This window comes from Agrobacterium sp. 16-2014-1-2a (assembly GCF_053522705.1).
Genome location: NZ_JBNWBX010000003.1, coordinates 398,410 through 456,080 on the forward strand (window position 1 = coordinate 398,410; position 57,671 = coordinate 456,080).

51 protein-coding genes and 1 pseudogene (1 of these 52 running past the window's edge) are annotated in these 57,671 nt (G+C 59.1%); 12 read left to right on the top strand and 40 right to left on the bottom strand.

Annotation, left to right across the window (positions count from 1 at the left end):
* Positions 1–358: 358 nt before the first annotated feature.
* Positions 359–1,837, top strand: coding sequence for a polysaccharide biosynthesis protein UppP (gene uppP, locus ACQZ45_RS13500; RefSeq protein ID WP_448742286.1), 1,479 nt, complete (start codon positions 359–361; stop codon positions 1,835–1,837).
* A 60-nt stretch (positions 1,838–1,897) separates the two neighbouring features.
* Here the strand turns inward: uppP and galU are convergent, their stop codons facing one another.
* Positions 1,898–2,785, bottom strand: coding sequence for a UTP--glucose-1-phosphate uridylyltransferase GalU (gene galU, locus ACQZ45_RS13505; protein WP_003511458.1), 888 nt, complete (start codon positions 2,783–2,785; stop codon positions 1,898–1,900).
* Between the two features lie 195 nt (positions 2,786–2,980).
* Here galU and ACQZ45_RS13510 point away from each other — a divergent pair, with 195 nt between their 5' ends.
* The 4 genes from ACQZ45_RS13510 (at position 2,981) to ACQZ45_RS13525 (ending at position 7,737) form a co-directional block, all read left to right on the top strand.
* The gene (locus ACQZ45_RS13510; protein WP_003511460.1) at positions 2,981–4,204 is read left to right on the top strand and encodes a lytic murein transglycosylase; all 1,224 of its coding nucleotides are present in this window, start codon (positions 2,981–2,983) and stop codon (positions 4,202–4,204) included.
* Positions 4,205–4,268: 64 nt separating this feature from the next.
* The gene (locus ACQZ45_RS13515) at positions 4,269–5,504 is read left to right on the top strand and encodes an SGNH/GDSL hydrolase family protein (protein WP_111803500.1); all 1,236 of its coding nucleotides are present in this window, start codon (positions 4,269–4,271) and stop codon (positions 5,502–5,504) included.
* Between the two features lie 206 nt (positions 5,505–5,710).
* The gene (locus tag ACQZ45_RS13520) at positions 5,711–6,385 is read left to right on the top strand and encodes a response regulator transcription factor (RefSeq protein ID WP_041694647.1); all 675 of its coding nucleotides are present in this window, start codon (positions 5,711–5,713) and stop codon (positions 6,383–6,385) included.
* Positions 6,382–7,737 (top strand): sensor histidine kinase, encoded by a 1,356-nt coding sequence (locus tag ACQZ45_RS13525; protein ID WP_448742287.1) that lies wholly within the window; start codon positions 6,382–6,384, stop codon positions 7,735–7,737. The genes ACQZ45_RS13520 and ACQZ45_RS13525 overlap by 4 nt, the downstream gene beginning before the upstream one ends.
* Before the next feature lie 181 nt (positions 7,738–7,918).
* On the opposite strand, the gene ACQZ45_RS13530 is transcribed toward ACQZ45_RS13525, so the two are convergent.
* The 3 genes from ACQZ45_RS13530 to gltB are packed head-to-tail and all read right to left on the bottom strand — an operon-like array spanning position 7,919 to position 14,301.
* Complete coding sequence (locus ACQZ45_RS13530; protein ID WP_003511464.1) at positions 7,919–9,373, bottom strand: glutamate synthase subunit beta; 1,455 nt, start codon at positions 9,371–9,373, stop codon at positions 7,919–7,921.
* A 15-nt stretch (positions 9,374–9,388) separates the two neighbouring features.
* A complete protein-coding gene (locus ACQZ45_RS13535; RefSeq protein WP_155846257.1) occupies positions 9,389–9,547 on the bottom strand; it encodes a hypothetical protein in 159 nt (52 codons plus the stop codon).
* A gap of 8 nt (positions 9,548–9,555) precedes the next feature.
* Positions 9,556–14,301: a glutamate synthase large subunit gene (gltB, locus tag ACQZ45_RS13540; protein ID WP_003511466.1), complete on the bottom strand. Its 4,746-nt coding sequence runs from the start codon at positions 14,299–14,301 to the stop codon at positions 9,556–9,558.
* 371 nt (positions 14,302–14,672) lie between these two features.
* On the opposite strand from gltB, the gene ACQZ45_RS13545 reads away from it, so the two are divergent.
* Positions 14,673–15,725, top strand: coding sequence for a threonine aldolase family protein (locus ACQZ45_RS13545; RefSeq protein ID WP_038494281.1), 1,053 nt, complete (start codon positions 14,673–14,675; stop codon positions 15,723–15,725).
* A 36-nt stretch (positions 15,726–15,761) separates the two neighbouring features.
* Here ACQZ45_RS13545 and ACQZ45_RS13550 read toward each other — a convergent pair whose 3' ends face one another.
* From ACQZ45_RS13550 to ACQZ45_RS13595, 10 genes are all read right to left on the bottom strand, one after another.
* A complete protein-coding gene (locus ACQZ45_RS13550) occupies positions 15,762–16,451 on the bottom strand; it encodes a response regulator transcription factor (RefSeq protein ID WP_003511468.1) in 690 nt (229 codons plus the stop codon).
* Between the two features lie 18 nt (positions 16,452–16,469).
* Positions 16,470–19,172, bottom strand: a complete 2,703-nt coding sequence (locus ACQZ45_RS13555) for a DUF4118 domain-containing protein (RefSeq protein ID WP_448742288.1) — start codon at positions 19,170–19,172, stop codon at positions 16,470–16,472.
* Positions 19,173–19,226: 54 nt separating this feature from the next.
* A complete protein-coding gene (kdpC, locus tag ACQZ45_RS13560; RefSeq protein ID WP_448742289.1) occupies positions 19,227–19,793 on the bottom strand; it encodes a potassium-transporting ATPase subunit KdpC in 567 nt (188 codons plus the stop codon).
* Between the two features lie 11 nt (positions 19,794–19,804).
* Positions 19,805–21,889 (bottom strand): potassium-transporting ATPase subunit KdpB, encoded by a 2,085-nt coding sequence (gene kdpB / locus ACQZ45_RS13565; protein ID WP_448742290.1) that lies wholly within the window; start codon positions 21,887–21,889, stop codon positions 19,805–19,807.
* 44 nt (positions 21,890–21,933) lie between these two features.
* The gene (locus tag ACQZ45_RS13570; RefSeq protein ID WP_173994119.1) at positions 21,934–22,098 is read right to left on the bottom strand and encodes a hypothetical protein; all 165 of its coding nucleotides are present in this window, start codon (positions 22,096–22,098) and stop codon (positions 21,934–21,936) included.
* 9 nt (positions 22,099–22,107) lie between these two features.
* The gene (gene kdpA / locus ACQZ45_RS13575) at positions 22,108–23,811 is read right to left on the bottom strand and encodes a potassium-transporting ATPase subunit KdpA (RefSeq protein ID WP_003511472.1); all 1,704 of its coding nucleotides are present in this window, start codon (positions 23,809–23,811) and stop codon (positions 22,108–22,110) included.
* 33 nt (positions 23,812–23,844) lie between these two features.
* A complete protein-coding gene (gene kdpF, locus ACQZ45_RS13580; protein WP_003511473.1) occupies positions 23,845–23,934 on the bottom strand; it encodes a K(+)-transporting ATPase subunit F in 90 nt (29 codons plus the stop codon).
* 12 nt (positions 23,935–23,946) lie between these two features.
* Entirely contained in the window at positions 23,947–24,084 is a 138-nt protein-coding gene (locus ACQZ45_RS13585) for a hypothetical protein (protein WP_003497749.1), read from the bottom strand.
* A gap of 166 nt (positions 24,085–24,250) precedes the next feature.
* A complete protein-coding gene (locus tag ACQZ45_RS13590; protein WP_035199697.1) occupies positions 24,251–25,204 on the bottom strand; it encodes an asparaginase in 954 nt (317 codons plus the stop codon).
* Positions 25,201–26,658, bottom strand: coding sequence for an amino acid permease (locus tag ACQZ45_RS13595; RefSeq protein WP_019564934.1), 1,458 nt, complete (start codon positions 26,656–26,658; stop codon positions 25,201–25,203). Before ACQZ45_RS13595 ends, ACQZ45_RS13590 begins: the two co-directional genes overlap by 4 nt.
* A 289-nt stretch (positions 26,659–26,947) precedes the next feature.
* Here ACQZ45_RS13595 and ACQZ45_RS13600 point away from each other — a divergent pair, with 289 nt between their 5' ends.
* Entirely contained in the window at positions 26,948–28,360 is a 1,413-nt protein-coding gene (locus tag ACQZ45_RS13600) for an aspartate ammonia-lyase (protein WP_029658855.1), read from the top strand.
* Here ACQZ45_RS13600 and ACQZ45_RS13605 read toward each other — a convergent pair.
* The 4 genes from ACQZ45_RS13605 to ACQZ45_RS13620 form a co-directional block, all read right to left on the bottom strand.
* Positions 28,329–29,045 carry a FadR/GntR family transcriptional regulator gene (locus ACQZ45_RS13605; RefSeq protein WP_025595359.1) on the bottom strand — a complete coding sequence of 239 codons (717 nt, stop codon included), beginning with the start codon at positions 29,043–29,045 and terminating at the stop codon, positions 28,329–28,331. The genes ACQZ45_RS13600 and ACQZ45_RS13605 overlap by 32 nt on opposite strands.
* Before the next feature lie 217 nt (positions 29,046–29,262).
* Positions 29,263–32,334, bottom strand: a complete 3,072-nt coding sequence (locus ACQZ45_RS13610; protein WP_025595358.1) for an efflux RND transporter permease subunit — start codon at positions 32,332–32,334, stop codon at positions 29,263–29,265.
* Entirely contained in the window at positions 32,331–33,416 is a 1,086-nt protein-coding gene (locus ACQZ45_RS13615) for an efflux RND transporter periplasmic adaptor subunit (RefSeq protein ID WP_019564938.1), read from the bottom strand. The genes ACQZ45_RS13610 and ACQZ45_RS13615 overlap by 4 nt, the downstream gene beginning before the upstream one ends.
* Positions 33,416–34,492: an efflux RND transporter periplasmic adaptor subunit gene (locus ACQZ45_RS13620; RefSeq protein WP_025595357.1), complete on the bottom strand. Its 1,077-nt coding sequence runs from the start codon at positions 34,490–34,492 to the stop codon at positions 33,416–33,418. The genes ACQZ45_RS13615 and ACQZ45_RS13620 overlap by 1 nt, the downstream gene beginning before the upstream one ends.
* A gap of 306 nt (positions 34,493–34,798) precedes the next feature.
* On the opposite strand from ACQZ45_RS13620, the gene ACQZ45_RS13625 reads away from it, so the two are divergent.
* Positions 34,799–35,413, top strand: a complete 615-nt coding sequence (locus ACQZ45_RS13625; RefSeq protein ID WP_003511481.1) for a TetR/AcrR family transcriptional regulator — start codon at positions 34,799–34,801, stop codon at positions 35,411–35,413.
* A gap of 598 nt (positions 35,414–36,011) precedes the next feature.
* Complete coding sequence (locus ACQZ45_RS13630) at positions 36,012–37,043, top strand: fatty acid desaturase (protein WP_448742300.1); 1,032 nt, start codon at positions 36,012–36,014, stop codon at positions 37,041–37,043.
* Positions 37,044–37,090: 47 nt separating this feature from the next.
* Here the strand turns inward: ACQZ45_RS13630 and ACQZ45_RS13635 are convergent, their stop codons facing one another.
* From ACQZ45_RS13635 to ACQZ45_RS13645, 3 genes are read right to left on the bottom strand one after another with little or no spacing between them, the layout of a single operon-like run.
* Complete coding sequence (locus tag ACQZ45_RS13635; RefSeq protein WP_174068921.1) at positions 37,091–37,666, bottom strand: DUF4865 family protein; 576 nt, start codon at positions 37,664–37,666, stop codon at positions 37,091–37,093.
* Positions 37,663–38,097, bottom strand: coding sequence for a cupin domain-containing protein (locus ACQZ45_RS13640; RefSeq protein WP_111801025.1), 435 nt, complete (start codon positions 38,095–38,097; stop codon positions 37,663–37,665). Before ACQZ45_RS13640 ends, ACQZ45_RS13635 begins: the two co-directional genes overlap by 4 nt.
* Positions 38,094–38,495, bottom strand: coding sequence for a tautomerase family protein (locus ACQZ45_RS13645; protein ID WP_019564945.1), 402 nt, complete (start codon positions 38,493–38,495; stop codon positions 38,094–38,096). Before ACQZ45_RS13645 ends, ACQZ45_RS13640 begins: the two co-directional genes overlap by 4 nt.
* A gap of 107 nt (positions 38,496–38,602) precedes the next feature.
* On the opposite strand from ACQZ45_RS13645, the gene ACQZ45_RS13650 reads away from it, so the two are divergent.
* The 3 genes from ACQZ45_RS13650 to ACQZ45_RS13660 all read left to right on the top strand — a co-directional run bounded on the left by ACQZ45_RS13650 (position 38,603) and on the right by ACQZ45_RS13660 (position 40,737).
* The gene (locus ACQZ45_RS13650; protein ID WP_448742291.1) at positions 38,603–39,505 is read left to right on the top strand and encodes a LysR substrate-binding domain-containing protein; all 903 of its coding nucleotides are present in this window, start codon (positions 38,603–38,605) and stop codon (positions 39,503–39,505) included.
* A 147-nt stretch (positions 39,506–39,652) separates the two neighbouring features.
* Positions 39,653–40,108 (top strand): Lrp/AsnC family transcriptional regulator, encoded by a 456-nt coding sequence (locus ACQZ45_RS13655; RefSeq protein ID WP_448742292.1) that lies wholly within the window; start codon positions 39,653–39,655, stop codon positions 40,106–40,108.
* Complete coding sequence (locus ACQZ45_RS13660) at positions 40,108–40,737, top strand: LysE family translocator (protein ID WP_003511488.1); 630 nt, start codon at positions 40,108–40,110, stop codon at positions 40,735–40,737. Before ACQZ45_RS13655 ends, ACQZ45_RS13660 begins: the two co-directional genes overlap by 1 nt.
* A 38-nt stretch (positions 40,738–40,775) precedes the next feature.
* On the opposite strand, the pseudogene ACQZ45_RS13665 reads toward ACQZ45_RS13660, so the two are convergent.
* From ACQZ45_RS13665 to ACQZ45_RS13755, 19 genes and pseudogenes are all read right to left on the bottom strand, one after another.
* Positions 40,776–40,859, bottom strand: a pseudogene (locus ACQZ45_RS13665) (aldehyde dehydrogenase family protein); the annotation flags it as partial.
* A gap of 80 nt (positions 40,860–40,939) precedes the next feature.
* Complete coding sequence (locus ACQZ45_RS13670) at positions 40,940–42,022, bottom strand: ABC transporter ATP-binding protein (protein ID WP_019564948.1); 1,083 nt, start codon at positions 42,020–42,022, stop codon at positions 40,940–40,942.
* Positions 42,019–42,819, bottom strand: coding sequence for an ABC transporter permease (locus tag ACQZ45_RS13675; RefSeq protein WP_013761889.1), 801 nt, complete (start codon positions 42,817–42,819; stop codon positions 42,019–42,021). The genes ACQZ45_RS13670 and ACQZ45_RS13675 overlap by 4 nt, the downstream gene beginning before the upstream one ends.
* Position 42,820: 1 nt before the next feature.
* On the bottom strand, positions 42,821–43,648 hold the full coding sequence (locus ACQZ45_RS13680; protein ID WP_370647636.1) for an ABC transporter permease: 828 nt from the start codon (positions 43,646–43,648) through the stop codon (positions 42,821–42,823).
* 109 nt (positions 43,649–43,757) lie between these two features.
* Positions 43,758–44,768 carry an ABC transporter substrate-binding protein gene (locus ACQZ45_RS13685; protein ID WP_013761890.1) on the bottom strand — a complete coding sequence of 337 codons (1,011 nt, stop codon included), beginning with the start codon at positions 44,766–44,768 and terminating at the stop codon, positions 43,758–43,760.
* Positions 44,769–44,824: 56 nt separating this feature from the next.
* On the bottom strand, positions 44,825–45,139 hold the full coding sequence (locus ACQZ45_RS13690; protein WP_112285912.1) for an NIPSNAP family protein: 315 nt from the start codon (positions 45,137–45,139) through the stop codon (positions 44,825–44,827).
* Positions 45,140–45,143: 4 nt separating this feature from the next.
* On the bottom strand, positions 45,144–46,610 hold the full coding sequence (locus ACQZ45_RS13695; RefSeq protein ID WP_026330722.1) for an aldehyde dehydrogenase: 1,467 nt from the start codon (positions 46,608–46,610) through the stop codon (positions 45,144–45,146).
* 4 nt (positions 46,611–46,614) lie between these two features.
* A complete protein-coding gene (locus ACQZ45_RS13700; protein WP_112285913.1) occupies positions 46,615–47,655 on the bottom strand; it encodes an LLM class flavin-dependent oxidoreductase in 1,041 nt (346 codons plus the stop codon).
* Positions 47,652–48,590: a flavin reductase family protein gene (locus tag ACQZ45_RS13705; protein ID WP_448742293.1), complete on the bottom strand. Its 939-nt coding sequence runs from the start codon at positions 48,588–48,590 to the stop codon at positions 47,652–47,654. The genes ACQZ45_RS13700 and ACQZ45_RS13705 overlap by 4 nt, the downstream gene beginning before the upstream one ends.
* Positions 48,587–49,432: an alpha/beta fold hydrolase gene (locus ACQZ45_RS13710; protein WP_019564955.1), complete on the bottom strand. Its 846-nt coding sequence runs from the start codon at positions 49,430–49,432 to the stop codon at positions 48,587–48,589. Before ACQZ45_RS13710 ends, ACQZ45_RS13705 begins: the two co-directional genes overlap by 4 nt.
* 11 nt (positions 49,433–49,443) lie before the next feature.
* A complete protein-coding gene (locus ACQZ45_RS13715; RefSeq protein ID WP_003511499.1) occupies positions 49,444–50,046 on the bottom strand; it encodes an amino acid synthesis family protein in 603 nt (200 codons plus the stop codon).
* Positions 50,047–50,164: 118 nt separating this feature from the next.
* Positions 50,165–51,343, bottom strand: coding sequence for an iron-containing alcohol dehydrogenase (locus ACQZ45_RS13720; protein WP_003511500.1), 1,179 nt, complete (start codon positions 51,341–51,343; stop codon positions 50,165–50,167).
* Positions 51,344–51,440: 97 nt separating this feature from the next.
* Positions 51,441–52,172, bottom strand: coding sequence for an amino acid ABC transporter ATP-binding protein (locus tag ACQZ45_RS13725; protein ID WP_025595347.1), 732 nt, complete (start codon positions 52,170–52,172; stop codon positions 51,441–51,443).
* A 29-nt stretch (positions 52,173–52,201) separates the two neighbouring features.
* Positions 52,202–52,891: an amino acid ABC transporter permease gene (locus tag ACQZ45_RS13730; RefSeq protein ID WP_003511502.1), complete on the bottom strand. Its 690-nt coding sequence runs from the start codon at positions 52,889–52,891 to the stop codon at positions 52,202–52,204.
* Between the two features lie 76 nt (positions 52,892–52,967).
* A complete protein-coding gene (locus ACQZ45_RS13735) occupies positions 52,968–53,828 on the bottom strand; it encodes a transporter substrate-binding domain-containing protein (RefSeq protein WP_013761897.1) in 861 nt (286 codons plus the stop codon).
* A gap of 183 nt (positions 53,829–54,011) precedes the next feature.
* Positions 54,012–54,707: a GntR family transcriptional regulator gene (locus ACQZ45_RS13740; protein WP_003511504.1), complete on the bottom strand. Its 696-nt coding sequence runs from the start codon at positions 54,705–54,707 to the stop codon at positions 54,012–54,014.
* Positions 54,708–54,851: 144 nt separating this feature from the next.
* Positions 54,852–55,736 (bottom strand): formyltetrahydrofolate deformylase, encoded by an 885-nt coding sequence (gene purU, locus ACQZ45_RS13745; protein ID WP_003511505.1) that lies wholly within the window; start codon positions 55,734–55,736, stop codon positions 54,852–54,854.
* Positions 55,737–55,827: 91 nt separating this feature from the next.
* Positions 55,828–57,135, bottom strand: coding sequence for a type III glutamate--ammonia ligase (glnT, locus tag ACQZ45_RS13750; RefSeq protein ID WP_003511506.1), 1,308 nt, complete (start codon positions 57,133–57,135; stop codon positions 55,828–55,830).
* An 83-nt stretch (positions 57,136–57,218) separates the two neighbouring features.
* Positions 57,219–57,671, bottom strand: partial view of an FMN-binding glutamate synthase family protein gene (locus ACQZ45_RS13755; protein ID WP_174068926.1) — the 3' end only. It continues 876 nt past the right edge of the window; 453 of the gene's 1,329 nt are visible here — the last part of the coding sequence; its start codon lies beyond the right edge, outside the window; the stop codon is at positions 57,219–57,221.

Sequence of the window (57,671 nt, forward strand, 5' to 3'; positions counted from 1 at the left end):
TAAAACGGATGAGTTCCACCCAATCATAGGGCGATTCCGTATCAAAATGAAACGTTTAAATCTGATCATATTCGAAATATTGGGCATCTCGGCAAATTTTCTTCAGTCGCGGTGCCGAAGCGGCCAGATCGAACGAGGAAGCCCTCCAGCTTTGCCGCAGCCACAGATGTGGTGAAATCCGGGAGGTCTTTATCAACTGTTAACCATAAAAATCCTATTGTTAAAGCGATATTAAAACTTGCGTCGCGTGTCTGGTCTCTTGGTCGCCCACTTCATCTGTCTGCCGCTCATTCGGCTTCAGGAAATGCTGAGACGAACTTTCGATCCGACATCGGCCAAATGCGCCGGGTGAAGAGGAATGATTGTGAAGGGCACCGCCACACGTCTGCCGACGTCGCGGAAAGCAGCAACCCTGCTGCTGCTTGCCTGTACGCTTCTCTACACCCCGGGAACTGTTTTCGCGCAAACAGCGGCCACGCGGCTGCCGGTCGCAGTTCCATCCGGCGATACAACGCCGGCAGAGAACCCGACAACGACAGCTGAAAACGAGGCAAGCACGGTGCGAGCAGCACCGCCACAGCAACTATGGCGCCCCTCGAATAATCCGGGCGACCCGATTTCCGAACAGCAGGAAGAAGCCGGCCAACCTTATGCCGACGCGGAAAACCCATATGAGCCAACGGTAGACGGCGGTGAAAACCCGCAAAGAGCCACCGAACCCGGACAAACCCCCGGCATCCGGCTCGGTACATTCCTGCTGCGGCCTTCGATCAGCCAGACGATCAATACGGAAAAGCAGACGAACACCGGCGGCCCTTCCAGACGTAACTACCTGACGACGGGTATTCGCGGCACGCTAACCAGCGACTGGTCCCGCCATGCGCTGACTGTAACAGGCGATGGCGCCTGGGAGAAAAATTTCGGCAGCAAGAATGGTGAAGAGCCGAGGGCGCGGATAGAAGCCGATCTGCGCCTCGATCTCGGCGAAGAAACGACGGCTAATCTCAAGGCAGGTTACGAATTCAGTCGTGAAGGCACTACGGACCCCAACGCTTTGACAGGCGCTGCCGTGCAGGGCGGAGAACACCGTTTCACGACCGGCGCATCGATCCAACGGGATTTCGGCAAGCTGCGCGGGCTGGCGGCGCTCGATCTGTCGCGTACGGTCTACACGGATGCAAAGGGCATAAACGGCCAGCCGATCAGTCTTAGCGATCGCGACCAGAACGGCGCGAACCTGCGCGGCCGCATCGGTTACGAATTGTCACCGGCCCTGATCCCGTTCCTCGAATTGAACGCGGGAACGACCAAATATGACAGGCGCCTGGACAATAGCGGTTACGCACGGTCCTCGAATTCCTACGGCGCCAAAATTGGAGCCGAGGTCGATCTTGGCGAGAAGACCCGCGGCGAGGCCGCCATCGGCTATCTACGCAAACAATATGACGACGACCGCATCGCTTCCATCGGCGCGCTGACACTGGACGGCGAACTGAACTGGTCGCCGCAGCGCGGCACCAACGTCAATCTTGGCCTGCGCACGACGATAGAGGATTTCGCCGGCGGACCACAGGGCGGCTGGATTTCCTATCGGCTGGATGCCGGGCTGACCCATGAATTGCGCAGCAATCTGGTCGCGCGGCTGACCGGGCAGATCGTGCACCGAACATTTCCCTCCTCCGATATCGAGGATGCCGTGGAATACACCGCAGGCGCTGGCTTGACCTGGGGGCTGAACCGCTATCTCGATCTGACGGCGGACGTTAGTTATCAGTGGACGCCAATTTATGACAGCAACGAACTGCGCGTCGGCGCGGGGCTTGTCCTGAAACGATAACGTTGCCCCAAAACAGAAATCCCGGCGCGAAGGCCGGGATTCCGTTGTCCAGTTGGTGAATTACTTCAGTCCGTCGATAAGAGCCTTGATCGGCTCCTCGATTGCGGGGCGAATGTCAGCGCGTTCGAGCGCGAAAGCGACGTTGGCAAGAATGAAACCATCCTTGGCGCCGCAATCGAACGTCTGCCCGCGGAAATGATAGCCAGCGAATTCCTGCGACTTGGCAAGCGTCAACATGCCGTCCGTCAGCTGGATTTCGTTGCCGGCGCCCCGTTCCTGATTTTCCAGAATGTCGAAAATCTCAGGCTGAAGGATGTAGCGACCGTTGATGTAGAAATTCGAAGGTGCCGTACCCTTGGCAGGCTTCTCGACCATTTCAGTGATCTTGAAACCCTCGCCCACGGCATTACCCACGCCGACGATGCCGTATTTATGCGTCTGATCGGGAGCACATTCCTGCACCGCGATGACGTTGCCGGCGGTCTGGTCATAAAGTTCGACCATGCCCTTGAGGCAGCTTTTCTGTGAATGCATGATCATATCAGGCAGCAACACGGCGAAGGGCTCGTCGCCGACGATATCACGCGCACACCAGACCGCATGGCCAAGACCAAGCGGCACCTGCTGACGCGTGAAGCTTGCCGTGCCCGCCTTGGGCAGAAGGCCGGCCAGCAATGTAAGCTCGGCATTCTTGTTGCGCTCGCGCAGCATTTGTTCGAGTTCAAATTGAATATCAAAATAATCTTCAATCACCGCCTTGCCGCGGCCGGTGACAAATACAAAATGCTCGATGCCTGCTTCCGCCGCCTCGTCGACGACGTATTGAATGACCGGCTTGTCAACGACAGTGAGCATTTCTTTCGGAACCGCCTTGGTTGCGGGCAGGAAACGCGTACCCAGACCTGCGACCGGAAATACGGCCTTCCGAATTTTCTTATGTTCTACCACATATCCCTCCTGAGAGATAAAACTTGATCACAATCCCCGCACAGTGTTGTTATTTCAAAAATAACAACGTTTTGTAAAGGGTGACGCTACCATCTATTAATGGTAAAGAATTTGTTGACATTCTTTTGTTATGCATGACGACGCCCGATGCGTTTTCGCAATCGAAATGATATTCGAGAGAACGAAAGACTGACGATGACAAAGATGATCCTTTCAAATGTCCGCAAATTCGGCTGCATGATGGTTGCAGGTCTGGCGATCTCGCTGGCCCCCGTCTCGGCCCGGGCCGATGCTGGGTTCAAGCAGTGGATCAACCAGTTCTACGCAACAGCCGCGAAAGAAGGCATTAGCAAGGCGACGTACCAGAAAGCCTTTGCTGGTGTCAGCGAGCCGGATCCGGATGCGCTGCGAAAGGCGACCTTCCAGCCGGAATTCACCACCCAGATCTGGGATTATCTCGATTCCCGCGTCAACCCCTATACGGTGCGCATCGGCCGCGAGATGAAGATGAAGCACGCGACGACGCTCAACTGGATCGAGCGTAACTTCAACGTCGACAAACATATTATTCTCGCCATCTGGTCGATGGAATCGAATTACGGCGCGGTTCTCGAAAAGCCGGAGCGCCTGCACAATATTCCGCAGGCACTGGCCACGCTCGCCTATTCCGACCCCAAACGCGCCAAGTTCGCGCGCACGCAATTGATCGCCGCACTCAAAATCCTGCAGGCAGGCGATGTCACGCCCAAGCAGCTTACGGGTTCCTGGGCGGGTGCGATGGGCCATACCCAGTTCATTCCGACCAGCTACCTGCTCTATGCTGTCGATGCGGACGGCAACGGTAAGCGCGACATCTGGCACTCGGTTCCGGACGCGCTGGCGACGGCCGCCAATCTACTCGCCAAGAACGGCTGGGAACCCGGCCGGACCTGGGGTTACGAAACAGCCGTGCCGCGTGGCGGCGCCCGTTATGAGGGGCAGACGAAGTCCATTGCGGAATGGACCAAGCTTGGCTTTGCCCGCCCGAACGGCAAGAATTTCACCCGCGGCTCCGATCGCGCCATGCTGAAACTGCAGGGTGGGGCAAATGGTCCAGGTTTCCTGATGATGAAAAACTTCTTCACCATCAAGAAATACAACGCATCCGACAGCTATGCGCTGGCCGTTGGCCTGCTTGCTGACGAGATCGCCGGTTATGGCGGCATGCAGCAGAAATGGCCGCGTCCGGACGGCACACTGGATATTCGTGAAAAATTCGAACTCCAGACCCGCATGAAAGAACTTGGCTATTACGATGGCGAAGTCGATGGCAATTTCGGCTCCGGCTCGAAGGCGGCGATTAGCGCCATCCAGTCGCGCATGGGTCTGGAAACCGACGGTCAGCCGTCGCAGCGATTGCTGAGAGCACTGCGGAATTGATAATATGCCGGTGAATTCGGCGGCGGTCTTCAACGCCGCCGAAGCATCCGGAAGGATCGATGTCATGAGTAGGAAACCTGCGGCGAAAAGCACAAGTACGGGCTGGCGCATCTGCGCCATCATTCTTTGTGCTGTCTTGTGCACGCCGCTTGTCCCTTCGCAAACCTTCGCCCAGGAACAGCGACGCACCCTTTTCGAAATGCTGTTTGGCCGGCCCGTGGGCCGGGAGGACACGCCCGGCCGCGAATACCAGCCCCGCAGTCGCCGGGATTTCCCGGCTGCGCCGCGTGAAAAATCAGTCACCCGCCCGCAACCCGCAAGAAAAGCGCCTTCGGTGGTTCAGATGCGAACCATAAAACCGGAGCCGACGGCCAAGCTTGAAAATGCCAGGCGTGTTCTGGTCGTCGGTGATTTTCTGGCCGGTGGCATGGGGGAAGAACTGGTCAATGCCTTCGCCAGCTCTCCGGGAATTTCGGTCGATGTGCGCGCGAATGGTTCTTCGGGCCTCGTACGCACGGATTATTACGACTGGTTCGCCAATCTGCCGCAGTTCATAACCGAAACAAATCCCGCCACCATCGTCATCATGATGGGGTCGAACGATCGCCAGCAGATGCAGATCGGCGATACCAGGGAAAAATTTGGCACCGATGTCTGGTTCAAGGAATATGAGCGGCGGATCGATGAACTTCTGACCCTTGCCGGCCGGCCGAAGGTACCGCTGCTGTGGGTTGGCCTGCCGGCCTTCCAGTCAACCTCACTCTCGGCCGATCTCGTCGGCTTCAACCGGCTTTATCGCAGCCATATCGAAAAATACGGCGGCGAATTCGTCGATGTCTGGGACGGCTTTGTCGACGAGGCCGGTAAATTTGTCATCACCGGCTACGACATGAACGGCCAGCAGGCCCGTCTGCGTGAGGCAGATGGCGTCGGCATGACGCAGGCAGGCAAACGCAAGCTTGCTTTTTACGTCGAGAAATTCGTGCGCAGGCACCTCGACAGCGCCGGACCGGACCTCGTGAAACTGGACGGCAGCAATTTGCCTGCACTCACCTCCCTACCCGCGCTTGGCATCGACGCGGGACAGGTGCGCACCCAGCCGATCAGCCTGACCGATCCGAACCTCGATGGCGGTGACAAGCTGCTTGGCGATGTCCCTTCGACGGCCGTATCGACACGTGTCTCGGTCGTGGAATCGCCACGCGAACGGCTGACCAAGCGGGGCGAGATGGCCGATGCACCGGCGGGTCGTATCGATGACTACCGGATTGTCCCGGATACTGCTCAGGCCAGACAGTAGCCACTTCTCCGCCGTCGCTACGGCTCGAACCGGCGTAATGTTGAGGCAACCCGGCAATGGCAGGATAAATTCAGCTTTGCAGCAAATGCGGGGTCGGCCAATTGCCCTCCCCTGCCCGCGTCTTACTGCACGGTGATATTTATCCGATGCCCCCGCGCCCCTTCCTCTCCGGGAAGGCGTACGCCAGACACTGCCGAGAACAATTCATGCGCCTGCTGCTTGTTGAAGACGAACGCGAAATGGCAGCAGCCCTTTCCGCCGCCCTGCACCGGTTCGATATCATCGTGGACAATGTCGGCACGCTCGATCTTGCCCGGCATGCGATCATGGACGGTGTTCACGATCTTGTCGTGCTCGACCGGCAATTGCCCGATGGCGATGGCATCCAGCTTGTAGAAGATCTGCGTCTGCTGCCCGTCACACCGCCCGTCATCGTGCTGACAGCGCAAGGCACGCTTGCGGATCGGGTGAACGGCCTGAACCTTGGTGCGGACGATTATCTGGCCAAGCCCTTCGCTGTCGAGGAACTCCTTGCTCGCATCCGCGCCCTGATGCGCCGGCCGGCCGGCAGCGTGACGATGACGGCGAAACTGGGCAAGCTGGAATTTTGCTTCGAAACCCGTGAAGTCCGCATCAAGGGAGAGTTTATTGCCCTGACCAGACGCGAATTGCTGATCCTTGAGGCCCTGTTGCGTCGGCAGGGCAGAACGGTGCTGCGATCGGTACTGGAAGAGGCGGTTTATAATTTCGACGATGAAATCCAGTCGAATGCGCTTGATTCCCATATCTCCCGTCTGCGCCGCAAATTGCAGGCAGCGGATGCGGGTCTGGAGGTTCACGGTATTCGCGGCGTCGGTTATCTGCTGAGGGCGGCCTCATGAAATCGGCCGGAAGGAAATCGCTCAAGCGACGCCTGACCATTCAATTGCTGCTTTTCCAGATCGGCAGCCTTTTCATCGTCACTGCCGCCTTCGTCGCTTACCTGTCCAGCGGCGCCTCGGGCAGCGCCCTTCTCAGCCCGGCAGCGGCCCAGATTACAGCCAATGCCATCATGCGTGACAAGGCTGGCCGGCTGATGCTTGACGAAACAAATGAATTTGTCGAGCTGCGCGACAGCATGCCCGGTTTCTGGTTCGTTGCGGTCAGCGAGAAAGGTGAGATCGTGCAGGGTGGGCCGGTGCCTGAGGCCTTTAGCAACATGGATCAACAGCTTAGCGACGTCAAAGTGTCGGACGTACGCGATGCGGCATTGTCCTACTCCTATCTTGCTGTCTTGCGAATCGCCGTCGTGCGTCGTGCATCGGGACCGGCGGGCGAATTCGTTATGGTCGGCAAGGGCGGAGCCTTCAGTATGGCATTCCCCGTCCTACTGTTCTCCAACATACTGATCATGCCGATCCTCCTTATCATGTCCATTGTGACAATCGTGACCATTCCATGGATCATCCGTCGGGAATTTTTCGCACTTTCCGCTATTGCGCGAACGGCGGAAAGCATCGACATCGACAAGCGCGGATATCGATTGCCGGATGGCGATATTCCATGGGAGGTGCAGCCGCTCGTGCATGCCGTCAACGGCGCGCTGAAACGGCTGGACGATGGGTACGAGCGGCACAAGCGCTTCATTCTCGACGCCGCCCATGAATTGCGGACCCCTGTCGCCATTCTCCAGACCCGTGTCGAAACGTTGCTGGACGGACCGGACCGGAGCCGGATATTAGCCGATGCCAGCCGCATCGCCGTGCTTGCCGAACAGTTGCTCGATCTGCAACGACTCGGCGGGCAAAAGGCGCCGCTTATTCCACTAGATCTTGTTGGCCTCTGCCGGTCTGTCGTCGCTGATATGGCGCCGCTTGCAATCTCTCAAGGCTACGAACTTTCGTTCGAGCCGGACGAAGAGCCGATCCTCGCCCTTGCCGATGACGCCTCGCTGCAACGCGCCCTGATGAACGTCGTGCAAAACGCCATCGAACATGGCGGTAATCGCGGAACGATCACCATAAAAGTGGGGGCCAACCGCGTGATCGACATATCCGACCAAGGCAACGGAATTCCCGAAGAGGACCGGGAAGCCGTGTTTGACGCATTTCACCGGTTGATACCGAAGGATCGCGGTACCGGGCTCGGTCTCAATCTCGTGCAGGAAATCGTCCGCTACCATGGAGGGGAGATCACCATCAGTGATTCCCCATCCGGCGGCGCCTCCTTCCGCATCAGCCTTCCCTATTGCTGAAACGAATCCTGTCTTCGGACACCACGTAATGTCATTGCAATTCTCAGGCGCGATATGTTGCCGTCCCCCTGAATGCGACACCTCCATCGCGTTTCGGTTCTCCAGTCAAACGAAAGGCCTGTTGTGAAACACAACAGGCCTTTTTGTTTTCGTTACGACGGCTTGCGCCGCGTCAACTCGCTCAGCGCGGAAGGACGGTTGCGCCCATCAGCTCTTCGTCGATAGCACGTGCCGCCTGACGGCCTTCGCGGATTGCCCAGACCACCAGCGACTGGCCACGGCGAACGTCGCCTGCCGCCCACAGCTTGTCGACCGAGGTCTTGTAGTCCGTTTCGTTGGCGATCACGTTGGTGGAGCCGCGACGATCGGTGTTGAGCGACAGCTTGCCATCCATTTCCTTCAGCACGCTATCGGTGAAAGGACCGGAAAAACCGATGGCGATGAAGGCAAGATCAGCCTTGATGATGAATTCCGTACCGGCAATGGGCTTGCGCCGGTCGTCCACCTGACAGCACTTCACACCCGTCAAAACGCCGTCTTCACCGACGAATTCAAGCGTGGCCACCTGGAACTCGCGAACGGCGCCTTCTGCCTGCGAAGAAGAGGTGCGCATTTTCGTTGCCCAGAAGGGCCATACGGCAAGCTTGTCTTCCTTTTCCGGCGGCATCGGGCGGATATCGAGCTGGGTGACTTTAACCGCACCCTGACGGAAGGCCGTGCCGACGCAGTCAGACGCCGTATCGCCACCGCCGACGACGACGACATGCTTGCCGCCGGCGAGGATCGGATCGGCCGGCCAGCCGATGCTGTCGATGTTTTCGCGGCCAACGCGGCGGTTCTGCTGCACGAGATAGGGCATGGCGTCATAAACGCCATTGAAATCGGCGCCACCGATGCCGGCCGGGCGCGGGGTTTCCGAACCGCCGCAATAAAGAACCGCATCGTGATCAGCCAGAAGCGCTTCGACCGTTACATCCACGCCGACGTTGACGCCGCAATGGAAGGTAACACCTTCACCCTTGATCTGCTCGACACGGCGGTCGATGAAGTTCTTCTCCATCTTGAAATCCGGAATACCGTAACGCAGCAAACCGCCGGGCTTCGATTCACGCTCGTAAACGTGGACCTCATGACCGGCGCGGCCAAGCTGCTGCGCTGCCGCCATGCCGGAAGGACCGGAACCGATGATGGCGACCTTCTTGCCGGTGTGGATCGTCGCCGGCTTCGGCACGATAAAGCCCAGCTCGTAGGCCTTGTCGGCAATCGCCTGCTCGACGGTCTTGATGGCGACCGGCGCATCCTCGAGGTTCAGCGTGCAGGCTTCCTCGCAGGGTGCCGGACAGACGCGGCCGGTGAATTCCGGGAAGTTGTTGGTGGAATGGAGGTTGCGGATCGCCTCTTCCCAATTGTTGTTATAAACCAGATCGTTCCAGTCGGGGATCTGGTTGTGCACGGGACAGCCCGTCGGGCCGTGACAGTAGGGAATGCCGCAATCCATGCAGCGCGCCGCCTGCTTCTGCACCTCGGCATCCGACATCGGAATGGTGAATTCGCGGAAATGGCGGATACGGTCCGATGCGGGCTGATACTTGCCCACCTGCCGGTCGATCTCAAGAAAACCTGTAACCTTGCCCACGTTTATGTCCTCACATCAAAGCGGAGCGCCTGTCGGGCCCCAGTACCAGTAAGCGAAACCGAAAGCCGCCCCCAATACGATGAATTCAAATCCGGTCTCGCCGCTTGTCCAATAGATCACCATGGGAACGGCGACCGCGATCATCAGCGAGACCAGTTGGTGTAGTATCCTCACGCGGCGGATTATTCCGCCGCGACGCCCATGCGCATGCGCTCCATTTCCTCAAGCGCACGACGGTATTCGACCGGCATGACCTTGCGGAATTTCGGACGGAACTCGCTCCAGCGGTCGAGTATATCCTTGGCGCGTGCAGAGTTGGTGTAGTGGAAGTGATTGGAAATCAGCTGGTAGAGCCGCTCCTCGTCGTGCCGCGTCATGTCCTCGGAGACGTCAACGCGTCCCTTGTGCATGAGGTCGCCACCGTGATGGTGCAGCTTCTCGAGCATGTCGTCCTCTTCCGGAACCGGCTCCAGCTCGACCATGGCCATGTTGCAGCGGGTGGCGAAATCGCCCTTCTCGTCGAGAACGTAAGCCACGCCACCGGACATGCCGGCCGCGAAGTTGCGGCCCGTCTCGCCGAGCACCACGACAATACCGCCCGTCATATATTCGCAACCGTGGTCGCCGACACCTTCGACAACCGCGACCGCGCCGGAGTTGCGCACTGCAAAGCGCTCACCCGCAACACCGCGGAAATAGCACTCGCCGGTGATGGCGCCGTAAAGAACGGTGTTGCCGACAATGATCGAGTTTTCCGCGACGATACGGGTGTTTTCCGGCGGGCGCACGATAATGCGGCCACCCGAAAGACCCTTGCCGACATAGTCATTGCCGTCACCCACCAGATCGAAGGTGATGCCGCGAGCGAGAAACGCGCCGAAGGACTGACCGGCCGTGCCGCGCAGCGTCACGTGGATCGTATCGTCCTTCAGACCCTTATGGCCCCAGCGCTTGGCAAGCGCGCCTGACAGCATGGCACCGGCGGAACGGTCGACGTTCTTGATCGGCACTTCGAAAACGACAGGCTCGCGGTTTTCCAGCGACGGTAGCGACTTCTCGATCAGCTTGCGATCGAGAATATCGTCGATCGGGTGCTTCTGACGCTCGGTCCAGAAGGTTGCCTCCTTGGGAGCCTCTACCTTGTGGAAGATGCGGCTGAAATCCAGACCCTTGGCCTTCCAGTGCGCCAGCATCTCATCCTTTTCGAGGAGTTCGGAAGCGCCGATGATCTCGTCCAGCTTGGTAACGCCAAGCGAGGCGAGGATTTCGCGCACTTCTTCAGCCACGAAGAAGAAGTAGTTGATGACGTGTTCCGGCGTGCCCTTGAAGCGCTTGCGCAGAACCGGGTCCTGCGTTGCGACGCCGACGGGGCAGGTGTTCAGATGGCACTTGCGCATCATGATGCAGCCCGCAGCAATCAGCGGCGCGGTGGCAAAGCCGAATTCATCCGCACCAAGCAGCGCGCCAATGATGACGTCGCGGCCGGTCTTCAGACCACCATCCACCTGCAGCGCGATGCGTGAACGAAGGCCGTTCAGCACCAGCGTCTGCTGGGTTTCGGCAAGGCCGATTTCCCAAGGCGAACCGGCATGCTTCAGCGACGTCAGCGGCGAAGCACCGGTGCCGCCATCGAAACCGGCGATGGTGATATGGTCGGCGCGCGCCTTAGCGACACCCGCCGCAACTGTGCCAACGCCCACTTCCGACACCAGCTTCACAGAAACATCTGCTTCCGGGTTGACGTTCTTCAGGTCGTAGATCAGCTGCGCCAGATCTTCGATGGAGTAGATATCGTGGTGTGGCGGCGGCGAAATGAGGCCGACGCCCGGCGTGGAGTGACGGGTCTTTGCAACCGTGGCATCCACCTTGTGGCCGGGCAGCTGGCCGCCTTCGCCGGGCTTGGCACCCTGCGCGACCTTGATCTGCAACATGTCGGCATTGACGAGATATTCCGTCGTCACACCAAAGCGGCCGGATGCGATCTGCTTGATGGCGGAACGCTCGGGGTTCGGCTTGCCGTTCAGAAGCGGCATGTAACGGTCGGATTCTTCGCCGCCTTCGCCGGTGTTGGACTTGCCGCCGATGCGGTTCATCGCAATCGCAAGCGTCGTATGCGCCTCGCGGCTGATCGAGCCGAAGGACATGGCGCCCGTCGAGAAGCGCTTGACGATATCGACCGCCGGTTCGACGTCATCGATGGAAACCGGCTTGCGGCCGAGCGCTTCCGCCGATTTGACCTTGAACAGGCCGCGAATGGTGTTCATGCGCAGCGCCGTCTCATTCACCATGTCGGCAAATTCACGGTAGCGCTCCTGGCTGTTGCCGCGCACGGCGTGTTGCAGCGAGGCGACGGCATCCGGCGTCCAGGCGTGGCTTTCGCCGCGCATGCGATAGGCATATTCGCCGCCGATATCGAGCGTGTTGGCAAGGATCGGATCCTTGCCGAAAGCCGCCGTGTGACGCGTTACGGTTTCTTCGGCGATCTCGGTCAGACCCACGCCCTCGATGGAGGTGGCGGTGCCGAAGAAATACTTCTCGACGAATTCCGACGACAGGCCGATGGCGTCGAAAATCTGCGCGCCGCAATAGGACTGGTAGGTGGAAATGCCCATCTTGGACATGACCTTGAGGATGCCCTTACCCACCGCCTTGATGTAGCGATAGACGACTTCGTCGTCCGACACTTCCTTCGGGAAGGCGCCGTGCTTGTGCATGTCGAGCAGCGTGTCGAAGGCGAGGTAGGGGTTGATGGCCTCCGCGCCATAGCCAGCGAGCAGACAGAAATGATGGATTTCGCGCGGTTCGCCGGTTTCAACGACGAGGCCGACCGAGGTGCGCAGACCCTTGCGGATCAGGTGGTGATGCACGGCAGCCGTCGCCAGCAGCGCGGGGATCGCAATCCGGTCCGGGCCGAGCTGACGGTCGGACAGAACGATGATGTTGTAACCACCACGAACAGCGGATTCAGCCCGCTCGCACAGGCGGTCGAGCATGTCAGGCATGCCTTCGGCGCCGCGCTCCACATCATAGGTGAAGTCGAGCGTCTTGGTATCGAAACGGTCTTCGGTGTGGCCGATGGAGCGGATCTTTTCCAGATCGCCATTGGTGAGGATCGGCTGGCGCACTTCCAGACGCTTGGCACGGGCCGCACCCTCGTGATCGAGAAGGTTCGGGCGTGGGCCAATGAACGAAACGAGGCTCATCACCAGTTCTTCGCGGATCGGATCGATCGGCGGGTTGGTGACCTGCGCGAAGTTCTGCTTGAAATAGGTGTAAAGCAGCTTGGACTTGTCCGACATGGCCGAAATCGGCGTATCGGTGCCCATCGAGCCGATGGCTTCCTGGCCCGTTGTTGCCATCGGCGACATCAGGAGCTTGGTATCTTCGCTGGTGTAACCGAAGGCCTGCTGGCGATCGAGCAACGACACGTCACGCCGCAGCGCCCGGGGCTCCACCGGCTTCAGATCCTCAAGAATGAGCTGGGTGCGGTCTAGCCAGGTGCGGTAGGGGTGCTTGGCAGCAAGCTCGTGCTTCACATCCTCGTCGGAAATGATCGAGCCCTTTTCCATGTCGATCAGCAGCATCTTGCCCGGCTGCAAGCGCCACTTCTTGATGATGCGTTCCTCCGGCACCGGCAGCGTGCCGGCTTCCGACGCCATGATGACGCGGTCGTCGTCGGTGACGAGATAGCGCGCCGGACGCAGACCGTTACGGTCGAGGGTTGCGCCGATCTGCTTGCCGTCGGTGAAGGCAACGGCGGCCGGGCCATCCCAGGGCTCCATAAGCGCGGCATGATATTCGTAGAAAGCCTTGCGTTCAGCCGACATGGACAGGTTGCCCGACCAGGCTTCCGGGATCAGCATCATCACGGCATGGGCCATGGAGTAACCGCCGCGCACGAGGAATTCGAGCGCGTTGTCGAAGCAGGCGGTGTCCGACTGGCCTTCATAGGAAATCGGCCAGAGCTTGGAGATATCGTCACCGAACAGCGCCGACGAAACAGACGCCTGACGCGCCGCCATCCAGTTGACGTTGCCGCGCAGCGTGTTGATCTCGCCGTTATGGGCGACCATGCGATAGGGATGCGCGAGCTTCCAGGACGGGAAGGTGTTGGTGGAGAAACGCTGGTGCACCAGCGCAACCGCGGATTCGAAACGCGGGTCCGCCAGATCCTTGTAATAGGCCCCAACCTGATAGGCGAGGAACATGCCCTTGTAGACGATGGTGGAGGAGGACAGCGAGACGGGATAGAAATCCTGCGTTTCCTTACCGCCGCCCTCGTCGTAGATGCGGTTGGAGAGAACCTTGCGGATCAGGAACAGCTTGCGCTCGAAGTCATGATTGGTCGCGGCATCGCGGCCGGCGCCGATGAAAACCTGAACATGGTGCGGTTCGGTGCCGGCGATATCAGGTGCCTTGGAAAGGGAAGAATTGTCGACTGGCACGTCGCGGAAGCCGAGGAACTGCTGTCCCTCCTCGCCGATCACGTCGACAATGACCTTCTTGTAGTGATCAATACGGGACGGATCGCGCGGCATGAAGATGTGGCCAACGGCATATTCGCCAGCTTTCGGCAGCGTCACACCCTGGCTCGCCATTTCCTCGCGGAAAAAGCGGTCGGGGATCTGCACGAGAATGCCCGCACCATCGCCCATCAGCGGATCGGCGCCGACAGCACCGCGATGCGTCAGGTTTTCAAGAATGAACAGGCCGTCCTTGACGATCTGGTGGGATTTCTGACCCTTCATATGGGCAACAAAGCCGACGCCGCAGGCATCGTGCTCATTGCGCGGATCGTAAAGACCCTGCTTTTCCGGCAGGCCGCCCGCGAAACGCCCCTTCGCAGAAACGGGTGCGGCCGCAGCCGCGGTGGGACAGTCTGTGGTCAGGGTTGCGGCGACGTTGTCTGCCTGCAGCTTGTTTGTCATTTTCGTCCCTCCTGCAAAATTACTTGCATGGTTTCATGCGAAGATCCGGCTCGACACGAATTTCGCTTTCCGAAAAATCCGCATTCAATCCGGCTCGACCAAATTTAGGACAGCAAAGCTGTCTCAATTCGAGAGAATTTTGGCAGAAACCCGCGGGTTTAGCAAGGGTGCGAATCCAATTAGTCGCAGTCCCGATTGGCAGCGAAGTTTCGATACTGACCCATTGCGCGAAACTTTCTTGTCACAAAACGCTTCGGGCCGTTGCTTTCATTGCCGGATTTGCCAACCGCGAGGTTAGGTCTTAGAACTTTGCGGGTCATCGTCAACGCATTCCCAACACCAGCACAACAGCCATCGGAAAGCTTTCAGAGATGTTTTTTGCCTCAGACAATTGGGCCGGCGCCCACCCTGCCATCAACGAGCGCCTTTCGCGGGAATCCACCCGATTTGCGGCTGCCTATGGCACCAGCGCCCTCGACCTTTCCATAGAAAAGCGCTTCAATGAAATATTCGAACGCGAAGTGGCGGTGTTTTTCGTCGCTACAGGTACGGCGGCCAATTCTCTTTCGCTGGCAAGCATTGCCCGCCCCGGCGGCCTGACTTTCTGTCATTCCGAAGCCCATGTGATCGAGGATGAATGTGGAGCGCCGGATTTCTTCTCCGGCATGCGCATGGTTGCCGTCGAGGGACCGAACGGCAAGATGCTGCCGGAAAATCTGATCGAGCGTATTTCGCGCTATCCGCAGGACGCCGTTCATCACGGACGCGCCGCAGCGGTTACGATGACACAGGCAACCGAGGCCGGTACTGTCTATACGCTCGATGAAATCGACGCGATTGCCAAAATTGCCAAGGAGAACGGCCTGCCGCTGCATATGGACGGCGCGCGCTTTGCCAATGCGCTTGCCGCACTCGGCACCACGCCCGCCGAAATGACCTGGAAACGCGGCGTTGATGTGCTCTCTTTCGGTGGCACGAAAAACGGCTGCTGGTGCGCGGAAGCGATCGTGTTTTTCGACCCCGCGCTCGCCAAAGACTTCGCCTTCCTGCGCAAGCGCACCGCCCAGCTTTTTTCGAAGTCGCGCTTCATCGCCGCACAATTCGAAGCCTATCTGCAGGACGATCTCTGGTTGGGTCTCGCAAGCCACGCCAATGCCATGGCCAATCGGCTGCGCGCCGGCTTCGCCTCGCTTAACAGTGCCCGTCTGGCATGGCCGACCACTGCAAACGAGGTTTTCGCCATTCTGCCGAAGGCCGCCGCTGAAGCGGCAACGGAGAAAGGCGCGAAGTTCTACGACTGGCTGGTGCCCCGCGATATGCCGGAAAAGGTTGGAAAGGACGAGGTGCTGATCCGCATGGTCACCAGCTTCGCAACGACCGAGACTGATGTCGACGACTTCCTGTCGATCTGCGCCGCCGTCTGACAAAACATTCGAGGGCGCCGTTTCTTAACGGCGCCCTCAAACCTCCTGCAGCCGGTAGCCGACACCGGTTTCCGTGAGGATGTAGCGCGGCTGATCCGGAATTTTTTCGATCTTCTGGCGAAGCTGGCGTACATAAACGCGCAAATATTGCACGTCGGTCAACTCGTCCCACACATGCTCCAGCAGGAAACGGTGCGTCAGCACCTTGCCCGCATGCTGGACCAGAACCCGCAGAATATCATATTCCTTGGGCGAGAGTTTCACCTCCCGGTCCTCCACCTTGACGATGCGTCTGACGAGATCGACCGAAAGATCGCCGGTATGAAACACCGGTCTCTCACCCTGGCTCTGAAGGCGATGGCGCAGGGCGACACGAATGCGGGCAACAAGCTCGTTCATGCCGAAAGGCTTGGTGATGTAATCGTCGGCACCCAGCTCCAGTGCCTTGACGATACCCGCCTCATCAGTGCGGCTGGAAAGAATGATGACGGGTAGGGAAAGCCCCTCACCCCGCCATTTCTCCAGAAGCTCGTGTCCCGACATATCCGGAAGACCGAGATCAAGGACCACGAGATCGGGCTTGTCCTCGTTCATCAACTCCATCGCGACGCGGGCATTCATCGCCTCGCTGACCGCATAGTCCTGCGTCGAGAGACCGACCCGCAAAAGTTTGCGGATCGGCGGTTCATCGTCGACGATCAGAATGCGAACGGCGGAATTGGTCATTGCCGATCTCCTTCAGCCCTAGTCATGGTTCAGCACCGGCACTTCGGCGGGAACGGGCAGGCTTATGGTAAATTGCGCGCCCGTGCGACCTGATCTGTTTTCAGCGCGGATAGATCCACCCATGGCCTCGATAAACCCCTTGCAGATGGATAACCCGAGGCCGGTCCCGGCCTGCACATGGTCCGCCTTGCGCACACGGTAGAAACTGTCGAACACCCGCTCGAAATCATCAGGGGGAATACCCGGCCCCTCGTCGGCAACGCACAGGAAGACATGCCTGCCCTGCCGCCACCCGCGAATCTGGATTACGGTTTGTTCGGGCGCGTATTTGGCGGCATTGTCGATCAGATTGAACAGAACCTGCTCAAAAAGCACCGGATCGACCTTCAGCATCGGCAGATCGGAGGGAATGTCCAGAACGATCTCGTGCCTGACAACGATTTTCGCCGCGCGTGAAAGCGCTGTTCCGACCATATCGCCAACAAAATGCAATCCGTAATTCGGCTCCATCGCGCCCGAACCGATCCTCGTCATATCGAGCAGGTTGGAAATGAAGCGGTTCAGCCTTTCGGATTCCTCGACGATGGTTAGAAGCAGTTCGGTGCGCGCCTCGAGCGGAATGTCGTCGGCGAAATCCTTCAGCGTTCCGGCGGAACCCAGAATGGCGGCGAGCGGCGTTTTCAGGTCGTGGGAGATGGAGGTCAAAAGCGCGGTGCGCAGCCGGTCGGTTTCCGCCGCAAGCCTTGCCCGATCGACATCCGAAACTAGCTGGATGCGCTCGATGGCAAGTGCCGCCTGATCCGCCAGCGCATCGAAAAGCCGCTGCTGCTCAGGTGTGAAAAGAGGGCCACGCCGGTCGTCGTCCAGCCCCACCACCCCGACGGCGCCGCTGCCGGTGCGCAGCGGCAGATAAAGGCGTTTGGCACCCGGGAGCGTATCGGCGCCCCGGCCTGCAGCCTTGTTGTGTTCCCAGGCCCAGTGTGCGGCCGCAATGTCCGCATCCACGAGCGTGTCATCGGGCGGATAGCCCGCCTTTACGGTGATCGAATTGTTTTCGGGCAGAAGCAGGACGACCCTGACTTTCAGCATCGATGCCATCTGGAACGCGGTTGCCCACAATACGTCATCCAGCGTGCCGGTAACCGCGAGTTTTTTGGAAAAAAGGTACAAATCTTCCGTGGTTCGCGCACGCATCCGTGCAGCTGCGGCCTGCCGCTGCACCGCCGCAGTCAGATTTGAGGCGACAAGCGCCACACCCAGATAGAACAGCAGCGCCACGACGCTTTCGGGATCGCGGACAGTCAGGGTATAACGCGGTTCAAGAAAGAAAAAATTGAACGCAAAGGCACCAAGCAGGGAAGCATAAAGGCCAGGCCCCAGCCCTCCGCGCACGGCTGCTGCGAAAACCGCCATCAGGAACACCAGCGCCAGATTTTGAACATCAAGGGCTTGGTCAAGCACGATGCCGGCCACGATCGCCAGTCCGACAAACAGGGTGCTGTTGAGATAGGGCAGTATCGAAAACCGCGATTGAGCCGTTGCCGGCTTCACGGTCTGGACCGGCTTCTCCACGTTTTTGTCGCCGGAAATGACATGCACGCTGATATCGCCGGCATGGTCTATCAGATCATGCGTCAGCGAACGCTGCAGAATTCTCTGCCACCACGACCTTCTGGGACGGCCGATGATGATGTGGGTAAAGTTATTGGCGTTGGCATAGGATATGATTTCGTGCGTCAGGTCGAGCGCCGGCAGGGTTACTGTCTCGCCGCCCAACTGCTGCGCGAGCCGCATGGTGCCGGCCAGCCGATCCTTCTCCGCCTCCGACAATTGCTGAGAGCGAGGCGTGTCCAGATGCAGTGCCGTCCACGGCGCGCGCAGGCGATCGGCCTGCCTTCGGGCATAACGCACCAGACCGGGGCCGTTGCCGCCGTGGTCCAGACAGACCAGAACACGGTCTCCCGCAGCCCACGGCCCGGAGATGGCGTGCGACTGCATGTGGTTGAGCAATTGCTCGTCCACCCGCTGCGCTGTGCGCCGTAGCGCAAGCTCGCGCAGGGCCGTCAGATTGCCGCGCGAAAAATAGTTCTCGATGGCGCGCCGCGCGGTGCGGGGCATATAGACCTTGCCGTCCTGCAGGCGCTTGATCAGATCGTCGGGGGTGATATCGATGATCTCAACATCGTCAGCCCGGTCAATGATGCTGTCCGGCACCGTTTCGCGCACGCGGATACGGGTGATCTGCGCCACCACATCGTTCAGGCTTTCCACATGCTGAATGTTCAGTGTCGTATAGACATCGATGCCCTGCGCGAGAATTTCCTGAACATCCATATAGCGCTTGGGGTGCCGGCTGCCGGCCGCATTGGTGTGGGCCAGCTCATCGACCAGAACCAGCGCCGGTCGACGGGCAAGAATGGCGTCGAGATCCATCTCGTTCAGCGCCTGGCCGCGATAATCAATGTTCCGGCGCGCAATGATCTCGAAACCCTGCACAAGTGTCTCGGTTTCCTTGCGGCCATGCGTTTCCACGACACCGATAATGGTATCGACACCATCTGCGAGTTTTGCCCGGCCGGACATCAGCATTTCATAGGTCTTGCCGACACCGGGAGCTGCGCCCAGAAAAATCTTCAGCCGCCCTCGCGCCTCGCGCCGGGCGTTTTCAAGCAGCGCATCCGGCGATGGTCTGCTCGGCATATCACGATTATCGTCAGGCATTTAACCCACCAGTGGACAAGCTATGGCTTCCAAAGAAGCCATAGCCATTTCAGTTCATGAGCCGGCTGCGTCAAGAGCCATGTTGAGAGCCAGCACATTTACAACGGGCTCGCCCATGAAGCCCAATTCAGGCGCCTCCACATGGGCGTCGACGACGGCGCGCAGTGACGCTTCGTTCATGCCCCTTGCCTTGGCGACACGCGAGACCTGAAAATAGGCGGCCTCAGGCGACACATGCGGGTCAAGACCGCTGCCCGATGCCGTCACCAGATCAATGGGAACCTCGGCTGCCGAATTTTCGGCTTTAGCAGCCTCGTAGTCCTGCTTCACCCGGTCGATAAGCTTTGCGCTCGTCGGTCCCAGGTTGGAGCCGGAAGACGACGCGGCATTGTAGCGGTCGCCGGCAGCCGACGGCCTGCCGTGGAAATATTTCTCGCCGGTGAAGGCCTGCCCTATCAATTGCGACCCGACAAAAGTCCCATTCTTCTCGATCAGACTGCCATTTGCCTGGAAGGGGAAGATAGCCTGTGCGAGGCCCGTCATTCCAAGAGGATAGGCAAGGCCGGTGATTGCGGTGGTGGCAAGGATCAGCACCAGTGCGGGACGTAGCTGTTTCAACATTTCCATACTCCTCAGGCGAGACCAAGCGCCGTAATGGCGAGGTCGATGGCCTTGATGCCGATGAAGGGCACGATGATGCCGCCCAGACCATAGATGACGAGATTGCGCGACAGCAGCGCCCCGGCCCCGATCGGGCGGTATTTGACGCCCTTCAGCGAGAGCGGGATGAGCGCGATGATGATGAGCGCGTTGAAGATGATGGCAGACAGGATCGCACTTTGCGGTGTCGAAAGACCCATGACATTCAGCAGGCCAAGCTGCGGATAGAAGGCCAGGAACATTGCCGGGATGATGGCGAAATATTTGGCGATGTCGTTGGCGATGGAGAATGTGGTTAGCGCGCCGCGCGTCATCAGCAATTGCTTGCCGATTTCGACGATTTCGATGAGCTTGGTCGGATCGCTGTCGAGATCGACCATGTTGCCAGCCTCGCGCGCTGCGACCGTGCCGGTGTTCATGGCGACACCCACATCGGCCTGCGCAAGTGCGGGCGCATCGTTCGTGCCGTCACCGCACATGGCGACGAGCTTGCCCTTGGCCTGTTCCTCGCGGATAAGCTCCAGCTTGTTTTCCGGGGTCGCCTGGGCGAGGAAATCGTCCACCCCTGCTTCCGCCGCGATGGCAGCGGCCGTCATGGGATTGTCGCCGGTGATCATCACCGTGCGGATGCCCATGCGGCGAAGTTCGGCGAAACGCTCGCGAATGCCGCCCTTGACGATATCCTTCAGCTGCACGACGCCGAGCAGCTTTCCGTCGCGCACGACGGCAAGCGGTGTGCCGCCTGTCTTGGCTATCTCTTCCGCGATCGTGCGGATGTCGCGCGTTACATCCGTTTCGGTTTTAACGGCAAGCGCCGTATTGCCTTGCTGCGTAACACCGCCATCGACATAGGAAAGAACGGCATCGACAGCCCCCTTGCGAATGGAAGAGCCTTCGAAATCCACACCGCTCATGCGGGTCTGGGCGGTGAAGGGCACGAAAGTGGCGTGCAGTTTCTGCATGTCGCGGGCACGGATGCCGTATTTTTCCTTGGCGAGAACGACGATGGAACGGCCTTCCGGCGTTTCGTCGGCAAGCGATGCAAGCTGCGCCGCATCGGCCAGTTCCTGTTCGGAAACGCCGGTGACGGGGCGGAATTCGGTTGCCTGGCGGTTGCCGAGCGTTATCGTGCCGGTCTTGTCGAGCAGCAGCGTGTCGACGTCGCCGGCGGCTTCCACCGCGCGGCCGGACATGGCAAGCACGTTGAAACGCACCAGCCTGTCCATGCCGGCAATGCCGATCGCCGACAAGAGAGCGCCGATGGTCGTCGGGATGAGCGTCACGAACAGCGCCACCAGCACGATGATCGGGATGGAGCCACCGGCATAGGCCGCAAAGCTCGGAATGGTCGCGGTGGCCAGAACGAAGATGAGCGTCATGCCCGCAAGCAGAATGTTGAGCGCGATTTCGTTCGGCGTCTTCTGGCGCTCGGCGCCTTCAACGAGCGAAATCATCCGGTCGAGGAAGGTGGAGCCGGCAGCAGCGGTGATGCGAACCCTTATCCAGTCCGACAGCACCTGCGTACCACCGGTGACGGCCGAGCGATCGCCGCCGGATTCGCGGATAACAGGGGCGGATTCGCCCGTTATTGCCGCTTCATTGACTGAGGCAACACCTTCGATGACTTCACCGTCGGACGGAATGATGTCGCCAGCCTCGACGAGAACGACATCGTTCACCTTGAGGCCAGCGCCAGCTACCATCGTGTATTGGCTACGATCATCACCTGTCAGAAGTTTCGCCTGGGTTTCCGTGCGGGTTTTCCGCAGCGAATCCGCCTGCGCCTTGCCGCGCCCTTCGGCTACGGCCTCGGCAAAATTGGCGAAGAGAACGGTGAACCAAAGCCACAGATTGATCTGGAAGGAAAAGCCGAGATTTGCATTGCCGATGATGAGATCGCGAACGAACAGCACGGTTGTCAGCACCGATACCGTTGCCACGACGAACATGACCGGATTGCGCGCAAGCGTGCGCGGATTGAGCTTTTTGAATGCGTCGGCAATTGCCGGAACGAGAATGCGAGAATCAAGGATGCTCGCTTGTTTGGACTGGCTCATGAAGAGACTCCAGCGTTTGAAACAGGGCGACCGATGAGGGTCGATCAGCCCGTGAGAACTTCGAGAGCGCAGACGGCGGCGAACAGAGCCGCCATCATTGCAAGAATGAGATTGGATGCGCACCAGCCGCCCGGGCCGGCGCTCCCGCGAACAGGAGCGCCAGTGCGGACAGGAAGGGTGCGGTTACGTCGGGGAGTATCCTTCGTCATGGCACCACCTCAAAATACCTGGCCGGCGGCCATGACCAGATGTTCCACGACCGGACCAAGCGCCAGGGCCGGCAGGAAGGTGAGGCCACCGACGACCACGATCGTGCCGACGAGCAGACCGACGAAGAGCGGGCCGTCCGTGGGGAAGGTGCCGGCTGATGCCGGAACGGTCTTTTTGGTAACCAGCGAGCCGGCAATCGCCAACGCCGGGATGATCACCAGAAAACGTCCCATCAACATGCCAAAACCAAGCGTGATGTTGTACCAGGTCGTGTTGCCCGTAAGGCCGCCGAAGGCAGAGCCGTTATTGGCAGCAGCCGAGGTATAGGCATAAAGAATCTCGGAGAACCCGTGCGGTCCGGCTGTGCCGACCGACGCGACCGCCGAGGGCAGGATGGTGGCGGTGGCTGTGAAAACCAGCATGGCGAGCGGCAGGCAGAGAATGGCCAGAACCGCCATCTTCATCTCTTTGGCCTCTATCTTCTTGCCGAGATACTCCGGCGTGCGCCCGACCATCAGCCCCGCCACGAAAATGGCGATGATGATGAAGAGAAGAATGCCATAGAAACCCGCGCCAACGCCGCCGACGATTACCTCACCCAGTTGCATGTTGATGAGCGGAATGAGACCACCGAGCGCCGTGAAGCTGCCATGCATGGCGTTGACCGCACCGCAGGAGGCAGCGGTGGTGATGACCGCAAAGAGCGACGAGAGTGCCACGCCGAAGCGAGCTTCCTTGCCTTCCATGTTGCTTCCGGCAAGGCCGAAGCTGTGCATCAGCGGATTTCCGGCTGCTTCCGCCCAATAGGTCACTGCAACACCGGCGATGAACAGAACACCCATGGCAGCAAGGATTGCCCAGCCCTGACGGGTGTTGCCGACCATACGGCCGAAGACGTTGGTGAAGGCAGCACCGATCGCGAAGATCGACACCATCTGGATCATGTTGGAGATGGCATCAGGGTTTTCGAACGGATGCGCGGAATTGGCATTGAAGAAACCGCCGCCATTGGTGCCGAGCATCTTGATCGCCAGCTGCGACGCTACCGGGCCGACTGCGATCGTCTGCCGCGCGCCTTCAAGCGTCTGGGCGCCGACATAAGCGCCAAGCGTCTGCGGCACGCCGAGCCATACGTAAACCAGGGTAAGCACGATACAGGCAGGCAGCAGGATGTAGAGCGTCGAGCGCACCATATCCACCCAGAAATTGCCGATGGCCTTGCCGGAAGCGCGCGCGAAGGCGCGGATTAGCCCGATTGCAATCGCCATGCCCGTCGCGGCAGAAACAAAGTTCTGCACGGTGAAACCAGCCATCTGGGTCAGATAGGACATGGTGCTTTCGCCACCATAGTTCTGCCAGTTGGTGTTGGTGACGAAGCTAACTGCCGTGTTGAAAGAGAGTTCCGGCCCGACTGCTGCCATTCCTTCCGGATTGTATGGCAACATACCCTGAAAACGCATCAGGGCGTAAAGCAGGGCAAAACCGAAGAGGTTGAAGAGGAGCATGGAAAACGCGTAGGTCGTCCAGTGCTGTTCTTCGCGCTCGCTTGTCCCGGCAAGGGCATAAAGGCCGCGCTCGACGGGTGCGAGAACCGGCGAAAGCAGGGTGCGTTCGCCATTGAAGACTCGCGCCATATAGAAGCCGAGAGGCTTCACCAGCGCGACAACGATCCCGCAGAAAAGCAGGATCTGAAACCATCCATTGAGGGTCATGGTATTGAACTTTCAATAGCCGCCGCTTCCCGATCAGAAGCGTTCGGGGCGAATGAGAGCATAGGTGAGGTAGGCGGCGATAAAGACGGTGACGGCACCGCTCAAAACATAGTCGAATAACATCTCGACCTCCGCCTAAAGCCGGTCGCAGGCGCGCGTATAGGCAAAGCAGAGCGCGAAAAACACCGTGGCTGCGCCGATCAGAATAACGTCCATCATCGATGGGACTCCTTTTTTAACCGAGGAGCCGGACAGGAAGAAAAGCGCCGTCATGTGGGACGTCGCTTTTCATTCTTTCTGGCTGGGAAGAAACACCATCCCTTCCCGCACAGAAGAATGCACCCGAACCGCATAAAGGTTCGAGACGGCGGCAGATGGAATAAAATAGGAATCTCATAGGAATTTCGATGCCCGCCAATGCGGGCATTGCAGCCGATGCTTAAGAGAGCGAGCCGTCTTTGAACGCGGAAACGATCTTTTCCGCCGGGCTGTTGGCGGCAATCAGCGCCGCAAGCAGTATACGCGCCTGTCCGGGGCGCAGCGTTGACGAATGGATGGCACCGGCCGCGACCAGATCGTGACCACCGCCGCCACCGCCGTAACTCGCCACCAGCAGTCCTTCCGGGACCCTGCTGGAGACGACGACGGGAACGCCTCGCTCGGCACAGCGCTTCACCGCCACAGCGATGCCCGGATTGGCGTTGCCGGAGCCAAGTGCGGCAAGCACGATCCCATCCGCACCGGCCTGCAGGCTTGCCTCGATATGGGCGGCATCACAACCGGGATAAATGGCAACGATATCAACCCGCAGATCGGCGAGGGGCGCAGCAAGCTCCAGCGCTGCGGCATGGGCCGCCGGCCGCGCAGAGCGGAACGCATCCGCCGCATCCGCGCTCAGCTTGTACAGCCCCCATGCCGGCAGACATCTGCCGCCGAAGGATAAAAGCACGCCGCGTTCGGCATTCGTCTGATCAAGCGCCGTTTCTATGGCCGCGGCCAGATTGGACGGCCCGTCCGCATTCGGATGGTCGGCCGTAAACTGTGCGCCGGTGAAGACAACCGGCTTGGTGGTGGCATGCTGCAAATGCACGAGCAGCGAGGATTCTTCCATCGCATCGGTTCCATGCAGAACGACGACACCGGTGACAGCGGGATCATTGAGCTCCACGCCTACCGCATCGCTGATGCGCTGCATGTCGGCCAATGTCAGGCTGGAGGAATCCTTCGCCATCAGATCGACCGGCTTCAGCCTCGCGTTGATTTGCGGAACCAGTGCAAGCAGGTCTTCACCCGAAAGGCTTGGTGTGCTGGCGCCATCGGCGCCGCGCCTGCTGGCGATGGTACCACCGGTGGCGATGACCGCCACCAATGGAGCTTCACCATGCCCGCTCAATGCGACGCTCCCGCGCCTGCACGTTCGCCGGCCAGACGGTGGATACGGTCGCGCAGCATATACCAGCCGATGACCAGCGCCGGGATGATGACCAGCAGCGAAGCGATGGTCCACGAGCCGACAGGGTAATCAAAAGCCATCAGCACCAGCACGCCGAACAGGAAGACGAGTGTGAGAATGCCAGTGTAAGGCGCACCGAACATGCGGAAATCCGGGCGAGCCAGTTCGCCGCGCCTGGAAAGCTGCCACAGTTTGAGCTGGCAGAGCACGATGACGGCCCATGCGCAGATGATGCCGAGCGCCGACAGGTTGAGTGCAATTTCGAAGGCCGCAGCTGGCACGACGGCGTTCAGCGCCACACCGAGAACGGTGACGGCGGCGGTCACCGCAATACCGCCATAGGGCACGCCGGCCTTGTTCATCTTTGCCAGCGCTGCCGGCGCCGATCCAGAGACCGCCATCGAATGAAGAATACGGCCGGTAGAATAAAGCCCGGCATTGAGCGAAGACAGCACGGCGGTTAGCACCACAAGGTTCATGATCACATCCGCACCCTGAACACCGATGGAACCGAAGAAGGTGACGAAGGGGCTCTCGCCAGCCTTATAGGCGGTATAAGGCAGAAGCAGCGTGAACAGCAATACCGAGCCGACATAAAACACCACGAGGCGCAGCACCACGGCGCGGATGGCGCGGGGCATGACTTTGCGAGGGTCTTCGGTTTCCCCTGCCGCCGTGCCGATCAGTTCGATCGAGGCGTAAGCGAACACTACCCCCTGAATGATGACGAAGGCAGGAAGAATGCCGTTCGGGAAGAAGCCGCCATTGTCGGTGATAATGCTGAAGCCTGTCACATGCCCTTCAATGGGCGTGCCAAAGATGACGAAATAGACGCCAACGACGAGGAAGATCGCAAGCGCCAGCACCTTGATCAGGCTGAACCAGAACTCAAGCTCGCCAAAAACCTTCACCGACAGCATGTTCATCGCCAGCACAACCAGAAGTGCCGTCAACGCAAACACCCATTGGTCGATGCCCGCCAGCCAGGGGACGTAGTGCTTGAAGAAGTTCATATAGAGCGCAACGGCGGTCACATCGGCCACCGAGGTCATTGCCCAGTTCAACCAATACATCCAGCCGGCAAAGAAAGCCATCTTCTCGCCATAGAACTCGCGGGCATAGGACACGAACGAGCCGGAACTCGGGCGATGCATGATAAGTTCGCCAAGTGCACGCAGCACCAGAAACGCAAAGAAGCCGCAAAGCGCATAAACGAACACCAGCGCCGGACCGGCCTGCGCCAGCCGTCCACCGGCGCCCAGGAACAGCCCGGTGCCAATTGCGCCACCAATCGCGATCATCTGGATCTGACGCGGTTTGAGTGCCTTGTGGTATCCGAGGTCTTCTTCCGTGAAGACCTCGCGTTCGGCAGGTGCCGTTTTTACAGATTTCATTGATATTTCTCCTCCCAATGAATTTGCTTTGCAGTCGGCGATACGCCGGAAATCAAAATTGGAACTGGCATGCTCGGCGCTGGATACAGCGCCAGCAAGCTCATGCATCGCTGTAAAGCTGCATGACAGATTTTTGCCCTCATAATTGCAGAGAATGCTGTTCGTCAAGGGGATCGAAGCATTATTGACCTTCGTACGGCGAAGGATTAAGGTCGAAAAATCTGTAAGACAGCTTTACAGATTTAGGTAACGCTTTGAGCTATTGGAGGAAAAAGTGGGCGTGACGCGCATGGAGCATGATTTGCTCGGAACGAAGGAAATTCCGGCAGATGTTTATTGGGGCGTGCACACGGCGCGCGCGGTGGAGAACTTTCAGATCACCGGCGTAACGATCGGCCACAACCCCTATCTCGTCAGGGGACTGGCCTATGTGAAGGAGGCCGCCGCCCTCGCCAATCACGAGCTTGGCTTGCTTGACCAGGAGCGGATGGAAGCAATCGTCAGGGCCTGCCGCGAAATTCGTGAGGGTGCGCTTCACGAGCAGTTCGTCGTGGATGAAATTCAGGGCGGTGCTGGCACTTCCACCAACATGAACGCCAACGAGGTCATCGCCAACCGGGCACTTGAACTGCTCGGCCTCGCGAAAGGCGATTATGCCCACCTTCACCCCAACGACCACGTCAATCTCAGCCAGTCAACCAACGACGCTTATCCGACGGCGGTCAATGTAGGAATGATCGAAGCGATCGACGATCTCGCGGCTTCGATGGGTGTGCTGAAAGACGCGTTCGATCGCAAGGCACAGGAGTTTTCCGGCTTCATCAAGCTGGGACGGACGCAATTGCAGGATGCCGTGCCGATGACGCTCGGTCAGGAGTTCCGCACTTTCGTGGTGATGCTGGGCGAGGATCAGGCCCGCCTCATCGAATCCGCAGCCCTGCTGCACGAGATCAATCTCGGCGCCACCGCCATCGGCACCGGGCTCAATGCACCGCGCGGTTATGCGGCGCTTGCCTGCCAGCATCTGGCGCGCTTGACCGGACGCCCGCTGGTGACGGCCGCCGACCTGATCGAAGCGACGCAGGACCCCGGCGCATTTGTGCATCTGTCCGGCGTGTTGAAACGTGTCGCCGTCAAACTGTCAAAAACCTGCAACGACCTTCGCCTGCTCTCTTCCGGCCCACGCGCCGGCATCGGCGAAATCACCCTGCCCTCCGTTCAGGCAGGGTCGAGCATCATGCCGGGCAAGATCAATCCGGTCATTCCCGAAATGGTCAATCAGGTGGCTTATGCGGTAATCGGCAACGACATCACCATCACAATGGCCGCCGAAGCCGGGCAGCTTCAGCTGAACGCCTTCGAGCCGATCATGGTGCGTGCCCTTTCCCAGAGCATCAGCCAGCTAAGCGCCGCTTGCCGGACTTTGGCGGCACGTTGTGTCGATGGCATCGTCGCCAATCCCGCCATCATGGCACAGCGTGTGGAGGAATCGATCGGTCTCGCAACCGCGCTTAACCCGCTGATCGGATACTATGCAGCAACTGACGTCGCAAAGGAGGCGCTGGCCAGCGGCCGCACCGTCCCGCAGGTGGTGCTGGAGCGCGGCTATCTGACGGAGGCGCAACTTCAGCAGGCACTGAGCCCCCGCCACCTCGCCAACCTACCCGCGCTTACGGGTGTCGAGCCCGATCTTCTCCAATAATGGTCGTTACCACCTGCTTCACCTGACCCAGGTGAAGCTCCATCGCTTCGCGCGCATCGGGGGCTGAACCCCGCCGGATCGCCTCGACGATCCGGCGGTGCTCCAAATTCGATGCAACGCGCCGGCCAGCCATCAGGTTGACCATCTCGGACTGTTGGGAAAGAGCCTCGCGCGCATCGGCCACAACCTTGGCAAACAGTGCATTGGACGAGGCTTCCGCAATGGCGCAATGAAACTGCCCGTCCAGCAGCACCCACGGATGCGGCCTTTCCTCAGCCTCCATCCTGTCGCAGAGTTCGAGCAGAGTCTCTAGTTGGGCATCAGTGCGACGCAGCGCCGCCCAACCTGCCGCCGGCACCTCGATGAAGGGGCGTGCCTCGATCAGGTCACGGGCGGAATATGCTCCGTAACTCAATTCAGCAGGCGGTGTGGCGGTCATTACATAGGTGCCGCTGCCCGTGCGCGTCTGCGTCAACCCCAGAGTCTGGAGAGATCGCAACGCCTCGCGCACGATCGGTCGGCTGACACCATATCTTTCCGCCAGATGGGCTTCGGAGGGCAGCCGGGTTCCGACCACGAGCTGACCAGAGGTGATGGCCGAACGGATATCTTCGAACACCACTTCTGCGGCATTCTTGCGATTGATCGGCTTTGCGTCCGCAAGCCAATCCGACAACCCGCCCATCCTTGAACCCTCCGGCACCCTTGGTCTGTCAACGACGCAGAAGCAAACGCTTATCTATTGAAGGACAGCGCCGCTCCCGCAGCTAAGCCGATCTTCCTAACACTATCTGCGCCGAAGGAACAACGATGGCGGGCACATTTGCAGAATTTAAGCGGGATAGTGGCTTTGCCGGCGCCACACCCTCGCGATCACGAGGGTGTGGCTGTCTCACAGGAAATTACGTCTTGATTTCCTGTGCTTCCTGCTTGTCATCTTCGCGCGGAATGCGGAACCACGCGACATAGAGTGCCGGAAGGAACAGCAGCGTGAGCGCCGTGCCAACCACGATGCCGCCCATCATGGCATAGGCCATCGGACCCCAGAATATCTCCCGAGATATGGGGATGAGGGCAAGTGTTGCCGCCGCAGCCGTCAGCATGATCGGTCGCATGCGATGCTCGGTCGCCTCGATGACGGCGCGCCAGGCCGAGACCCCCTCGCTTCTGAGATGTTCGATCTGAACGACGAGAATGACCGAGTTTCGGATCAGAATACCGATCAGTGCCAATATGCCGAGAATGGCGACGAAACCCATCGGCGCGTTGGAGAGCAGCAGCGCTGCCACCACGCCGATCAGCGCCGTCGGGGCAACGGCAAAGACAAGAAACAGCCGGCTGAAGCTCTGCAACTGAACCATAAGGATCGTTGCCATCGCAAACAGCATCAGAGGCACCACGGCTACGATTGGCGCCTGCGAATCCGCGCTGGATTCCACCGAGCCACCTATTTCCACCTTGTACCCCACGGGGAGCGACTTTTCGAAAGCCTCGAGTTTCGGCTTCAACTGCTCCACGATCGTCGCCGGCTGCGTCGGGCCGATGATGGCAGCCTTGACCGTGACTGTCGGAATTCTGTCGCGACGCCAGATGGTCGGCTGTTCCAGCTCGTAGCGGAAATTGGCGATTGCCGACAGCGGCACGGCCTTGCCGTTCGTGGCTGGCAATTGCAGGTTCTGCAATGTTTCGATGGAGCCGCGCTCCGCCAGCTGCGCACGCGCCACCACATTGACGAGGTAGATATCATCCCTGACCTGCGTCACTGTGGAACCCTCGACAATGCTGTTCATGGCATTGGCGATGTCTTCCGAAGACACGCCCAGTTGGCGGGCCTTGTCCTGCAAAACGTCGACCTTGACCACCCGCGTCGGCTCATTCCAGTCCATGACCATGTTGGACAGCAGCCGATGTTCGCCGACGATGCCCGCCAGCTGCTGGCCGAGTTCGCGGACATGCTGGATATCCGGACCGCTCAAGCGATATTGCACCGGCTTTCCGACCGGAGGGCCGATGTCGAGCAATTTCACGAAGGCGTCGGTGCCGGTAAACGTCCGGTTCAGATAGTCCTGCAACTCAGCGCGCACCTTGTCGCGCACATCAAGCCCCTTGGTGACGATGATTGTCTGGCCGAAGGTGACATCAGGCGTCTGCACGTCAAAGGAGAGGATAAAACGTGGTGCGCCTTCACCGACATAGGTCGTCCAGTGGTCGATGTCGGGGTTTTTCGCCAGCGCTTCCTTCTCGAACTGTGCCATCTGCCGGTTGGTTTCGGCAATCGAGCTGTTTTGTGGCAGGTTCCAGTCTACGATCAGTTCCACACGGTCGGAGGCCGGGAAGAACTGCTGCTGCACGAGGCTCATGCCACCAACGGAAAGGGCAAACAACGCAACCGTGAGGATGATCGTTACCCAGCGAAAGCGCAGCGCCCGGGATAGAAGCCAGGAAAAGCCAGAGGCAAAACGGCCCTTCTTCTCATGGTGCGATTTCATCGCCTTGGGCAACATCGCCACGCCAAGCAGTGGCGTGAACACAACCGCGACAATCCACGACACGATCAGCGAAACGGCGATCACCACGAACAGGGTGAATGTGAACTCACCCGCCGCGCTGTTGTTGAGGCCGACGGGAATGAAACCGGCAACGGTGACCAGCGTACCGGTCAGCATCGGGAATGCGGTCGAAGTATAAACATAGGTCGCCGCTTTTCTGAGATCGTCGCCGACCTCGAGGCGTGCGACCATCATCTCGACAGCAATCATAGCGTCGTCGACGAGAAGCCCAAGCGCGATGATAAGCGCGCCGAGAGAGATGCGTTGCAGCGAAATGCCGGTATATTCCATGTAGACAAAGGTGATCGCCAGCACGAGCGGTATGGAGACCGCAACCACCATGCCCGCCCGCAATCCGAGGCTGATGAAGCTGATGACGAGAACGATTGCAATTGCCTCGAACAGCGCCGAAGTGAAGCCGGAGACCGCCTCATCGACCACGGCCGGCTGATCGGACACGCGATGCACATCGACGCCAACAGGCAGGTCCGCCACGATACGCTTCATCTGTGCATCCAGCTCCTCGCCGAAATGCACGAGGTTCGCACCGGTTTTCATGCCTATGGCAAGACCGATGGCCGGTTGCCCGTTAAAGCGGAACAGCGAAGACGGCGGATCGACATAACCGCGCCGGATCGTCGCCACTTCCGTCAGCGGGAAGAACCGGTTGTTGACGCGCAGATTGATGGCGCGAAGGCTGTCTTCCGAGGTGAACTGGCCGCTGACACGCAGCGCAACACGTTCCGGCCCGGCATTGACGAAGCCGGACTGGGTGACAGCATTCTGGGCTTGCAGCGTCTTGATAATCGATTGCTGATCGATGCCCAGCGCTGCGATCTGCCGCGTGGAAAACTCCAGATAGATCGCCTCGTCTTGCGCGCCGATGACATCAACCTTGCCGATATTGTCGACAGTCAGAACCTTGGCACGCGCGTCCTCCACCAGATCGCGCAATTGCCGCTGGCTGAGACCGTCGCTGGTGAAGGCGTAGATATTGCCATAAACATCGCCGAAACGGTCGTTGAAGAACGGGCCGACAACGCCCGAGGGGAAGTCGCCCTTGATGTCGCCGATCATGTTGCGCACGCGCACCCAGGTGGGTTCGACATTCTTGGCTTTGGTTTCCGGCACGAGTTCCACGAAAATCGTCGTCTTGCCAGCGACTGTCTGGCTGCGCAGATAGTCGAGATTGTCGAGTTCCTCGAGCTTCTTCTCGATCCTGTCGGTCACCTGCCTGGCCACTTCCTCCGCGGAAGCGCCGGGCCATTGCGCGCTAATCACCATTGTCTTGATGGTGAAATTCGGATCTTCCTCACGTCCGAGGTTGAGATAGGAGAAAACACCGGCAAGAACGAAGACCAGCATGAAGTACCAGACGAGCGAACGGTGCTCGAGCGCCCAGTCGGAAAGATTGAATTTCTTCACTGATGGACCTCCTGATCGATCCTGATGGCTTGACCATCCTTAAGCTTGTGAACGCCGGCACTGGCGACACGTTCGCCGGGCTTGACGCCGCCGGTGATGCGCACACTGCCGCCTTCAGCGGGCTCGCCCTCTATTTTGACCGGGCGCGAGGTGACCGTGGCCGTATCGGTATTGACGATCCAGACACTCCAACCGTCTTCGGTTTTCAGCAGGGCCGACGAGGGGAGCATGATCTGCGATTCGGAGGCGGCAATTGCTGAGGCCGTGACGACCGAGCCGAGCCGGAATGTCGGCGGCGCATCCTGAAGGCTGATTTTCGTGCGGCGCGTGCGTGTTGCGGTTTCGGCTTCTGGGGCAATCTCACGCACCACGCCGGTGGTGCGTATCTTTGGGTCCAGTTGCAGGGCGATATCGAAGGTCGATCCGATATCAAGTCGCTGCGCCGCAAATTGCGGAACATCGACCACAACATCCCGCACTTCCGGGCGGGCAATGGTCACGACCGTCTGTCCGGCAGAGACGACCTGGCCAATTTCACCGGATGTCGCAGTCACCACGCCGTCAAATTCCGCGTGTAGCTGCGTATAGCCCAGTTGCTCCTCGGCCTTATCAAGATTTGCACGGGCTTTGGCGACGGCGGCATTGGCCGTTCGCGTGGCCTGCTCGGCCTCTTCAAGTGCTGCTTCCGTGCCGCTGCGGGCCTCGGCCAGCACGCGCTGACGCTGCTCGGTCGTCACCGCATTGGCCAGTTGCGCTTCGGCGTTGGATAGATCGGATTGGGCGCTCTTTACCGAAAGTTCCAGCGCGAGCGGATCGATCGAGGCCACCACATCGCCTTTCTTGACCAGATCGGCCACATCGACATTGCGGGCAATGATCCGGCCGAGAACACGAAAGCCGAGATCGGTCTGAATTCTCGATTCCACCGTGCCGGTCAGCCGCAGCGCATCGGCGCGCGTCTCCCCTACGACAACGGAGAGCACCGGGCGCGGCGCCTCAGCGGGCGCTTCCTGCTTTTCCTGGCAGGACGAGACCGCAATCGCCGGAAGCAGCAAAAACAAGCTTCTGTTTATCCTGAACATTATTGTGCCTGCCCCTTTTCATAGGCGACCTTTTCACCGGTGCGGAGAAATTTGGTCCCGCTGGTCACGACGAGATCGCCGGGAAGAAGTCCTTCCGCCACGACGAATTGACCCGTCTCATAGTCGGAGACCTCAACCCGGCGCATGGCGATTTCCGAGGACTGCGCATCGACCACCCAGACGGCGGGAAGGCCGTTCTGCGATGCCATTGCCGACCAGGGAAGCTCAATCGCCTCCACCTGCTTGAAGCGGAAATGACCCGATACCGGTGCTCCGAGCGGCATGGTCATATCGCCGTTCAGGCCAACCTTGACCCGGATCGTCCCATTGTCGGGATCGATCGTCGGGGAAATCTCCCGCACTGGTCCCTCGACAGCGCGGGCGGGATCCGACAGGAGGCTGACATTGACGAGATTGTCGATATCGCGCTCGAGGAACAGGGATTCGTAGACATCAAATACCGCATCGCGCGGCCCGTCATGCGCCAGCGTGAAAACGAGCTGAGCGGCCTGCGCCACCTGGCCGACTTCGACATTGCGCGCGGTGATCACACCATCCGCATCGGCCCTGAGTTCGGTGTAGGAAAGCGCATCGCGCGCCGTATCCAGCTGGGCCTGCGCCGATCTGACGGCGCCTTGTGTGGTGAGCAGGGTTTCCTGCGCCTTGTCGACCGCGGAGCGCGAAGTCACCTGCGTCTTGAAAAGACTTTGCTGGCGATCGAATGCCAACTGCGCCTGCGTCATCTGCGCTTCGGCAGATTGCAGGTTGGCCACCGCAACGTCGATATCCGCCTTTTGCTCTTCCGGGTCGATGCGAGCAAGCAATTGCCCGGCCTTTACCGGGGTACCCACATCCACCAGCCGCTCGGTGATCTTGCCGCTCACCCGAAAGGAAAGGTCCGTCTGGACCCGTGCCCTTACTTCGCCGGTGATGACGCTGCCACGGCCGACGGGCTTTTTCGCTGCCGCAACCACATCGACGACACGCAACGGCTTTTCAGCAGGCGGCTCTTCGTTGCTGCAGGACGACAGGGCGAAAATGCCGCCGACCGCCATTGCTAAAAGAATGCTTTTCATGGTGACCTCTTGATCTTCGCCTCACCCTATAATATTTGACTGACTGAATAGTCAATGAAATTCTTGTGTCGCCGATCGGGAACCGTCCGGACGTCAAACCTGGCTCCCCGAATGATCATTCCGAATTGCCCGGCGCGTCCTCGCGGACGCATCGGGGGATGTGCTGACATATTGAACCACGCACCACGTCTTGTAAAAATCGATTCCGGTTTTTACGCCGGTGCTATAGGCAAACCACCTGTCATTTCCGCCGATTGCGACGGGTAAAAAGGCAAGTGCCGAAAGAATACGTAGGGATCCGGGGTTATGGCAAAAGCAAAACTGACACGCGCAGAACAGAAGATACAACGTCCGTTGGAAATTCTCGACGCCGCATTCGAGGAATTCACCAAGAGAGGATTTACGGCCACGCGGGTGGAGGACATTGCCGAGCGGGTGGGAGTGACGAAAGGCACGGTCTACGTCTATTTCGAAACCAAGGAGGCTCTTTTCGAGGCGATGATCAGGCATGCCTCGGCACCTTTTCAGGAGGCATTCAAGGCTTATGCACGCACGTCGGATGATCCCGTCGAGGAGCTTCGGATGCTTCTTGAATTCCTGTTCGACGCCCTCGTCGACAATAGAAAGATGCGGGAACTGTTTCGCTTCATCGTTGCGGAAGGAGCAAAATTCCCCGATCTCATCGACCAGCACCATGACGTGGTGATGGCGCCGGTATTCGAGCGGATCAATACGATCCTCGAAGATGGCGTGGCGAAAAAAAGGTTTAGAGCCAACCCCACGGAACTGGCCAAGGTCGTCATGTCACCCATAGTCGGAACATTGGTTTTCCGGTTGATTTTCGACGATCGGCGCAGTCTGGACAAGCAGGTCGTTCTGAAGATTCATCTCGAACTGATCATGCGCGGGCTGCTGGCATAAGCGGCATTCTCCTGCCAGACCCGGCTTTGACAAGGAGAATTAGCTTTCGATGACCCCTGATGCTGCGATCTGATACATCGCAAGAAACCTTACATGTCGGGCGCGATACAGCCACAATGCTGCGGTAAGGGTCTGTTGCCTCGAGCATATTGCTCGTATTTGAACGAGTAATTGCCATCCTGTTGCCGAGACCCGCTCACCACTCCAACTTTTCAGCGATTTTAGTTGCCGAGTCGAGCTGTGCTCCTGCGCGAGAATGCAAGTGCCGATTAAATTCTAGTACCCTTCAATCAATTTGAGGTCACCCTGCCCCTCTGTGCAAACAGCGCCGGTACAGTTAGACAGAACAGGTTCCAGCCGCTCAGAGTTGTGCGAGATCCTCGCCGAGCAGATCGACTTAATAAACCGTTTCAGATTTCAGGAGCGAGCCTACAGCTCGGACATTTATGAACAAAACAGTGAATGCCCGCGCCGAGCAGAGCACGGAACCGCCGCGGCAACGCGTGTTGGCTCGAGATCGGGCTATTCCAGAAAACGACCGCCAGCGCGGTGAACACTTTTTTCGAAATGCAGGTGACCAGAAGGATTGCTATCAACCATGACCGCGACGTTAACAGCCCAATTACCTGGCGGCGCGAGTGAAAAGGCCCTGCTTAAAATACTTTCGAATTATCGCAAACCCCGGACCGGCCGCAGCTTGTACGAACTTGCTGTGACGCTTGTTCCCTTCGTATTCCTTTGGGCAGCAGCGTCGGTATCGATTCATTTTGGTTACTGGCTTGGCCTGCTTCTGGTGATCCCCGCAGCCGGATTCCTGTTGAGGCTCTTCATACTGCAACACGATTGCGGACACGGCTCTTTTTTCGGGCGCCGTCGCTGGGATGACTGGACGGGTCGCGCAATCGGTATCCTGACGCTGACGCCCTACGACTATTGGCGCCGCGCGCATGCGGAACACCATGCGTCAGCCGGCAATCTCGATGAGCGAGGGGTTGGCGACATTACAACTCTGACCGTGACCGAATATCGTGCACTCTCCCCACGCGGAAAACTCGGTTATCGCTTGTACAGGCATCCGCTGGTGATGTTCGGCATCGGTCCTGCTTTCCTGTTTCTGTTCAAACAAAGGCTACCGTTTGGCATGATGCGGTCTGGAGCGTTGCCCTGGATTTCGACAATGGCAACAAATGCCGGTGTGGCCGTATTGGCCATTCTCCTTATCTGGGCGATAGGGCTCGTGCCTTTTCTGTTGGTTCATCTGCCAATAGTGCTGCTTGCCGGGTCAGCAGGTGTCTGGCTGTTTTATGTCCAGCACCAGTTTGAAGAAACCCACTGGTCCAAGCCTCCGGAATGGGCTTTTCCCCATGCGGCGATGCATGGCGCCTCGTATTACGATCTTCCGGGTCCGCTGCGTTGGATCACCGGCAATATCGGCATGCACCATGTCCACCATTTGTCGAGCAGGGTGCCTTTTTACAGGTTGCCAGAGATTCTGCACGACTACCCGGAGCTTGCGAAACTTGGTCGCATCAGCCTTCGCGACAGCCTGGGCTGCGTAAAGCTCATTCTGTGGGACGAATCCACAAAACGGCTGATTTCGCTACGTGAGGCAAAAAAGCAACCGCGATAGATGAGAGCTGGAACGACGCAATGCCCCTTGAGCCGGTGCGTGAGTTATCATTCCGCTAAATGCGGAACCGACCCCAATGAGACGTGGCCAATAGTGTAGGTTTGCATTGTTTCAGTAACGGCCGGCACTGTCGGCCAGAGATTGAATTGTAGCAGCAGCCATTTTGTTGGATCGAATGCGGCTATGGCCGCGAGCACGCCGGCCCTGATTGCTGAACGCGCGTCCGCGGTCGCCGTATCGCGCAGCTTGGCCAGATCAGAATGTGGCGCTATGGACCGGACCTCCCGTGTGGCATATCGCGAGGCTGTAAGATCAGGTACGTGGTCGGCGTGCCAGACCAGCCATGTCTGCACCGACGGCCAGCCGAAGTCCCGTGTCAGAACCGCAAAACCTGGACCGGACAGGAAGCTGTCTATCCCTTCTGGCTCGTCCCAAAGATAGAACGGCGCGTAGAGGTTTTCAGCACTGGTGAAGCCGGCATCCTGCTTTCTCGCCGAAAGATAGGCCTTGAAACGCAGGCGTGGAAAGCCATCGAGCAGCGGCCCCTTCTCCCTTATGCGCCGGTCTATGATCGCCATGTCGTAGCCGGCAGGCAGCGTGAAGCTGTATTGCATGGCGATCATGACGTGCTCTCCTCTTTTTTGACAGGTTCCATCCAGTGGACGGCAGTTCCACTCCTGACCGGCTGGACGCTGAGATAGCTGAAGGGACAGGACGGCGCGGCGCCATGCCAATGGGCTTCGCCGGGCGCAAACCACACCGCATCTCCGGCACGGACTTCACGCGGATCGTCACCGTTGCGTTGGACGAGACCGATGCCATCCAGCACGAAGAGAAGCTGGCCGCGCGGATGACTGTGCCAATGGGTCACGACCCCCGGCGGCACAAAAGCGCGCATTGCCGTCATCTCGCCATCGATCCGGCTCGATAACAGCATCTGGACGAGGAAGGATCCGCTGGAGATACCCTCAGGTGCCGCAACTATTCCGTCACCGGCTCGACGCACGCTCATGGTAGATGGACAGGCCGGTTGCATCTCGAAAAAATCGGTCATCGGCCACTCCCATCCGCTGGTGTGCCTGCTGAAACGCCTGATGCAAAGGACCAGTCATCAAACGTCGAGTTGACGATGGCGACCATCACATCCTCTGGCCTCACACCGGGCGACACCGCCAGGTTTTCGACGAGCCTCGCATAGAAGCGCGCTTTGGTTTCCGGCGATCGCGTCTTACCCGTGGTGATATGAAAGAAAATGAAATCATCCGACCGAGGGCCGCCGCGATATGTTCGGTCGAAGATCAGTTCGCCCGGTTGGTGCTGGTGGATTGCAGCGAAGCGGTCGTTTTCCGGAACGTCAAAGCAGTCGACAAGCGCGCGGTCGAGACTGTCGGAAACCGCCTTGAGATAGTCGGTGGATTTGCCCGCAAGCAGAGATATTCGGGTGAAAGGCATGAATGCGCTCCGTTCAAGAGGATTGACAGCCACACTATGAAACGACATCATCATCCTGAAAATCAAATTATTCAGGACATTACGTCCTGATTTTAGGGACATTTAACTTGCGCCTTACCCATCTGGATCTGGACGCGCTCCGCAGTTTCGTGATTGGCATCGAGACGGGGTCGTTCGCGCAGGCCGCAGACAGACTGGGGCGTTCGACCTCTGCGGTCAGCGCACAACTCAAGAAGCTGGAGGACCAGGCCGAAACCGCTCTGGTGCGCAAATCCGGTCGCGGGCTGGCGCTGACCGAGAGCGGCGAAGTGCTGCTGTCCTATGCCCGCCGCTTATTGAGCCTGAATGACGAGGCGATCAGCGCCGTTCGCGGGCCGGAACTCGAAGGCTGGATCCGCCTCGGGATTCAGGAGGATTTCGGAGAAACCGTGTTGCCGCAGGTGCTGGGCCGTTTCGCACGCGCCCATCCACGGGTTCGGATCGAAGGGCGCATCGCTCGCAATAGCGAATTGCGGGAGAAGGTCGAGTCCGGCCATCTTGACCTCGCCTTGGCCTGGAACGACGACACGGCTTCGCCAGCTGAAACGGTTGCATCCATGCCACTGTGCTGGCTGGGCGCCGAGGAAACAGAAACTGTCTGGCAGACCGGCGGGAAAGAGCCGCTGCCACTTGCAGTTTTGGAAGCGCCGTGCCTTTTACGTAGCATTGCCTGCAACCACCTTGATCAACAGCGTATCGCCTGGCGCATTGCATTCGTCAGCCCGAGCCTCGGCGGGTTGTGGGCTGCGACAGCCGCAGGCCTTGGCATCGCACTTCGCACACCGTTCGGCCGGCCGCCTGCAGTTGGGGTGCTCGATCCACTCACCAACGGTTTGCCGCAACTCCCGTCGCTGGGGCTCAGCCTTCTTCGCTCCGGAAAAGACGAAAATCCAATCAGCGCCCATCTTGCCACGATCATCCGCCAAGCCTTGCAGGAATCGCTGCCGGAAGCATGGATAGTGCGACCGTAATCGCTGAAACAGCATAAGCTTCCGCCAAGATTATAGGTACGGCGAAGCTGCGGGGGAATCTTGGCCCCGGCTCAAGGCCTGCGCTCGATTCACTAAAATTCCGCATAATATCTTTCATTATCATAATAAACATGATTATCTGCGGAAATGGATTCAACAGACCGCAAAATCATCAGTCTTCTTTCAGAAGACGCCCGCCGCTCTCTGGCCGATATCGGAAATGTCGTGGAGCTTTCCGCTTCGGCCGTGAACGAGCGCATCCGACGCCTGACGGCCAGCGGGGCGATCCGTCGCATCACCGTTGATGCCGATCCATCCGCATTCGATTTGCCCGTGATCGCCTTCGTGTGGATCGCGTTGGCGCCGGATGCGGACGAGGCCGCGTTTCGTGTCTATGCGGCGTCGCAGTCCGCTATCGCGGAATGTCACCATGTGACCGGGCAGTGGTCCTACCTCGTCAAAGTTCACGTCGGGTCGCTGGCGGAGATCGAAACCTTTCTGGCGACAATGAAACAGAACGGGTTCCTTGCCCGTACCGAAACGATCATCGCCCTGTCTTCTGTCGTGCCGGGACCATTTATGCCGAAGGAAAGCGTGGACTGATGGAACTGATGCTCGTTTTGAAAAGCATTGTGCTGGGCCTTGCGGTCGCAGCCCCGCTCGGCCCCATCGGCGCCCTCTGCATCAACCGGACCCTTGAGCGCGGGTTCTGGGCGGGAGTGGCAGGTGGCCTTGGGACTGCTCTGGCGGATGCCGTGTATGCCAGCCTCGCAGCGCTCGGCTTTTCCGCTTTCGCGGCGACCCTTGCGACAATCGATACGCCGCTCAAAATCGTCGGCGGCCTTTTCATGCTGTGGCTCGGCTGGAAAAGCCTGAGGCCCAAACCTCTGGCAGAAGCGGCCAAGGTTGGAGCGCGCGATCTGCTCGGCACCATCACCGCGACCTTTTTCCTGACGATCACCAACCCCATGACGATACTGTCCTTTGCAGCAATTTTCGCGGGTCTCGGCCTTGCTGACGCATCGGGAGCGACGAGCGCATTTTTTGTGGTCGCGGGCGTTTTTCTAGGCTCTTTATTGTGGTGGTTCATGTTGAGCGGCGGCGTTGCATTTGCCCGGCAGCGCCTTCCCACCACCTTTGCCCGCTGGGTTTCCCGCCTGTCCGGAGTGATCCTTGTCTTATTCGGGCTTTTTGCCCTAGGTTCACTTGCCTGGGGCATGATGGCTCATTGAAATGCAACGGTTTTGTCTGCGGCTCCAACTTCTGGGAAAATCGGCGCTCCCTCCACGGCCGCATCGAGATCGGCGTCGTCGACGATGAAGGGCGCATTGCCGCCAAGTTCCAGTCCCAGTTGGTCGGCGTGCATTGCCGGTAGAGATGTTCTCCCGTGCTCGCCGAAGAGCGTGGGATCATTAAGATGCATATTTCCGACCCTCAACAGAAAACCTGCGCCGACGCGGGATCGAAGGCCAGATGCACGAGATCACCACGGTTGAGGCCCGAAATTGCCTCATGGCCAAATGGCAGGCGCACGGCAAAGGGCTCTCCCGAACCTGTATGGGCGACGACATGGACGTTGTTGCCAAGGAAGGTGATATCGCTGACGGTGGCCTGAAAACCGGCGTAAGAGCCGGGCCTGTTGCGGCTGAGCTGTAAACGCTCCGGACGCAGCATCAGCGCCGCCTTTTTTCCCGGCGCAGCTTCGCCATGAACCGGAATTTGGTCAAAGACGATATTCTGCCCGAGCGAAACCGTCGCCTTGCCGCCCGAGGCGGCGAGGAGATCGCAGGCGATGAAGTCGCTGTCACCGATGAATTCGGCCACGAAGCGGGTGGTGGGATGAGCGTAAAGCTCCGGCCCCGTACCGATCTGGTCAATCACGCCTTTTGAAAACACCGCGATCCGGTCGGAGAGACGCAAGGCCTCCTCCTGATCATGGGTGACGTAAAGGATCGTTACTTCCGTCTGCTGGTGGATGCGACGGATTTCGAACTGGATCTCTTCCCTGAGCTTCTTGTCGAGCGCCGAGAGCGGCTCGTCCATCAGAAGAACCGGCGGATCATAAGCGAGCGCCCTTGCCAAGGCCACGCGCTGCTGCTGGCCGCCCGACATCTGCGCGGGCTTTCTGTCCTCGAAACCTTCGAGACGAACGAGCCTCAGCATCTCCTTCACCTTCGCATCGATTTCCGCCTTACTCTTTCGACGCACTTTCAGCGGAAAGGCGATATTCTCGCCAACAGACAGATGCGGAAACAGCGTGTAACGCTGGAAGACCATGCCGATATTGCGCTTGTGCGACGGCGTGGAGAGCAGGCTTTCGCCGTTCAGCAGGATGTCGCCCGCCGTCGGCTGTTCGAAACCGGCCAGAATGTAGAGCGTCGTGCTCTTGCCCGAACCGGATGGTCCGAGAAACGTCATGAACTCGCCCGGCTGCACCTCGAGATTGACGTCCTGAACGGCGACGACCGGTCCGTATTGCTTGGCGATGCCGCGAATTTGCAGGAGCGGTTTGGTCATGTTTTCAATCCTTTTCGCACAGCTGCGACAAGCAGCATGAGAATGATGGTCACCGCGATGAGAAGCGTCGATGCAGCGGCGATCACCGGCGTCAGATCCTGCCGCAGCGTCGCCCAGATTTTTACCGGCAGCGTCTGCAACGTTGGACTTGCCATGAAGATCGCCAGCACCACCTCATCCCAGGAAGTGAGGAAGGAAAAGATCGCGGCTGAGAACAGGCCGTGGCTGATGGCCGGCAAGGTGATGCGGATTTTGGCCTGCAGCGGGCTCGCGCCGCATAGCACTGCAGCGTCTTCGATCGATTTGTCGAAACCCTCGAGCGCGCTGGTCAACGCCAGAATGGAGAAAGGCAGCGCCACGACAAGATGGGCAATGACAAAGCCCGTGGTGGTGCCCGCAAGGCCGAGCTTCAGGAAAAAAGCATAAAGCGCCACCGCCAGCACCACGACAGGCAGGATCATCGGCGTCATGAACAAAGCCCGCAGACCCTCGCGCCCGATGAAACGCCCCCGCACCAGGCCGAAGGAGGCCACGAGGCCGATCAGCACCGACAGGACTGTGACCATCACGGCGATACGCAGGCTTGTCCAGGCAGCATCCAGCCACCTCGGATCGGCAAAGAAATCCGCATACCATTTCAGCGTCCAGCCGGGCGGCGGAAAGATCAGCCATTGCGACGAGCCGAAGGACAAAGCGGCGATGAAGACAATCGGCAGGATAAGGAATGCCGCTGTCAGCACGGTGATGAAAAGGAGCAGCCACTTCCATGCGCCAAGGCTGTTGTAGTTCAAAAGCATGTCAGCGCCCCCCTGCCCCGGCCGCGCCGAAGAATTTCAGCTGGATTGCGTAAAGCGTCAGCGTCACCACCAGAAGCACCAGCGCCGCTGCGCCGCCCATGCCCCAGTTGACGAGAGACTGCACGAATTGCGCGATAAGCTCGGCCAGCATCATGTTCGCCGTGCCGCCCAGCAGCGCCGGGGTGACGAAATAGCCAAGCGACATGACGAACACCATCAGCGCGCCGGAGATCATACCCGGAGCGGCAAGTGGAATGAGAACGCGGGTCAGCGCCTGAAAGCGGGTTGCCCCGCACAGCGCCGCCGCCTGGAGAATGGCCGGATCAATCTTGCGGATGACGCCATAGAGCGGAATGATGATGAATGGCAGCATGATATAGGTCATGCCGATCGTGACGCCGGTCAGGTTGTTGACCAGTGCAAGCGGCTTGTCGATGATGCCAAGGCCCATCAGCGTCTTGTTGACGACACCCGTCCGCTGCAACAGCACCATCCAGGCATAGGTGCGTGCCAGAAGGTTGGTCCACATGGACAGAAGCAAAATTGCGAAAACGACGGAGGCAAGCCGCGACGGCATGATGGCAAGCGCCCACGCGACAGGAAAACCGATGACCAGCGTTACGAGCGTGACCAGCGCCGAGACCGCGAATGTATTGAAGAAAATCTTCAGGTAGGTGGAGCTGCCCAGCAATGCGGCGTAATTGCCAAAGCCCAGGACAGGCTCGGTAACGCTGCGCGACAGCAGGATGATAACCGGCACGACGAAGAACAGGGCAAGCAGAACGAATGCCGGCAGGGTGGCGGCAAAATTGCCGGGCCGGAAGGGCATCCGCACCTTCGTCTTCGGGCTTTCTGTTTCATCGGTAAGCGAGACCATGCCCAAACCTCCCCGGAGGTGAAAATTTGCGCGGGCGCTTTTGGCTGCCCGCGCCGTTGCCTTACTTGGCCTGCCAGGCGTACCAGCGCTCACCGATCTCGTCACGATGTTGCGCCCAGTAGTTCATGTCGGCATTGACCTGGCTCGCTGTCTGCTGGTCGGGCAGGGACTTTGCCGTTTCCGGATCCATCAGCTTTGCGGATTCGACATTGACCGGGGCATAACCCGTGGCAGACGCCATATCCGCCTGCGCCTGCGCGGAGGTCGCAAGAGCGATGAACTTCATCGCCGCGTCCTTGTTCTTCGTTCCCTTGGGAACCACGAGGGAATCCGCTGCCGTGATGTTCTGCTCCCAGGAGGTCTCCACCTTCACACCGCTTTTCTCAAGCGCTGTCATGCGGCCGTTCCAGACGCTGCCGAAGGGCGCCTCCGCAGAAGCGATCAACTGCTGCGATTGCGCACCGCCAGACCACCAGATGATATCGGATTTGATCGTGTCCAGCTTCTTGAAGGCGCGATCGAGATCGAGCGGGTATAGCTTGTCGGCGGCAACACCATCGGCCAGCAGGGCTGCTTCGATCACACCCGGTGCGGACCATTTGTAAAAGGTGCGCTTGCCGGGGAACTTTGCCGTATCGAAAAGGTCGGCCCAGCTCTTGGGGCAGGCGGCTACAGCATCAACATTGCAGCCGATGACGAAGGAATAATAGAAGCTTCCGACGGAGTAGTCAGTGACGAAACGAGGGTCGAGCTTCGTTTTGTCGATGACGGCGAAATCAAGCTTCTCCAGCAGGCCCTTCGGCCCGGCCTGCGCGGCGTAGTCGCCCTCCACGTCGACCACATCCCATGTTACGCCGTTCGCCTCGACCATGGCTTTCAGCTTGCCATAGTCCGTCGGGCCATCCTGAAGCACGTTGATGCCGGTCGCCACCATGAATTTTTCGGCCCAGGCCGCCTTCTGCGCGTCCTGCGTGGTTCCTCCCCAGCTGGAAAAAACCAGATCATTCGCCTGTGCGGATGCGCCCAGGGCGAAAATTGCTGCGCATGTCATCAATACCAGTTTCGATCTCATGTTCCCTTACTCCGTTTTAGAGCTTGTTGTTGGCATGCACTTCGCGGCCGGCAGATTCACTTCAGCGGTGAAAAAGGCGCCGGCTTCATGATCTTGTTTTCGGCGACTTCAATGAGGTCGCGGATTTTCGGCAGGAAGGATAACCAGCGCGGATCGGCCATCAGCTTTGCGCGCCGCTCCTCGCGGTCATCCAGGCTGGAAAAGGCCCAGATGTGGACAATTTCATTGATCGGCCCGATCTCGGAAAAGAAGTAACCCACCAGCTCGCCCAGATGGCTTTTCTGGATTTCGATGCCTTCCTCCTCGACAACCCCAAGGTAGGCCGGAATGGCGCCGTTCTTCAGCCGGTAGGTGCGGATTTCGTAAAACATCGCGTCACCGCATCACGAATGGATCGGGGATCGGGTCATCGGAGGTTCTAAGCCATATGGTCTTCGTGCGCGTGTAATCGAGCGCTGCCGCAAGCCCGCCTTCGCGACCATCACCGGAAAGACCGAAACCGCCGAAAGGCGCAATCGGTGAGACGGCGCGATAGGTGTTCACCCAAACCACACCGGCGCGGATCGCCTTCATCAGCCGATGGGCGCGCGTCAGGTTCTGCGTGAAGACGCCCGAGGCGAGGCCATAGACCGTGTCATTGGCCAAAGCGATCGCTTCCGCCTCGGTTTCGAAGGAAACAACCGAAAGAACCGGGCCGAAGAACTCCCTTTCCATGGACGGCGAACGAATGCCGTCACAATCGAGAATGGTCGGCGGGTAGAAATAACCAGCGCCATCCACCGCCACACCGCCCGTCACCACCTTCGCACCGGCTTTTTCGGAAGCAGAGACCAGAGAGACAATATGCTTGCGCTGCCGCTCGGTCGCGAGCGGCCCCACTTCCGTTGCCATGTCCAGCGGCGAGCCGACGCGGATCGCCTCAGCCTTCGCCTTCAAAATCCCGAGGAAGCGATCCTTCACGCTTCTCTCGACGATCAGCCGTGATCCGGCAACACAGCTCTGACCGGTCGCCGCGAAAATTCCCGCGACCTGCGCATTGGCGGCGCTTTCGAGATCGGCGTCGGCAAAGACGAGGATTGGCGATTTGCCGCCGAGTTCGAGCGACGTGGAGGCAAGATTTTCGGCCGAGTTGCGAACGATGTGACGCGCCGTTTCCGGCCCGCCGGTAAAGGCGATATGGGCCACCTTCGGGTGCGTGGTGAGTGCCGTGCCGCAGGACGCACCGAAACCAGTGACTATATTGACGACGCCGGCAGGAAAACCAGCCTCCTGCACCAGCCGGGCGAACTCCAGAAGCGGCGCCGGTCCGTCTTCCGAGGCCTTGATGACGATTGTGCAGCCGGCAGCGAGCGCCGGGCCGATTTTAACGGCTGCCAGAAAAAGCTGGCTGTTCCACGGGACGATCGCGGCCACCACACCCACGGGTTCGCGCCGCAGCCAGACATCCATGTCCGGTTTGTCGATCGGCAGGTAAGCGCCCTCGATTTTGTCAGCCAAGCCCGCATAATAGCGATAATAGTCCGCGACATAGGCAATCTGCGCCGAGGTCTCGCGGATGATCTTACCGGTGTCACGGGTTTCGAGCTCGGCAAGCGTCTTTGCATTTTCGGCAACCAGATCGGCAAGCCGATAGAGCAGCTTGCCGCGTTGCGTCGCCGTCAGTTTCGACCAGGCGGCATCGTCATAAAGCGCCCGATGCGCGGCCTCTACGGCGCGGCTAATATCCGCTTCGCGGCTTTCCGGCATTTCTGCCCAAGGTTCACCGGTTGCCGGGTCGAGGCTCGAAAAGCTCGCCTCACCATCCTCGAAGCGCCCGTCGATGTAACATTGGAAACGGCGCATCATCTTACTCCTTGAAAGCCGGCATGACATCGGAAAGGAAGCGTTCCAGCGAGGCCTTCTTGCGCTCGAAGCTCATGCCGGTATCGATCCAGAAGGAATATTCGTCGTAGCCCATGGCCTCGTAGGCCTTAAGCCGGGTAATGACTTCATCGGCATCGCCGACAACGTTGTTCTTGCGCATGACATCACCGGAAAGCATGGCGTTTGCGACAATCTCCTCCGGCGCAATACGCTCGATCAGCCCTTGATGAACGGGCTTTTCGTTTTTGAACCATGCAAAGAAGTAGTTGTAATAGACGCTCATCTCATGGGCCGCCTGGGCAATGTCGGCTTCACCGGAACCGACATAGGTGTGGCGCAGCAGCATGATTTTCGGCCGCTGTTTATCCGGATTTTTCGCACAGGCATCGTTGAAGCGGCCCATCAGGGTTTCCACCTCGTCATCGCCTTGCCAGAGCGGCGTCACCTGAACATTGCAATCATTGCCGACAGCGAATTCATGCGAATTCGGATCACGCGCCGCCACCCAGATGGGCGGAAAAGGCTGCTGCAGCGGTTTGGGAGCCGATGTGGTGGCCGGGAACTTGAAGAATTCGCCGTCGTGGGTGTAGTCACCCGCCCACACCCCTTTGACAGCCGGAATAAGCTCGCGCATCCGCTGGCCGGCGCCCCAGGCATCGAGGCCTGGAAGCAGCCGCTCATATTCGAACGAATAGGCGCCACGCGCGATGCCGATATCAAGACGGCCATCACAGATCAGATCCGCCATCGCCGCTTCTCCGGCAAGCTTGATCGGGTGCCAGAAAGGCGCGATCACCGTTCCTGTACCCAGGCGTGCCGTCTTCGTACGCCGCGCCAGATCGGCGATCGTTACAAAGGGGTTGGGCGCTATGGTGAAATCCATGCCGTGATGTTCGCCGGTCCAGATGGCATGCATGCCACCACGATCGGCGATTTCGCAAAGCGTTACGAACTCCTCGTAGAGTGTCTTGTGGTCCTGGGAGGCGTCCAGCCGCTCCATGTGAACGAAGAGGGAGAATTTCATGGGTTTGGCCCCTTCATGGAGATGGGATGAACCTTGCCGGCAGTCTCGTTACCGACATAGACGCCGAAGTTGCCGATCGAGCTTTCCAGCACGAAACGATTGACGATATCCGCCGTAGCGCCGGAGTCGAATTTTGCCGAAGCCAGCGCGCCGGGCAACAGAAATCGGCCCTCGCGCGGCGCTTGATCGCCATCGGCAAGCGCGTGATAGACGACGTGTTGGCGCCCATCCGTCTTGTTCTCATAAACCGAGTAGAGAAATCCCGTTTTGACGGAGAGACCCGTCAGGTCTTCGAGACGTGATGTCAGCGCCGCGACCGGATCGCCGCTTGCCACGACACAGCCGGCAAGTGACAGCACGTCGTCGCCAACGAGGTAAATCTCGCCGCGCCGTTCCAGAACGGCGCCCACGACGATATCGCCCTCTGCCGCTGCCGATACCGCCTTTGCAGCCAGCATCGGCGTGAAATAGCCGCCGCGCGCATAACCGAGACCGTTCAGGCCGCTATTGTCGAAAGCCTCGATACGGCCGAGCAGAATGACATGATCGCCGGCCTCGATAACCTCCTGCATCGAACATTCGAACCAGGCCGCGACGTCTGCAAAGACCGGGGAGCCCTTCGGCGCATCCAACCAGCTGGCGGTGGCGAAACGGTCTTCGACCGGCCGGGCGAAGGTGTTGGAGAGGTCCTTCTGGCTTTCCGACAGAATATTGACCGCGAAGTTTTTGGTGCCCGTCATCGTCGCGAAATTGCGCGAGCTACGGGCAAGGCAGATCAGCAGCAACGGCGGATCGAGCGAAACCGAGGTGAAGGAGTTGGCGGTAAAACCGATGGGCTTTCCTGCATCGTCCCGGGCGGTCACGATTGTTACTCCCGTAACGAAAGCGCCGAATGCATCGCGCAAAGCGCGCGGATCAAGGGTTGCAACAGTCATTGCGGCTCCTCCTCTAAAGCCAGCCATTCGGCCATCATTGCATTGACAGTTTCAGGTGCGGTCAGGTTGACCATATGCCGGTGCGCCTCAACGACGCGGGCGTAACCGCGCGGTGTGATCGCCGCCATCTGCTCGGCCATCAACGGCGTCGAATTGGGGTCGTCCGAACCCGTCAGGAAAAGAGCCGGGCAGATGACCGAGGGCCACCGATCCGCATAGGTCTCGTCGCCGCCCGCAAATGCGGTATAGGCAACCGCGTAACCTTCGGGATCGACCATTTCCAGCCAGCCCCGCGTCAACTCCCGCGCCTGCTGGCTCTTTGGATCGTCGCCGAACCAGCGTAACAAAGGGCCTTCCTTGTCCACGCCGGTGGTCCGGATGGCAGCCGCGCGTGCAAGAACCGCAGCCTTCGCGGCCGGATCACGGCGGTAGACGCCGTTCAGATAACCAACGCGCGCAATTCGATCTCCAAAGGTTGCAGCGGCACCGCCGGAAATCAGCGCACCCATGGAGTGCCCGGCCACATTGGCACGCGCGATCCGCATATCGTCAAGAAAGCGGCCGAACCAGCCGACAAAATCCTTGAGCGAGCTGCCCGCTGGCAGGCGTTCACTGCCGCCATGCCCCGGCATATCTACCGCGATGACACGGTGCGTCTTTGAAAAGATTTCGATCTGCGGCTTCCAGGCTTCCAGCCGCATTCCCACACCGTGAATGAGGATCAGGTCTTCACCCGCGCCTGCCTCGAAATAGGCCGCCCCGCCCTCGGTCACCTTGCGAGGGAGCGCGGCAGCACCTGCCTTTGCAGCATTGACCCGTGACGTGGTGGCGGCCTCCTGCATTTGCATCACCCTCAAACACCCGCCGGGTTGGCAACATCCTGACCGAGATCCTTCAGATCCTGATAGCGGTCGCCGATGCGGTGATGAGGCCTACCGCCGACTGAAGCACCGAGCGCCACGACGATCTCATCGGCAGCCGGAGCATCGGGAACGGAGGTCTGGATAGTCAGGTAGTGCGAACGGCGACCTTCATCGTTCTTATCCATTAACGGGATCATGATCGGCGCATTGCCGGGACCACGCGTATTGCAGAAGGCCAGATAGGACTTGGCACCCACAGCCTGACGATAGTGATTGCCGAAACGCAGCGTGTGAATGAGCGCGGAGGCATGTTCGATCTCACCATCCAGCCCGACGACGGCCGCCTTGCCATAGGCCTCCACCGCTTCGCCGGAACCCACGGCATCGAGGATCATCTTCGTCAGCAGTTCGCCCAGCACCGGCGCCCCGGCGTGGATTTCCGGTTTGAGATCATCCACGAAGCCTTTTCCAGCCCAGGGGTTTTTCACGACCGCGATGGCGGTGAACAGCTTCAAAGGTGTCGCTGCGGCCTTGCCTCCTTCAATCAACGTTGTTTCGACCTGCAACAGGGTCTTACGGATCTGGATGGGCATTGGCGTTCTCTCCGATAAATATGATGTCTTATGGTATGCCATAATACGAAAGTGTCAAGTGGCGGAAATCTGTGGCTTGAAGTTGCGAAAAATGACAATTCTTACAGGAGGTTATGGCTCAAGGGCCTTCCATGCGGCCGTCAAAGGCCAGTTCGTAAAGGCGCGTCATTTCCGCTGCCGTCGGAACCCGTGGGTTATTTGCCGGTGTGCCGGAGGCGAGGCCTTGCCGCACCATTTCCGGCAAAAGATCGAGATAGCGGGTTTTGTCGATACCGAATTCCTGCGGGGTCGGCACCTTCAACCGCCTGTTCAGGCCGATGAAAGCCTCCACCATCTTTGCGCCTGCAATCTGGTCGCTGTCCGTCGAACTGGCGCAACCAAGTGCGCGGGCGGCGGCGGCATATTGCGGTAGAGCGGAATTCAACGAAAATTGTGTGACCAACGGCAGCACCATCGCATTCGACATGCCGTGCGGAACGTGGAAAAAGGCACCGACCGGCCGGCTGAGGCCGTGGATCAACGCTGTGGATGTGTTGGAAACGGCAAGACCCGCATGCGTCGCCCCGAGCATCATCGCTTCGCGTGCTTCCCGGTTTTGCGGGTCGTTCGCGACTTTTTCGAGATTTGCCCCGATCAGTTTCAGCGCGGACAGCGCCAACGCCTCGGAATGGGCATTACCGTTGCGGTTAACCAGCGCTTCCAGCGCATGGGTCAGCGCATCTATGCCGGTATCGACCGTGACGCGGTAAGGGCAGGTCAGCGTCAGCTCGTAATCGATGATGGCCGCAACGGGCAAAGCGGCAGTGCCGAGGATGAGCATTTTTTCGCTGGCAGCCGTGTCCGTCACGACGGCGGCGCGTGTTACTTCCGATCCGGTTCCTGCGGTTGTGGGTATGGCAATTACCGGCATGACGGCAAAATCCACGATCCTTGGAACTTTCAGCGCCCGCAGCTCTTCGCCACTGGTTGCAACGATGGCACCTGCTTTCGCCGTATCCATGGCGCTACCGCCGCCGAGTGCGACGAGACCATCATGACCGCCCCCGGAAACGCGTTTCACCAGTGTGGCGATGGATATATCCGTTGGATCTTCTACGACATCCGCAAAAATGGCGGCATCGATACCCTCGCCGCCAAGCGCCTGCAAAAGCGCATCCGCATGGCCGAGTTTCTGCATGACGGGATCGCAGACGAGCAGAGGGCGCTTCACCCCCAGAGATTTCAACAGTGACGGCAATCGGAAACGGCTGCCACCGCCGATGAGCATTTCGCGAGGCATCAGGACACGGTTTATCATTGCGGTTCTCCGCCACTATCATTCTGCGTTGTTCGGAACGGCCTAAGGCACACGATCTGAAGCGGGACTTCGTCATCCCGCTCCGGTCGCCGTGGCCTCAATGCGCCAGGATTTTCGACAGGAACGAGCGTGCGCGATCCGTCTTCGGATTGGTGAAGAAGCTGTCACCCTCGCCGATCTCGACGATCTCGCCGCCATCCATGAAGACGATGCGGTCAGCCACCTTGCGGGCAAACCCCATTTCATGCGTCACCACCATCATCGTCATGCCTTCCTGCGCAAGCGAGACCATGACGTCGAGCACCTCGTTGATCATTTCCGGATCAAGCGCCGATGTAGGCTCGTCAAAAAGCATGGCGACCGGATCCATCGCCAGCGCGCGGGCGATTGCGACGCGCTGCTGCTGACCGCCGGAAAGTTGACCGGGATATTTCTTCGCATGCGCGGTAAGCCCCACACGCTCCAGAAGGGCGTTGGCTTTGACCAGCGCCTCCGCAGGGGAGCGGCCGAGAACCTTCTCCTGCCCGATGCACAGATTTTCGAGGATCGTCATATGCGGGAAGAGTTCGAAATGCTGGAACACCATGCCCACTTTGGAGCGCAGCTTCGGCATATCGGTCTTTGGGTTGGTCACCTCAACCCCGTTTACGGTGATGATGCCGTTGCCGATCGTCTCCAGCGCATTGACGCATTTGATGAGCGTCGACTTGCCCGAACCGGACGGACCGCAGATCACGACGACTTCGCCCTTGGCTACATTCAGGCTGCAATTGGTCAGAACCTGAAAGGTCGGACCGTACCATTTGTTGACGGATTGAAGTTCGATCATGCTGGTTGCTTGAGACATCGGACTTCTCCCTAGTGTACGTCAGCCGACATTGGGCCGTAGGCCTTGCCGAATCGTTTCTCGATACGGCGCTGGATGAGTTCCCAGGCGGTCGTCATGGCGAGGTAATAAAGGGCCGCAACCATGAAGAGCTCCAGAACGAGGAACTTTTCCTGGATAAGAACCTGCGTGCGGCGCAGCAGCTCCTCCATGGAAATGATGGAGGCGATCGACGTTGTCTTCAGCACGCCATTGACGGAATTGCCAAGCGGCGGAATGATGATGCGGAAGGCCTGCGGCGCAACTATGTAGCGCATCACCTGCGCCTCGGTCATGCCGATGGCGCGCGCCGCATTGATCTGGCCTTTGGGAACCGCGGCAATACCTGCCCGGACGATTTCCGACAGATAAGCGGCCTCGCAGAGCGATAGGCCGATCAGGGTGGACTGCAGAACCGTCAGCTTGATGCCGAGCTGCGGCAGGCCGGTATAGATGATGATGAGCTGCACCAGCAGCGGCGTGCCACGAAATATCCAGGTGTAGAAATAGGCCGGTCCGGAGAGGAACCGGTATTTCGACATGCGCATCACCGCAATGACGAAGCCCAGCGCAAGACCCGCCGTCATGGCAAAAACCGTGAGGCCGAGCGTCACCATCGCCCCCTCGAAAAGATAATAATTCGTCAGATATTCGAAGAAACCTTCCCAGTTCCAACCCTTCACGTCTTTCTCCAATTCATGCGGGAATGGTCGCGGCGAGAACTCTCCCGCCGCGCTGACAGTTCAGATGGAGGAGATTTCAGCCTTCTGGACCAAGAACGGCGAGATCGCCGGGCGCGATGCTCACGCCATAACCACCCATCAGCTTTTCAAGCGAACCATCGGCCTTCATTTCCTTGAGAGCAGCAGAGACGGCACTGGCGACGTCCTTGCTTCCAAAGGAAAGCGAACCGGGCGTAGGGTACATGCCGGAAAGTGCATGCGTGAACTCGCCGCGATCCTGGTATTGCTTGGCGACAGGATCGATGGAGACCGCGGCCTGAACCTGACCTGCCCGCAGCGCCTGATAGACGGTCGCGTAATTGTCGAACAGGTTTATGGTCATCGGCGCAAGACCGCGTTTCTTGAAGTCCTCGTTCAATTCCTTGATCTTGCGCTCGGCATAGCCACCGATATCGGTGCTGACAGCCTTGCCGGCCAGATCGTCCACCTTGGTGATGGGCTCGGATGCACCGACGGCCGTTGAAATGCTGATGGCGAGACTCTCATAGGGGATCATGAACAGGATCTTGCGCCGCTCCGCCGTCACGAACAGGCCAGCATTGATCATGTCCCAGCGGCCGCCCTGCAGGCCCGGCACCATGGTGGCATATTCCGTGCTGATATATTCGGGCTTCAAGCAGAGGCGCTTGGCGATTTCATAACCCAACTCGATACGAAGGCCTTTGAGCACGCCCTGTTGGTCGGCATAGGCCATGGGCGGCAATGTCGGGCTGGTCGCCATCACGAGATGGCCGGGCTTGATGAGGTGATCGTTGGATATTTTCGGCGTGCAGTCCTGTGCAACGGCCGCACCGGCAAGAAGACTGATGACAAAGCCCGCCAGAGAGGTTTTGGCGCGCACGGCTATGCATTTCCGGGAAATCGGATTCCAGTTCATATTAAGCTCCGCTCTTTATATTATTTATTATGGCATACCATCACACCAAACGGATTGCCCTGTCAATAAGCGGTCATTTGTTTTTCTAAATTATTGTAAAACAACCATAAAATCAAAAAACCAAGAGCTTGCGGCCGCCAGCTGGGCAACCGCAAGACAAGCAGAACGGAGCGCCAAAAACCGTCAGTCAGCCGTTTTTTGCGCGGTGAGAACGGCTTCGGCGATAGCGCATGCGCTGGTGACATGATCGAGAGCGGCTTTGTAAGCGGCGTCCCCGTCACCTTTCCGGATCGCATCGACGATCTTTTTCATCTGCGCCGGACCTTCGGTATCGCGGCTTTTCGTCTTGATCGTCATGGAGCGAAGATGGTTGATTCGCACCGTCAGCAAATTGACGACGCCCCAGGCGACATGCCGGTCGATCTTGCTGAACAGCGTATGATAAAAAGACGAGGTATGCGCGAGAACACCGGGCATATCCTTGGCAACGTAACTTTCGCGAATATGCTCGAGCGAAGCCTCAAGCGCCTCGACAATGGCGGGATCGCGACGCTCCGCACAAAGGCGCGCCGCCATTCCCTCCAGCGCACCGCGAATTTCGTAAATCTGCTTGGCCTCGGCAAGATCGAGCAGCGCAACCATCGGCCCCTTGTTCGGCAAATTCGCCACCAGCCCCTCGGACTCCAGATGCCGCAGGACTTCGCGCACGATGGTGCGGGAAACGCCCAGCTGGGCGCAGAGATCGCGCTCCACAAGGCGGTCTCCCGGACGGAAGTAACCGTTCACGATGGCGTCGCGCACCTTGTCGAGCGCAAGCTCCCTCAGCGTCTTGGTCGGACGCTCAACGCGAATGGCAGTTCCCTGCAAAGCACCGGTCATGGTATCACCTCGTTTGGCACATCCCGCTTCCGCCCGCCGGGCGTGAAAACAGGTTCTGGCTCTTTATATTATGGCGTACCAACTTATTTAGCCGCGCACCATGTTTATGGCAACAGCGCGCGACCAGCTTGTCGCAATGCCGCGTCACCCCATCCGTTCCGATGCATAGCTGCCCGGGCTTGGCGGGAAGACCACGGTCCGGTTACCGTTGATGAAAGTACGGTGGTGGATATGGGCATGGATGGCGCGTGCCAGAACCTGCGCCTCGACATCCCGGCCGAGCGAAACATAATCCTCCGCGCTCTGGGCATGGGTAATACGCACAATATCCTGCTCGATAATCGGACCTTCGTCGAGATCGGCGGTGACATAGTGGGCCGTCGCGCCGATCAGCTTCACGCCGCGCTGATAGGCCTGCTTGTAAGGGTTGGCGCCCTTGAAGGACGGCAGGAAAGAATGGTGGATGTTGATGATCTTCCCCGACATCGTCTCGCACATCCGGTCGGAAAGCACCTGCATATAACGCGCAAGCACGATCAGTTCGGTTCCGGTGCTTTCGGCAATATCCATGATCCGGGCTTCAGCCTGTGGCTTGTTTTCCTTCGTCACCGGAATGTGGTGGAAGGGAATATCATGATTGACCACCACTTTCTGGTAATCGAAATGGTTGGAGACGACACCGACAATATCGATCGGCAAGGCCCCGATGCGCCAACGGTAAAGCAGATCGTTCAGGCAATGGCCGAAGCGCGACACCATCAGCAGGACCTTCATCCGCTCGGACTGGTCATGAAGCGCCACTTCCATGCCGAATTTCTGCGAGATCGGCATCAGTCCAGCCATCAAGTCGTCACGCTTTGCTCCCTCTTCGGAAATGAAGCCCACGCGCATGAAGAAACGGCCCGTACCGAGATCATCAAACTGCGAACTATCGACGATGTTGCAGCCTTTTTCAGCGAGAAAGCCTGAAAGGGCAGCGACGATGCCTCGGGTGGACTTGCAGGTTACGGTCAGGACGAAGTTCGTCATCCGGCACTCTCTCTGTCATCGATATTGGAAAAACCCCGCGCTGTCTGACGAGCGCGGGGAAAAGCCGCGAGGGCGGCGGGGAAACCCGAACTCAAACGTCGAGCGTTGTCTGGTGCTCCCAGGCAGTGAATTGCGCGCAATAAGCGTTCCACTCTCCCTGCTTGAGCTTCAGATAGGCCTTTGAGAACTCCATGCCCAATGCCTGCTGCAGTTCCTCGTCCTTCTCGTATTCGCGCAGCGCATCGAGAAGATTGAGCGGCAGTTTCGGCGCATTCGTCACGGTATGACCTTCGCGATACATGTCTATATCGTGATGCGGACCGGGATCGGCCTGTGAGCGGACACCCGAGAGACCGGCCGCAATGATAATGGCCTGCAGCAGATAGGGGTTCACGGCGCCATCCGGCAGACGCAGTTCGAAACGCCCCGGCCCTGGCACGCGAACCATGTGGGTGCGGTTGTTCCCGGTCCAGGTCACCGTGTTCGGCGCCCAGGTCGCGCCCGAGATGGTCCGCGGCGCGTTGATGCGCTTGTAGGAATTAACCGTCGGATTGGTGACGGCAGCAAGAGCGGAGGCATGTTTCATGATGCCGCCCAGAAACGTCTTGCCCTTTGCGGAGAGCCCGAAAGGCATTGCCTTGTCGGCAAAAGCGTTGACCTTGCCGTCCAGGTCCCAGACCGAAATATGGGCGTGGCAGCCGTTGCCGGTCAGCCCCTTGAAAGGCTTCGGCATGAATGTCGCGCGCAGCCCGTGCTTTTCGGCAACCGACTTGACCATGAACTTGAAGAAGGAATGTTTATCCGCCGTCTGGAGCGCATCGTCATATTCCCAGTTCATCTCGAACTGGCCGTTCGCGTCCTCATGGTCGTTTTGGTAGGGTTTCCAGCCCAACTCCAACATGTAGTCGCATATTTCCGCGATCACATCGTAACGACGCATCACTGCCTGCTGGTCGTAGCAGGGCTTTTCCGCCGTGTCGTACTCATCGGAGATTTTCGCGCCGTCCGGCGAAATCAGGAAAAATTCCGGTTCCACGCCGGTTTTGACCCGCAGCCCTTGCCCGGCCGCTTCCGCGATGAGCTTTTTCAAAACGACGCGCGGCGCCTGTTCCACAGGCTGGTCTTCCATGACGCAATCGGCAGCAACCCAGGCCACATCCTTTTTCCAGGGAAGCTGGATGACCGAGGAGGCGTCCGGCACTGCGAAGAGATCGGGATGGGCGGGCGTCAGATCGAACCATGTGGCGAAACCGGCAAATCCGGCGCCGCCCTTCTGCATATCGGCAATCGCTTCTGCAGGAACCAGCTTGGCGCGCTGGCCACCGAAGAGATCGGTATAACTGATCATGAAATATTTGATGCCTTTTTCGGCAGCAAACTTGGAGAGGTCCAGTGTCACGTCATTCCCCTTTTTTTGAATATCAGACACTTCATCGAAAAAGACGGCCACATCCTCCCAAATGCGCCCGTCCATTGTGTTTTTTAAAAGCTGCCTTTACCCGGGAACCAGTTTGTTCCCGCCAGCGGAACCTGCGCCATTGCCGCAGCCTCCATGGTCAGAGCCACCAGATCTTCCGGCTCCAGATTGTGGAGATGGTTTTTGCCGCAGGCGCGTGCGATGGTCTGGGCTTCGAGCGTCATGACCTTCAGATAGTTGGCGAGGCGGCGACCGGCGGCGATTGGGTCAAGACGTGCGGCAAGTTCCGGGTCCTGCGTGGTGATGCCTGCGGGGTCTTTGCCCTCGTGCCAGTCATCATAAGCGCCGGCCGTGGTGCCTAGCTTCTGGTATTCGTCTTCCCATTTCGGGTCGTTATCGCCCAGCGCCACCAGCGCCGCCGTTCCGATGGCAACCGCATCGGCACCAAGCGCCAGAGCCTTGGCGACATCCGCACCCGAGCGAATGCCACCGGACACGACCAATTGCACCTTGCGATG

Coding starts and splice junctions, on each gene's coding strand:
- uppP (WP_448742286.1), top strand. CDS start 359: ATGATTGTGAAGGGCACCGCCACACGTCTGCCGACGTCGCGGAAAGCA.
- ACQZ45_RS13510 (WP_003511460.1), top strand. CDS start 2,981: ATGACAAAGATGATCCTTTCAAATGTCCGCAAATTCGGCTGCATGATG.
- ACQZ45_RS13515 (WP_111803500.1), top strand. CDS start 4,269: ATGAGTAGGAAACCTGCGGCGAAAAGCACAAGTACGGGCTGGCGCATC.
- ACQZ45_RS13520 (WP_041694647.1), top strand. CDS start 5,711: ATGCGCCTGCTGCTTGTTGAAGACGAACGCGAAATGGCAGCAGCCCTT.
- ACQZ45_RS13525 (WP_448742287.1), top strand. CDS start 6,382: ATGAAATCGGCCGGAAGGAAATCGCTCAAGCGACGCCTGACCATTCAA.
- gltB (WP_003511466.1), bottom strand. CDS start 14,301: ATGACAAACAAGCTGCAGGCAGACAACGTCGCCGCAACCCTGACCACA.
- ACQZ45_RS13545 (WP_038494281.1), top strand. CDS start 14,673: ATGTTTTTTGCCTCAGACAATTGGGCCGGCGCCCACCCTGCCATCAAC.
- ACQZ45_RS13550 (WP_003511468.1), bottom strand. CDS start 16,451: ATGACCAATTCCGCCGTTCGCATTCTGATCGTCGACGATGAACCGCCG.
- ACQZ45_RS13555 (WP_448742288.1), bottom strand. CDS start 19,172: ATGCCTGACGATAATCGTGATATGCCGAGCAGACCATCGCCGGATGCG.
- kdpC (WP_448742289.1), bottom strand. CDS start 19,793: ATGTTGAAACAGCTACGTCCCGCACTGGTGCTGATCCTTGCCACCACC.
- kdpB (WP_448742290.1), bottom strand. CDS start 21,889: ATGAGCCAGTCCAAACAAGCGAGCATCCTTGATTCTCGCATTCTCGTT.
- ACQZ45_RS13570 (WP_173994119.1), bottom strand. CDS start 22,098: ATGACGAAGGATACTCCCCGACGTAACCGCACCCTTCCTGTCCGCACT.
- kdpA (WP_003511472.1), bottom strand. CDS start 23,811: ATGACCCTCAATGGATGGTTTCAGATCCTGCTTTTCTGCGGGATCGTT.
- kdpF (WP_003511473.1), bottom strand. CDS start 23,934: ATGTTATTCGACTATGTTTTGAGCGGTGCCGTCACCGTCTTTATCGCC.
- ACQZ45_RS13585 (WP_003497749.1), bottom strand. CDS start 24,084: ATGACGGCGCTTTTCTTCCTGTCCGGCTCCTCGGTTAAAAAAGGAGTC.
- ACQZ45_RS13595 (WP_019564934.1), bottom strand. CDS start 26,658: ATGAAATCTGTAAAAACGGCACCTGCCGAACGCGAGGTCTTCACGGAA.
- ACQZ45_RS13600 (WP_029658855.1), top strand. CDS start 26,948: ATGGAGCATGATTTGCTCGGAACGAAGGAAATTCCGGCAGATGTTTAT.
- ACQZ45_RS13605 (WP_025595359.1), bottom strand. CDS start 29,045: ATGGGCGGGTTGTCGGATTGGCTTGCGGACGCAAAGCCGATCAATCGC.
- ACQZ45_RS13615 (WP_019564938.1), bottom strand. CDS start 33,416: ATGTTCAGGATAAACAGAAGCTTGTTTTTGCTGCTTCCGGCGATTGCG.
- ACQZ45_RS13620 (WP_025595357.1), bottom strand. CDS start 34,492: ATGAAAAGCATTCTTTTAGCAATGGCGGTCGGCGGCATTTTCGCCCTG.
- ACQZ45_RS13625 (WP_003511481.1), top strand. CDS start 34,799: ATGGCAAAAGCAAAACTGACACGCGCAGAACAGAAGATACAACGTCCG.
- ACQZ45_RS13630 (WP_448742300.1), top strand. CDS start 36,012: ATGACCGCGACGTTAACAGCCCAATTACCTGGCGGCGCGAGTGAAAAG.
- ACQZ45_RS13635 (WP_174068921.1), bottom strand. CDS start 37,666: ATGATCGCCATGCAATACAGCTTCACGCTGCCTGCCGGCTACGACATG.
- ACQZ45_RS13640 (WP_111801025.1), bottom strand. CDS start 38,097: ATGACCGATTTTTTCGAGATGCAACCGGCCTGTCCATCTACCATGAGC.
- ACQZ45_RS13645 (WP_019564945.1), bottom strand. CDS start 38,495: ATGCCTTTCACCCGAATATCTCTGCTTGCGGGCAAATCCACCGACTAT.
- ACQZ45_RS13655 (WP_448742292.1), top strand. CDS start 39,653: ATGGATTCAACAGACCGCAAAATCATCAGTCTTCTTTCAGAAGACGCC.
- ACQZ45_RS13660 (WP_003511488.1), top strand. CDS start 40,108: ATGGAACTGATGCTCGTTTTGAAAAGCATTGTGCTGGGCCTTGCGGTC.
- ACQZ45_RS13670 (WP_019564948.1), bottom strand. CDS start 42,022: ATGACCAAACCGCTCCTGCAAATTCGCGGCATCGCCAAGCAATACGGA.
- ACQZ45_RS13675 (WP_013761889.1), bottom strand. CDS start 42,819: ATGCTTTTGAACTACAACAGCCTTGGCGCATGGAAGTGGCTGCTCCTT.
- ACQZ45_RS13680 (WP_370647636.1), bottom strand. CDS start 43,648: ATGCCCTTCCGGCCCGGCAATTTTGCCGCCACCCTGCCGGCATTCGTT.
- ACQZ45_RS13685 (WP_013761890.1), bottom strand. CDS start 44,768: ATGAGATCGAAACTGGTATTGATGACATGCGCAGCAATTTTCGCCCTG.
- ACQZ45_RS13690 (WP_112285912.1), bottom strand. CDS start 45,139: ATGTTTTACGAAATCCGCACCTACCGGCTGAAGAACGGCGCCATTCCG.
- ACQZ45_RS13695 (WP_026330722.1), bottom strand. CDS start 46,610: ATGCGCCGTTTCCAATGTTACATCGACGGGCGCTTCGAGGATGGTGAG.
- ACQZ45_RS13700 (WP_112285913.1), bottom strand. CDS start 47,655: ATGAAATTCTCCCTCTTCGTTCACATGGAGCGGCTGGACGCCTCCCAG.
- ACQZ45_RS13705 (WP_448742293.1), bottom strand. CDS start 48,590: ATGACTGTTGCAACCCTTGATCCGCGCGCTTTGCGCGATGCATTCGGC.
- ACQZ45_RS13710 (WP_019564955.1), bottom strand. CDS start 49,432: ATGCAGGAGGCCGCCACCACGTCACGGGTCAATGCTGCAAAGGCAGGT.
- ACQZ45_RS13715 (WP_003511499.1), bottom strand. CDS start 50,046: ATGCCCATCCAGATCCGTAAGACCCTGTTGCAGGTCGAAACAACGTTG.
- ACQZ45_RS13720 (WP_003511500.1), bottom strand. CDS start 51,343: ATGATAAACCGTGTCCTGATGCCTCGCGAAATGCTCATCGGCGGTGGC.
- ACQZ45_RS13725 (WP_025595347.1), bottom strand. CDS start 52,172: ATGATCGAACTTCAATCCGTCAACAAATGGTACGGTCCGACCTTTCAG.
- ACQZ45_RS13735 (WP_013761897.1), bottom strand. CDS start 53,828: ATGAACTGGAATCCGATTTCCCGGAAATGCATAGCCGTGCGCGCCAAA.
- ACQZ45_RS13740 (WP_003511504.1), bottom strand. CDS start 54,707: ATGACCGGTGCTTTGCAGGGAACTGCCATTCGCGTTGAGCGTCCGACC.
- purU (WP_003511505.1), bottom strand. CDS start 55,736: ATGACGAACTTCGTCCTGACCGTAACCTGCAAGTCCACCCGAGGCATC.